The organism is Acidobacteriota bacterium (assembly GCA_009691245.1).
In the GTDB taxonomy this organism is placed as follows: Bacteria; Acidobacteriota; Terriglobia; order 2-12-FULL-54-10; family 2-12-FULL-54-10; genus SHUM01.
On the sequence record SHUM01000004.1, the window covers coordinates 57,672 to 98,515 of the forward strand.

General features: G+C 60.8%; 30 protein-coding genes and 1 tRNA gene (1 of these 31 only partly in view). 13 read left to right on the top strand and 18 right to left on the bottom strand.

The window, feature by feature from the left end:
* The 7 genes from EXQ56_02020 to EXQ56_02050 form a co-directional block, all read right to left on the bottom strand.
* A protein-coding gene (locus EXQ56_02020) for a hypothetical protein (protein ID MSO19231.1) crosses the window boundary here: on the bottom strand, positions 1 to 399 show its 5' end (the start). 2,871 nt of this gene lie to the left of the window's left edge; only the first 399 of its 3,270 coding nucleotides appear in the window; the start codon lies at positions 397 to 399; the stop codon falls past the left edge of the window.
* Between the two features lie 249 nt (positions 400 to 648).
* Positions 649 to 2,250: a hypothetical protein gene (locus EXQ56_02025; protein MSO19232.1), complete on the bottom strand. Its 1,602-nt coding sequence runs from the start codon at positions 2,248 to 2,250 to the stop codon at positions 649 to 651.
* Positions 2,251 to 2,319: 69 nt separating this feature from the next.
* Positions 2,320 to 3,690, bottom strand: a complete 1,371-nt coding sequence (locus EXQ56_02030; GenBank protein MSO19233.1) for a DUF1552 domain-containing protein — start codon at positions 3,688 to 3,690, stop codon at positions 2,320 to 2,322.
* Positions 3,687 to 6,158 (bottom strand): DUF1592 domain-containing protein, encoded by a 2,472-nt coding sequence (locus tag EXQ56_02035; GenBank protein ID MSO19234.1) that lies wholly within the window; start codon positions 6,156 to 6,158, stop codon positions 3,687 to 3,689. Before EXQ56_02035 ends, EXQ56_02030 begins: the two co-directional genes overlap by 4 nt.
* A complete protein-coding gene (locus EXQ56_02040; GenBank protein ID MSO19235.1) occupies positions 6,159 to 6,365 on the bottom strand; it encodes a hypothetical protein in 207 nt (68 codons plus the stop codon).
* Between the two features lie 36 nt (positions 6,366 to 6,401).
* Positions 6,402 to 8,732: a TonB-dependent receptor gene (locus EXQ56_02045; protein MSO19236.1), complete on the bottom strand. Its 2,331-nt coding sequence runs from the start codon at positions 8,730 to 8,732 to the stop codon at positions 6,402 to 6,404.
* Positions 8,733 to 8,790: 58 nt separating this feature from the next.
* On the bottom strand, positions 8,791 to 9,063 hold the full coding sequence (locus EXQ56_02050) for a hypothetical protein (GenBank protein ID MSO19237.1): 273 nt from the start codon (positions 9,061 to 9,063) through the stop codon (positions 8,791 to 8,793).
* Between the two features lie 541 nt (positions 9,064 to 9,604).
* Here EXQ56_02050 and EXQ56_02055 point away from each other — a divergent pair.
* From EXQ56_02055 to EXQ56_02085, 7 genes are all read left to right on the top strand, one after another.
* Positions 9,605 to 12,868: a hypothetical protein gene (locus EXQ56_02055; GenBank protein ID MSO19238.1), complete on the top strand. Its 3,264-nt coding sequence runs from the start codon at positions 9,605 to 9,607 to the stop codon at positions 12,866 to 12,868.
* 196 nt (positions 12,869 to 13,064) lie between these two features.
* The gene (locus EXQ56_02060; GenBank protein ID MSO19239.1) at positions 13,065 to 14,420 is read left to right on the top strand and encodes a short-chain fatty acid transporter; all 1,356 of its coding nucleotides are present in this window, start codon (positions 13,065 to 13,067) and stop codon (positions 14,418 to 14,420) included.
* Positions 14,421 to 14,644: 224 nt separating this feature from the next.
* Positions 14,645 to 15,628 carry a signal recognition particle-docking protein FtsY gene (ftsY, locus tag EXQ56_02065; protein MSO19240.1) on the top strand — a complete coding sequence of 328 codons (984 nt, stop codon included), beginning with the start codon at positions 14,645 to 14,647 and terminating at the stop codon, positions 15,626 to 15,628.
* Positions 15,629 to 15,801: 173 nt separating this feature from the next.
* Positions 15,802 to 16,971 carry a bifunctional diaminohydroxyphosphoribosylaminopyrimidine deaminase/5-amino-6-(5-phosphoribosylamino)uracil reductase RibD gene (ribD, locus tag EXQ56_02070; GenBank protein MSO19241.1) on the top strand — a complete coding sequence of 390 codons (1,170 nt, stop codon included), beginning with the start codon at positions 15,802 to 15,804 and terminating at the stop codon, positions 16,969 to 16,971.
* Positions 16,952 to 17,647 carry a riboflavin synthase gene (locus tag EXQ56_02075; protein MSO19242.1) on the top strand — a complete coding sequence of 232 codons (696 nt, stop codon included), beginning with the start codon at positions 16,952 to 16,954 and terminating at the stop codon, positions 17,645 to 17,647. The genes ribD and EXQ56_02075 overlap by 20 nt, the downstream gene beginning before the upstream one ends.
* Positions 17,648 to 17,865: 218 nt before the next feature.
* Positions 17,866 to 20,136, top strand: coding sequence for a hypothetical protein (locus EXQ56_02080; protein MSO19243.1), 2,271 nt, complete (start codon positions 17,866 to 17,868; stop codon positions 20,134 to 20,136).
* A 105-nt stretch (positions 20,137 to 20,241) separates the two neighbouring features.
* Positions 20,242 to 21,483, top strand: a complete 1,242-nt coding sequence (locus EXQ56_02085; GenBank protein ID MSO19244.1) for a sorbosone dehydrogenase family protein — start codon at positions 20,242 to 20,244, stop codon at positions 21,481 to 21,483.
* Positions 21,484 to 21,586: 103 nt separating this feature from the next.
* Here the strand turns inward: EXQ56_02085 and EXQ56_02090 are convergent, their stop codons facing one another.
* On the bottom strand, positions 21,587 to 21,811 hold the full coding sequence (locus tag EXQ56_02090; GenBank protein MSO19245.1) for a hypothetical protein: 225 nt from the start codon (positions 21,809 to 21,811) through the stop codon (positions 21,587 to 21,589).
* A gap of 219 nt (positions 21,812 to 22,030) precedes the next feature.
* On the opposite strand from EXQ56_02090, the gene EXQ56_02095 reads away from it, so the two are divergent.
* Positions 22,031 to 23,113: a hypothetical protein gene (locus EXQ56_02095; protein ID MSO19246.1), complete on the top strand. Its 1,083-nt coding sequence runs from the start codon at positions 22,031 to 22,033 to the stop codon at positions 23,111 to 23,113.
* A gap of 509 nt (positions 23,114 to 23,622) precedes the next feature.
* Here the strand turns inward: EXQ56_02095 and EXQ56_02100 are convergent.
* The 4 genes from EXQ56_02100 to EXQ56_02115 form a co-directional block, all read right to left on the bottom strand.
* Positions 23,623 to 24,219 carry a hypothetical protein gene (locus EXQ56_02100; protein MSO19247.1) on the bottom strand — a complete coding sequence of 199 codons (597 nt, stop codon included), beginning with the start codon at positions 24,217 to 24,219 and terminating at the stop codon, positions 23,623 to 23,625.
* 32 nt (positions 24,220 to 24,251) lie between these two features.
* Positions 24,252 to 24,941 carry a class I SAM-dependent methyltransferase gene (locus EXQ56_02105; protein ID MSO19248.1) on the bottom strand — a complete coding sequence of 230 codons (690 nt, stop codon included), beginning with the start codon at positions 24,939 to 24,941 and terminating at the stop codon, positions 24,252 to 24,254.
* 151 nt (positions 24,942 to 25,092) lie between these two features.
* Positions 25,093 to 25,662: a polymer-forming cytoskeletal protein gene (locus EXQ56_02110; GenBank protein ID MSO19249.1), complete on the bottom strand. Its 570-nt coding sequence runs from the start codon at positions 25,660 to 25,662 to the stop codon at positions 25,093 to 25,095.
* A gap of 296 nt (positions 25,663 to 25,958) precedes the next feature.
* Complete coding sequence (locus tag EXQ56_02115) at positions 25,959 to 27,035, bottom strand: galactose-1-phosphate uridylyltransferase (protein MSO19250.1); 1,077 nt, start codon at positions 27,033 to 27,035, stop codon at positions 25,959 to 25,961.
* 440 nt (positions 27,036 to 27,475) lie between these two features.
* On the opposite strand from EXQ56_02115, the gene EXQ56_02120 reads away from it, so the two are divergent.
* Complete coding sequence (locus EXQ56_02120; GenBank protein MSO19251.1) at positions 27,476 to 28,747, top strand: hypothetical protein; 1,272 nt, start codon at positions 27,476 to 27,478, stop codon at positions 28,745 to 28,747.
* 82 nt (positions 28,748 to 28,829) lie between these two features.
* Entirely contained in the window at positions 28,830 to 30,272 is a 1,443-nt protein-coding gene (gene mnmE, locus EXQ56_02125; GenBank protein MSO19252.1) for a tRNA uridine-5-carboxymethylaminomethyl(34) synthesis GTPase MnmE, read from the top strand.
* A gap of 321 nt (positions 30,273 to 30,593) precedes the next feature.
* Here mnmE and EXQ56_02130 read toward each other — a convergent pair whose 3' ends face one another.
* Positions 30,594 to 31,043, bottom strand: a complete 450-nt coding sequence (locus EXQ56_02130) for a hypothetical protein (GenBank protein ID MSO19253.1) — start codon at positions 31,041 to 31,043, stop codon at positions 30,594 to 30,596.
* Positions 31,044 to 31,058: 15 nt separating this feature from the next.
* Positions 31,059 to 31,316 carry a hypothetical protein gene (locus EXQ56_02135; GenBank protein ID MSO19254.1) on the bottom strand — a complete coding sequence of 86 codons (258 nt, stop codon included), beginning with the start codon at positions 31,314 to 31,316 and terminating at the stop codon, positions 31,059 to 31,061.
* Between the two features lie 260 nt (positions 31,317 to 31,576).
* On the opposite strand from EXQ56_02135, the gene murQ reads away from it, so the two are divergent.
* Entirely contained in the window at positions 31,577 to 32,533 is a 957-nt protein-coding gene (gene murQ / locus EXQ56_02140; protein MSO19255.1) for an N-acetylmuramic acid 6-phosphate etherase, read from the top strand.
* A 39-nt stretch (positions 32,534 to 32,572) separates the two neighbouring features.
* Positions 32,573 to 33,766: an N-acetylglucosamine-6-phosphate deacetylase gene (gene nagA, locus EXQ56_02145; protein MSO19256.1), complete on the top strand. Its 1,194-nt coding sequence runs from the start codon at positions 32,573 to 32,575 to the stop codon at positions 33,764 to 33,766.
* Between the two features lie 115 nt (positions 33,767 to 33,881).
* Here the strand turns inward: nagA and EXQ56_02150 are convergent, their stop codons facing one another.
* Together EXQ56_02150 and EXQ56_02155 are read right to left on the bottom strand one after the other, a co-directional pair.
* The gene (locus EXQ56_02150) at positions 33,882 to 37,229 is read right to left on the bottom strand and encodes a carboxypeptidase regulatory-like domain-containing protein (protein MSO19257.1); all 3,348 of its coding nucleotides are present in this window, start codon (positions 37,227 to 37,229) and stop codon (positions 33,882 to 33,884) included.
* 373 nt (positions 37,230 to 37,602) lie between these two features.
* A tRNA-Glu gene (locus EXQ56_02155) sits at positions 37,603 to 37,679 on the bottom strand.
* A 263-nt stretch (positions 37,680 to 37,942) separates the two neighbouring features.
* Between EXQ56_02155 and EXQ56_02160 the strand changes: the two genes are divergently transcribed.
* Complete coding sequence (locus EXQ56_02160) at positions 37,943 to 39,871, top strand: hypothetical protein (protein MSO19258.1); 1,929 nt, start codon at positions 37,943 to 37,945, stop codon at positions 39,869 to 39,871.
* Here EXQ56_02160 and EXQ56_02165 read toward each other — a convergent pair.
* Together EXQ56_02165 and EXQ56_02170 are read right to left on the bottom strand one after the other, a co-directional pair.
* Positions 39,847 to 40,275 carry a hypothetical protein gene (locus tag EXQ56_02165; protein MSO19259.1) on the bottom strand — a complete coding sequence of 143 codons (429 nt, stop codon included), beginning with the start codon at positions 40,273 to 40,275 and terminating at the stop codon, positions 39,847 to 39,849. The genes EXQ56_02160 and EXQ56_02165 overlap by 25 nt on opposite strands.
* A gap of 137 nt (positions 40,276 to 40,412) precedes the next feature.
* Positions 40,413 to 40,844 (bottom strand): helicase (locus EXQ56_02170; GenBank protein ID MSO19260.1); only part of this gene is annotated, 432 nt, incomplete at its 5' end.

The following is a 40,844-nucleotide window of genomic DNA, read 5'->3' on the forward strand; positions in this document are numbered from 1 at the left end:
TTCCCCCGTGATAGTAACCGCTTCGGCCACCGAGCCGACCGCCAGCGAAAAGTTGATCACCGACTCCTGGCCGATGGCGACAACGATATTCTGCCGAATCTGTCCGGCGAACGCGGGGGCTTCCGCCTTGACGTCGTACTCGCCCACCGGCAGCGCGGGCACCACATAGCGGCCTGTGCTGCCCGAGACGGTGGAGCGCACCAGGCCTGTATCCCTGTTGGTGGCGGTGATGGCTACGCCGGGAATGACGGCGCCGCTCGCATCATGCACGCCGCCGGCGATGTTGCCCACAGGCAATTGCGCGCGTAACTCGCGCGGGCTGGCCAGCAGCAAAATTCCCGCCAGCATCAGAATCGCGCCGGTAGTTCCCCACTTGGCAAATCGTTGCCCCATATTCATGATTCGTTCCCTCGTTTCTTAAAATCGTTGACGTCGGCGCGCCAATTCCGCACGCCCAATGTCGAGCGCCAGTTTTGGCGCACCGCCATTTCGTCCGGCCTATTTCCATGTCCCTATTTAACTCAATGTTAAACCCAACCAAACTGCTCACTGGACAGGATTTAATCACACCGGGGAGGGCATGTCAATAAATTTAGGTGAATTAAATTAAAGGAGAAGGGCTGACGTGATTGGAAATGGTCACGAAAATTATTCGCCGGAACGGTCGCGATACTTGCCGGTGAACGGCGTTGCGCCCAGCTTCAACAGCATCTCAATTGTCTTCTTCTGCTCGCGCCCGGCGCGAAAGCGGTCATCGTAGCGGCCACCGGCCAATTGCCGGTAGATCAGACCTTCCGGATCGCCCATGGCGATGGAAATTGGCGTCTGTCCGTACATGTCCTTGGCGTCCAAGTTCGCGCCCTTGGATGCGAGGAATTCAATCACGGAAGTCCAGCCGAGATAAGTCGCCGCGTGCAGCGCGGTGCGCCCGTCTTCCTTGGCCGCGTTCACGTCCCCGCCCAGATCAACCGCCACCTTCAGCGCTTCCAGCGCCGCAGCTTCGCTGCGCATGTTGCGATCGGTGCCAAATCCGGCGGCAATCATCACCGGAGAAACATTTTCGGGTGTGGTAGTTTTGGGATCGGCGCGACCCTCGACCAGCACACGCATTGCGGACACATCGGCAGAAGCCGCGGCCAGCATGTACGGGGTGATGCCGATCAAACTCAACTGCGGGTGATCGTTGCCGATGGAGCGGGCGATGGGCGCGTAATCGTAGGGGGGGAAATTCTTAAGTATCTTCGCGTTGGGATCGGCACCCTTCACCATCAGCGACTTTACCAACTCGGGCATGTTTTGTTTGGTCCAACCGAAGCGGTCGGTATCGGAACGCGTGGCGCCATCAATGGCCTGAATGCCGGCAACCAGCGCGTAGTGTAGCGCGGTTATTCCATAAGCGTCGGTCGCCTTGGGATCAGCGCCTTTCTCCAGCAGAAATAGCGCAACCTTCTCATGCCCACTATGCGTGGCCACCACCAGCGGCGTGCCGTCTTCGGTCGAGGCATCGTCCACTTTGGCGCCAGCCGCGATCAGCATCTGCGCGGATTCCAGATCGCCCTGCCGCGCGGCGAACAGCAGCGACGTAAATCCGCCGGTGGTCTTCGGAAAGTACACACCCGCCTCGTAACTGCCGCCGAAAATGTTGGAGCTTTCAATGACGTAAGGGTCGCGATTGGGAATGATTTTCGAGCGGGCATGGACGCTTGCGCCACCGTCTACCAATGCGCGCACCACCGCAGGATGCCTTTCCGCCACGGCCCACATCAGCGCGGTCTGGCCTCTCCTCTTCTCGGCGGCGCTGCTATCCGCGCCCTTGGCCAACAAAGCCTTCACGCCTTCAACCGTGCCGGTGCTGGAGCAGGTCATCAGCGGCGTCTCGCCCGTGATCTGCGCGAGGTTCGGATTGGCACCGGCCTTCAGCAGCGTCGCAACCATAGCCGCATTGCGGTTGGTGCAGGCCAACGTGAGTGGAGTAACGCCGTAGTCGTTCGCGGCGCTGACGTTCGCTCCAGCGCGGATCAGCAACTCCACCGACTCGGCGTCGTCGTGATGCACCGCCCATGCCAGCGGTGTCGCGCCATCGGGCCGCGCTGCGTTCACATCCGCTTTGGCATTGAGCAAAGCTTTGATCGCCACTCGGTCGCCGCGCTCGGTGGCTTCCACCAGACGGAAGTCATCCGCAGCCCCGAACAAGCGCTGTGCGGTGGCGGCCAGGCAGAACAAACTAGTCAGGAAGATTCGATTGCGCATCGTAATAAGAAGGCGGGGGTTGCCCCCCGCGCTTCGGTTTGAAAGGGTCTCACAGAGTAAACGTGTTCGCTAGACAGTCGTCAAATCCAGTTTGCCGGTGGCGTCGCTGTACTTGGCATCGAGCCATCCATCTACGGAGACGCCGGCGATATCCATCACCGACAGCAGCACGTTCGAGAACGGCTGCCCGGGGAAGCGCAGGTGGCGATCACCCTTCAGCTTGCCGTGCGCGCCGCCGACCAACATGACCGGAATGTTGTTGTGGATGTGGAAATTGCCATCGCTCAAGCCGCTGCCGAACAGCACCAGCGAGTGATCGAGCAACGTCCCATCGCCATCCGGCGTGTTGCGCAACCGCTCAATGAAGTGCGCGAACAACTGGGCCTGGAACAGGTCAACTTTCGCCACCAGTTCAATCGTCTCGGGAACTTCCTTGTGGTGCGAGAGCGGGTGATGGCCGTCGCCTACCCCAATCTCGCGGAAGGTTCGGTCGGTTTGCTCGCGGCCCATCATCATGGTGGTGACGCGCGTCAGGTCCGACTGGAACGCCAGCACTTGCAGATCAAACATCAGCTTGGCATGCTCGGAGTACTTCGCGGGAATGCCCGCGGGCCGCTCCAAGTTTGATTTGCCAGCCACGGTGGGTTGACCCTCGGCGGGCTCATCGGATTTTTCGGCCACCTGAATGCGGCGCTCAATATCGCGTATGGCATCGAGGTACTCGCTCAACTTCGCGCGGTCACCCGATCCGATGCCGCCCATCATGCGCGAGACACCGTCGCTAACGGAGTCCAGAATGCTGCGCTCTTTCTGCATACGGCGAGCGCGAGCGGCTGCGTCGGCTGAATCGGTATCACCATACATGCGCTCGAACACGGCGCGCGGATTGATCTCCATGGGCAGCGCCGTCGCAGCGCCACGCCAGGAAATGGTGTTCATGTAATAGGCGCCGTAGCTGCCGTCGCTAACAGCCGTTTCAGGCGCGTCGAGAGCCATTTCGAGCGACCCGAGCTGCGTTTCCTTGCCCGCCTCCCGGGCGATCATCTGGTCCATCGACACTCCGAGCGCCCCGCCGGGCTTCGGATGCAAACCCGTAAGGAAAGCGGCGGCCGGGCGCGCGTGTACCCCGCCAGGCTCGTTGCCCACCGCGTCGGCAGCCTTGATGTTCAGGCCCGTCAGCACCGTGAGCTGGTCCTTAAAGGGAGCCAGCGGCGCGAGGGTAGGGGAGATTTCAAAACCCACACCATCGGTGCGCGGCGTCCATCTGGACATGATGCGGCCATTGGGCACGAAGACGGTCGCCACGCGCAGGGGCTTCTTGCCCGTGTCGTTCACCGCTGCCATCGCTGGCGACATGCTATCCAGCATAGGCAACGCCAAGGCGGCACCCGCTCCACGCAGGAATGTACGACGGGGAATGGCTTTCTTGAATATCATCATAGCTCTTTCGACCTCCTCATTAAAAACGGCTGACTCTTTACGATTCCGGTAATCAGGGCCGACCAGCGGTATCCGCCGGGCGCGGCATCTCGCAGAATTTTGCGCACCGACGCCATATCATAATACTCCACTCTGCGTCCCAATGCATAGATAAGCATCTTCTCAGTCACGGTGTTCATGAACTGGTGGGGATTCTTGAGCAGCGTCTCGCGAAACTCCACAGTGCCGTTGATCGGGGTTCCGTCGGGCAGCACGCCGGTGGCGTCAATGGGCGGGTTGCCATCGCCAAATGGGCTTTCGGTGCGCCACTTGCCGATGGGATCAAAGTTCTCCATGGCGAAGCCGATGGGATCCATCAGCTTGTGGCAGCTAATACAGGCAGGATTGGCGCGGTGCTGCTCCATCTGCTGCTTCAAGGTCAGCGCCTTGCCTTCCTTGCTCTTGGGTTGCAGATCGGGAACATTTGGTGGCGGCGGCGGCGGCGGCGTGCCCAGCAAATTCTCCAGTACCCACTTGCCGCGCACCACCGGTGAAGTCCGATTGGCGCGCGAAGTCAGCGTCAAAATGCTGCCTTGGCCGAGCAAGCCGCGGCGAGTGTTGAAGGCCGCGTCCGCCAGAGAAACCTTGCGGAAGTGGCTGCCATAGACGTTGGGGATGCCGTAGTGTTTGGCCAGCCGCTCGTTCACATATGTGAAATCGGCGCGCAGCATATCCAGGACGGAGCGGTCCTCGTGCAGCATATCGGCGAAGAACAGTTCGCTCTCGCGCTCGAATCCCTCGCGCAGGTTGTCATCATAATCCGGGAACATATCCGGGTCAGGCGAAAGCAGCTTCAGGTTGCGCAGGCTCAGCCACTGGCCGGCGAAGTTGCTCACCAGCGCCTCGGCACGACGATCCGCCATCATGCGCTTCACCTGCTGGTCGAGCACACCGGGGTCCTTCAGCTTGCCCTTTTCGGCGAGTGCGATTAACTCTTCATCGGGAATGCTGGACCACAAAAAAAATGATAGCCGAGAAGCGAGTTCCAGATCGCTAACCGCGTAAGGCTTGCCCGTCGCCGCGCCCGTGGGATCCTGCTCCACGCGGAACAGAAACTCAGGGCCAGCCAGGATGCGTTGCACGGCAAGCTGAACGCCTGCTTCAAAGCCGCCGTCCTTGGTGCCTTCGACATAAAGCTTCATCAGCGGATCAATCTCGCCGGCCACCACGGGACGACGATAGGCGCGGCGCGCCAGCGTGGAGATGATCTTGCGCGCGCAAGGCTCCTGCTCAGCGGCGCTTTTCGGGGCGCAGGAGAATATCTTTTCGCGGCTGGCGGTCTCGCCCGAGCCTTTGGGCGCAAACGGTCCCGTGATGGTAACCGAGGCCACGGCCGGATTGCCGCCACGATACTGGCCCAGGTCGGCATAGAGCAGCGGCGGCGTGTACACGCCCTCGGGCTTCGAGTTTTCCATTAGGAACGCAACGCCCACCAGGCGCGCGCCTGCCTTCATGGGGAAGCGCGAAACCAGCGCATCATCGGCGGAATATTCGTAGTCCACTTGCTTGGTGTCGCCGCGATAGTCCGGATCATTGCGCGAGAAGATCGGACCGGAGCGACCGCGGTATTCGCCGCCAATCGTGAACAGCTTCACGCGCGCGCCATCCACGCGAATGTCGAGCGGATGCGGATCGCGCAGCCCGCGAATGTAGCCGTCGTTGTTGCGGACCAGCTTGATGCTGACCTCGTACTCGCCATCGAGCGCGAAGTTGTGGCGCACGGCAAGTCCGCCGCGCGAGCCGAACATCAAGTCTTCGCTGGCGCGATCCTCCTGCACCACCAACTGCGGAGTTTCGTAGGTAACGCCGCTGGGCTTCTGCGTGGGATCGCCCACGGCCATGCGACTGATCTTGCCCGCCGCAAGCATGTAGCGCTCCATCAGCACGGGAGAAACCGAGAGCACTTCCCCAATGTTATCGAATCCATGCTCGATATTATCAGGGGGCAGCAACGATGCAGAGTCAATCTCCATGGCTAGCAGATCACGGATGGCGTTGGTGTACTCGGCACGATTCAAACGATGCACGCTGGCAGTTCGCCCAGGATTCGCATTGGCTGCGGCGGCCTTGTCGAGCGAAGTCTCCAGATACGTGGTGAATGCGGTCAGCGTCGCTTTGTCAGGGCGCGGCGCGCCTCCCGGAGGCATTTGTCCGGCACGCAATTTTTTGACGGCCGTTTCCCAAATCTGCGCGTCGCGGGAAACATCATCAGCGTCAGCCTTATCGAGCGACAGGCCCGCGGTGTTGAGTTTTTCATTATGGCAGGTAACACAATAGCGGCTGACCAGCACGCGATGCGGCGAAACTGGCGCAACAGCGGCAGGCTGTTGCTGCGCTTGGCTGGATGCGCTCGTGGCCAGCGCCACCACGATCATCGCCACCTGAAAATTCCGTCTGATATTCATCAACAACCTTCGGCCTTCGGCCATTCAATCGCGGGCATAGTTCAACTCAGTGAGCGCGCCCGCAGCTCCAAGAGGAAACAAGTCCTCTTGACTGCCATTTATAGCAGGGAATCGCAACAAGTCAAGCAATGAAATTGCATGATTTAATACCATCCCAAACTCTTGCCGAAGAAAACTTAGCAACTCTATTTTTTTCAATATGTTACTGCCATCCACGCGAGCAATTTCCAAGAGTCCTTCTCCTGGGAAATTTCGCTGACATCGCGGCTAGCGGATCGTTATGTGAATCCCGCCTCGCACTTGAAAGGGCGTGCCCAGCAAATCGACTGGCGAACGATTGGTGATGATCTTCGCATCGTTGAGGTTCTCAATCGCGACAAAAAGTCTGGCGAACTCGCCCAGCCCGCGCGAAACGTGAGCGTCAAGTTGAAAGAAATTCGGGAGCACCACGCTGTTGAGATCGTCATCAAATTGCTCGCCCACGAAGCGGCCAATGAGCGAAACACCGACGCGTTGCGGAAGCCGGAAATCACCAGCCAGCGTGAAGCGATGCCTGGCCACCTGCGGCAGGTTCTTATCGATCAACGAGACGTTCAGTTGCGGGTCAGCGTTGAACTTCGTCACTACACTGCCATTCCACAGATACGTCGCGCTGGCTTTCACTGCGGAGACAGGCTGCCACGTCGCGCTCGCCTCCAAGCCCGCCACGCGCACCGCGCCGAGGTTTTGGCGCTGGCGTGTAATCAGCGCTGGTGTGTTTGACAGCGTTACGTTTGACACGGGCGCATCCAGAAAATTCCAGAAGCCAGTGAGGCCCAGCCGCGCTTCAGACGACACCGGGAAGCGCGCGCCGAGATCAAAGCCCGTGTTGCGCTCCGGCTGCAGCGCGCTGTTCGCGGTGGTCAGCACGGTGCCCACGCGGAAGTCGCGGTAGAGTTCGTTCAACGTCGGCGCGCGGAACGAGCGATACAGCGAACCGTGCAAGACCATTTGCGGCAACGCCTCGAAGCTAAATCCGCCGCGCGGACTGAACACCGTCTCCGTGTTGGCTTTGAGCGCGCGTATCGCTGGCGATCCCACTACGAAGGAACCGGTGCGGCCATTGAAGTTTCGGAAGAAGTCCACGCGCCCGCCCACCACCAGCGCGAAACGCGGCGAGACTGTGAAGTTCTCTTCCGCGAACAAGCCGAAGGTGGATTGCTTGCCACCGCCGTAGCGCACTGAGGCGAAGCGGCCCGCAGTGAAGATGTTGTCGGTGCTCTGTCCGCTGACGATCCAGAGATCTGTACCACTAACCAGACTGTGCCGTCCCCGAGTGGCGAACCACACCAGCGACGCGCCGCCCTCGGTGGACGGCACGTGCTGCTGACTGGCCAGCGTTTCCGTGTTGCGACCCGCGGCGACCGTGGCGGCGGTGCTGCCGAAGATGGTGCGGCGGAAGAAGGCGCGCGTCTCGATGCGGTCGGAGGAGGAGGGCGAGAACTGGAAGCCGGTGGAGGCGTCGAATGACACCGTGTCGTTGTTCTGGAGCGGCGTGCCGTTGGCGCGATCTTCATTGAGCAGCCCGCCTTCGAGCGTCCACAGCGTGCCGCTGGCGGCGCGCTCCAGCTGGAACCGCGCGGCCTGATGGCGCGAGTTTGAGGCGATGTCCACCGCGCCGCGCTGCGACTCGCGCACCTGTGTCCAACCATTGAAGTCGAATGCAGCGGCGCTGAACGCGAGGCCCCAGTCGCCGATGCGATGCGACGCGTAGAGGTCGCCCTTCAGCGCGCCGCGGCTGCCGCCCTGTGCTTGAAACTCAATGGTGGCAGGCGTGGGAACGCGCTTCAGCAATTGGACCACGCCGCCCAGCGCGTAGTTGCCGTAGAGCGCCGAGCCGCCGCCGTTGACCAGCTCCACCTGCTGCAGGCTCAACGAGGGGATGCGGTCCCAATAGACCCAGCCGCCGAAGGCGTCGTTGATGGGGATGCCGTCGGCCAGGACCAGCGACCGTGACACGCCGCTCGGCCCGATGCCGCGCAGCGAAACGCCCTGCGTGGTGGGATGCGCGATGAGGCTGCTCGACCGCCGGAACAGCGAGAACTCGGGCAGGGTACGCAGGCGGTCGTCGAGGGACTGGTAGGGACTCGCGCGCAGGTCTTCCTCATCGAGCACGCGGACCTCGGAGATGGAGTTTACCACTGGCAAAGGGAGCCGGCTGGCGGTTACCGATACGGCCTCGCTGAAGGCCTTCAGTGACACGGAAATTTCAGAATTATCGGAAGTATCCAAAGTGCAAACTTTCAGCTTTTGGGGTGGAAACGGAGCCGCCACCACCAGCAACTCATGGCAGCCCGCGGAAACATCGGAAAACTCCACAACGCCCAAATCATCGGTTGTTGCGGAATTGACCACCAGCCCGTCGCGCAGCAAAGTGACTTCCGCGTCTCGCAGCACCCCGCGCGGTCCGGAAATTGTGGCGCGAATCGTCCTGGCCTGAGGGGCCGCCTCGCCCGTCGCCGCCCACCCGATCAACCCCGTGGCGGCCAAAGCAAGCACCAGCGGTTTGGGAATCCGCATAATCTTGAAAATTTGAAAAGTCTGGAAAATTTGGCGCATACATTCCCGATCCGGTCTGACTAATTTCGTCCCCGATTTTCCCCTCCTTTTCCTATGATTAACGTGCCCTGGCAATGAGCGAAGCCCCTTTGGCCTCCGTCTCTTCCGGGTTGATGTTAGTTAGCCAAGCCCTGGCAATCAAAACAGCTAACGGATCACGATCATAACCGATGGCTTTGTGACCTCGCAGCTTTGCCGCTACCAACGTTGTGCCCGAACCTGCCATCGGATCAAGCACTCGAAGTTGTCGCGACGATAGGTCAGGCAACTCATCCCAGACTATTTCCGGGGCCATCCGAGCTGGGAATGGATGAATGGGTTTTATGACCATAGTCATGCTTGCGGGATGTTTCCCTTCGTACAGTAGTCGACCTGATTCTAGCATTTTAAAATTGGGGATAGTACCGGAAACCGGGGGCAGCCAAAACGTTCTCCACATTTTCAGGCGCGTGCGCCTGCCGGTTAAAAGCTGATGTTCAGGCCCGCCATCGACCGCGAATCCATCCGCAGATTACACAGATTGCGCCGATGCTTTTCGCTCTGCGGAATCTGTGTAATTTGTGGATAGTCCGTGGATAGGAACCGCCCTCTTGCAACCGGAGCGGGTTTTTCCATTGGCCCGCTTGCTCACGCGCGCGGCACCGTCACGCGATTAACCCTTGACTTAAGTGCCCCTGGCTGAGTATATTCGGCCCCAAATGGGAACAACGCTAGGAAAGCTGCGGGCGGGGTCCCTTTAGAGATTGGGTTAAGCGGCTGATCACCAATTGAATGTTTGGAGCGGAGTCCGCCGGACTCTGGCTGACCGCGTCCCGGCGTGTGCCCGGCGCGATAGAGTATGACGCGAATAACAATTTCGAAGGAGCGTTACCATGAAGACCATGCAGGCAACACCGGGATCATTGCGCTGGACAGGCGTCCGGGCGGCGATGCTATCAATACTATTGGGAGTGATGCTGGCGGCCCTCGCGCCCGCCAAGCTCTCGGCCCAGAGCGCGGGGACCATTTCGGGCACGGTGCGCGATGAATCGAGCGCGGTGCTGCCGGGCGTGGAAGTGGTGATGCGCAATGTCGAGACCGGTTTCACGCGCACCGTCGCCACCGACGCGGCGGGGCGCTACAGCGCGCCGCAATTGCCGCTCGGCCAGTATGAAGTGCGCGCCAGCTTCACCGGCTTCAAAACGGAAGTGCGCAGCGGGCTGACGCTGACCGTGGGCCGCGAAGCCGTGGTCGAACTAATCCTGAAAGTGGGCAGCGTGGCCGAGACGGTGGAAGTTACCGGCGAAGCGCCGCTGGTCGAGACCACCAACAGCGCCGTCGCCGGCTTGGTCAGCGACCAGCAGGTCCGCGACCTGCCGCTCAATGGCCGCAGCATCGAGCAGCTGGCCATCCTGCAGCTGGGCGTGACGCTCTCGCGCAACGGCAACACCGGCATGTTCTCAGGCTCCGTAACGCGCATCAATATCGGCGGCGCGCGCACCACCTCGAACAGCTTCCTGCTCGACGGCACCGACATCAATGACATCTGGAACAACACGCCGGGCAGCGTGGCCGGCGTCTCCCTGGGCGTGGACACTATCCGCGAATTCAAGGTGCTGGTGAACAACTACTCCGCCGAATACGGGCGCGCCGGCGGCGGCGTGGTCTTGTCCGTAACGCGCTCGGGTACCAATGAGCTGCACGGCTCGGCCTTCGAGTTCCTGCGCAACTCCGCGCTCGACGCCCGCAACTTCTTCGACCGCGATTCGCTCTTCCCCAGCAAAGTAACCGACCCGCCGCCGTTTCGGCGCAATCAGTTCGGCTTCACGCTGGGCGGACCCATCAAGACGGACAAAACATTTTTCTTCGGCAGCTTTGAAGGGCTGCGCCAGAACCTGACCACCACGCAGTTCTCGCGCGTGCCGTCGGCCCGGATACGCGCGTTCGCGCATCCCACCGTTGCGCCCTATCTCGCACTGCTCCCGCTGCCTGCGCCGAACGCCCCGGAGGGCGCCGACGGAACCGTGGAGTATGTCGGGCAGGTACGCGAGCCGATTGATGAAAACTACATGATGGTGCGCGCCGATCATTCATTCTCATCATCCGATTCGCTCTTCGGGCGCTACACCTTTGACAACGCCAACAAGTTCACGCCCAACATCCCCAACACCCTGGCGCTGGCCGACCGTTCGCGCAATCAATATCTGACGATTGAAGAGAATCATATTTTCTCGCCGGCGTGGCTGGCCGTATTTCGCGCGGGTTACAATCGCTCGGTCAGCGAAGAGGCTTGCCCGCGTCAGGTGGAGATCCCGTCTTCGCTGGACCTGATCCCCGGTCGCCCCTTCGCATCGAGCGGCGGCATCACCCCCGGCTCCGGCATCGTCGGCTTGTCCAACTGCGGAACTTCGCCGCAGGGCAACTGGTACAACCTGCTGGAAGGCTCCACCGACATGACCTTCATTCGGTCGGGACACTCGCTGAAGACCGGCGTGATCGGCAAGAACATCCGCGTGAACAAGCGCGGCGAGGCCAACCAGTCCGGCTCCTACACCTTCACCAGCCTGTTCAATTTTCTGGGCATCAGCAATCTGGCTGGAACGCCCCTGGCCAATGGTCCCACCTCCAGCCTGTTCACCGGGCAGCTTCCTCTGGACGCCAACACCTCGCGCTCCTGGCGCCAGGAACTGATTGGGACATATATTCAGGATGAGTGGAAGGCCACATCGAAACTCACGCTGAATCTGGGACTGCGCTACGAAGTGGTAACGGCGCCGAGCGAAGCCTTCGGGCGCGGATCGTCGCTGTTGAATCCGCAGGCGGATCGCAACGTGAAGGTGTTTGGCAAGGAACCCTTCCTGCCCAACCTCAGCAAGAAGAATTTCGCGCCGCGCATCGGCTTCGCTTACGATCCCACCGGATCGGGAAGGACCGTGATCCGCGGCGGTGGTGGAATCTTCTATGATCAGATTCTTCCAGCCACTTATCAGATCGCGGTGCTGCGCAACCCACCGTTCTATGTGCGCGCCTCCATCACCAATCCGCCGTGGCCGAATGCCTATCAGTTGCTGCTGGCCGGCGTTGATCCCGGCTCGCAGGCGCTTAACAATTTCACGCCGAGTAGTTCGCCGCGCACCATGCAGTATAACTTCGGCGTGCAGCATCAGTTCGCCGGAGGTTGGGTGGCAAACATGCTGTACCTCGGCTCACGCGGCATGCATCTCATTTCCGCGCGCGACGCCAACTCCGCGCTGCCGCAGATTCAACAGGACGGCCGCTACTTCTTCCCGTTGAACGCGGTGCGCCGCAATCCCAATTTCGGCGAAATCGTCAACTACACCACGGACGGCAACTCCAACTACAACTCGCTGGGGCTCGGCATCAACAAGCGTTTTTCGCAGGGCTTCCAGTTGCAGGGTTCCTACAATTGGTCGAAGCTGATCGACAACACTTCGGGCCAGTACGCGCCCGAGACAGCCAGCGGCAGTCGCTCGCTGATGAACCCCGATGATCCGCGCGTGGACCGGAGCCTCTCGGCGCAGAATGTGGGACAAAACCTGGTGGGCAACGTTACCTATGAACTGCCTCTCGGCGCGGGTGCCTCCGGCATCGCTGCGCAGCTGATCCACGGCTGGCAGTTGAACAGCATCGTCACTCTTTCTTCCGGCGTCCCCGTGAATCTGGAGCTGGGCTTCAACCGCGCGCGCAACGCGCAGGTTACCGGGACCGGCTTCCAGCAACGCCCCGACCTCGTCTCCGGCAGCAGCAACAATCCTACGGATGGCGCCTCCATCGGCTGCGCGGGAGGATTCGCGGCGGGCACGCCGCTGGGCACCCCGGACCTCTACGTTGATCCCTGCGCGTTCCGCCTGCCGGAGGCCGGATATTTCGGCAATCTCGGCCGCAACACCATCATCGGACCCCCGCTGACCAATGTGGACTTCAGCGTCCTGAAACGCTTTGAGCTGCCGCGCGAAGGTCTAAGCCTGCAATGGCGCACCGAGGTCTTCAACCTGTTCAATCACGCTAACTTCTTCAGCCCCAACCGGACCATCTTCTCGACCGCCGATGGCGTGGCGCGCAGCGACTTCGGGCAGATTCGCTCGACGCGCACCAGCGCGCGGCAGATTCAGTTCGGGTTGAAGCTGCTGTTCTAGGAGTTCGGTCGCGACAATCAATTTGTACGTCGTCATCCCGAGCGCAGCGAGGGACCTGCTTTTCGCACCTACTGATGAAGATGCGGATTGAAAAAGCAGGTCCCTCGCTGCGCTCGGGATGACGACTTTTTAGGGTATCGTGTACGTGTATAAATTACTCGCGTTACTTCATCCACCCTGACCGGAAGGGATCACCATGCTGCAACGCATCGCCGCACGCGCGCTCGCTTTCTCGCAACATTACATGCCGGCGCCCTACCTGCTCTCGCTGCTGCTGACGTTTGTCTCGGCGGCGCTGGCCTTCGCCATCACGCACACGGCGGTCGAGAAGATTCTCTCGTCCTGGTACGGCGGCATCTGGGAGATTCTCGCCTTCACCACGCAGATGGCGCTGATCCTGCTGTGCGGCCACGCGCTGGTCGATGCGCCGCTGGTGCGCCGCGCGCTTGACCGCATCAGCGCGATCCCGCGCACGGCGGTCCACGCCGGGATGCTGGTGTTTCTGGTGGGCTGGGCCACGGCGCTATTCAACTGGGGATTCTCGCTGGTGGTTTCCGGCGTGCTGGTGCGCGAGATTCCGCGCCGCATGACCGGCGTGTCGAAAGGCTATCTCGCCGCAGCGGGCTACACGGGATGGGCCGTGTGGGCCTCGGGAATTTCCAGTTCCATCGCGCTGGTTACGGCCACGCCCGGCTCGCCCATGAACATTATTGAGCGCATGTCGGGCGCGACCATTCCGCTGTCAGAGACGCTGCTGCCGCTCTATAACGTAGTCCCCGTGCTGGGCATGGCCATACTCATGCCGCTACTGTTCGCTAAAATTCATCCCGCATCCGAAACAGTGCCGCGCGCGTCAGCAAGCGGGCCGCTGGAACACCCTGCTCCAGACGCGCCAGTTGGCCACGATGCTTCCGGTCACCGAATCCCTAAGACCATCGCAGAGCGCATTGAGCAGAGCCGTCTGGTTACAATCATTCTCGTCGGCATGGCCGCGCTGTTCATTGTCCAGCGCATCGCGGCGGGCGCGTTCAATCTGGACCTGAACATGATGATCTTTCTGTTGCTCGCGCTGGGATGGGCGCTGCACGGCACCCCTATCAGTTACATGCAGGCGTTCCACGGCGGCGCAAAGGCAGCCGGGCCGATCCTGCTCGCCTATCCGCTGTACGGCGGCATCCTCGGGCTGATCCGCGACACCGGTCTGGCCGATTGGTTCGCGCAGCAGTTTGTCGCATTTTCCACCAGTCATACCCTGCCCTTCTGGTCCTACGTCAGTTCCAACGTCATCACGCTGTTCGTGCCGTCGGGCGGCGGACACTGGGCCGTGCAGGGTCCGGTGATGGTGAAGGCCGCGCTGGAACTCGACGCTTCCCTCGCCAAGACCGCCATGGCCGTGGCCTTCGGCGAGCAGACCGGCAACCTCTTCCAACCCTTCTGGGCGCTGCCCATCGTCAGCATCGGCGGCGTCAGCGTGCGCGAAATGATGGGCTACTGCATGGTGGCCTTCTTCATCGCCTTCCCCCTGTTCGGCATCGCCCTGCTGGTGTTCTAGCGTGGCGCGGCGCGTGACAGTGCCGCGCGCGTGCGCAAGCAGGCCTATGGAATAACCACGTCCCGGTTACGCCGTCTTTTCCCAATCCAGAGCACAACGCCATCGTGAAACCCAACCATCTCCAAACGCGGCGTTGTGTTCCATCGGCCCGCTCGCTGACGCGCGCGGCACTGTCACGCGGCTCTGTCACGCGTGCTATATTCTGAAGGAGGAGCGCTGCGACATTGTTCAAATCGTTGTTTGGATCGAAACCCGACCAGCCTGCAAACGCCACGGAAGAGACGCCTCCCGTGAAGCTGGGGCTGTTCGCACGCTTGAAGCAGGCCGTTCAGTCCACCAAGGATTCCTTCGTCGGCAAAATCGAGCAGACGCTGCGCTCGAAACCCGTCTTCGACGACTCGTTGTGGGACGAGTTGGAAACCATCCTCATCCAGAGCGACATCGGCGTTAGCACCACCACCGAAGTGCTGGATGCGGTTCGCGCCGAGGTCAAACGCGGCGAGTTGCCCGATACGGCGGCGGTGCGCGGGTCGTTGCAACGGCAGCTTGCAAAACTTCTGGAGAGTTCATCCATTGGCACGCGAGCGGTGGCCACGCAGCCGCAGGTGATCCTGGTCGTCGGCGTGAACGGCACCGGCAAGACCACCACCATCGGGCGTCTGGCGTGGCAGTTGACGCGTGCAGGCAAGAAAGTTTTGCTGGTCGCGGGCGACACATTTCGCGCCGCGGCCATCGAGCAGTTGGAAGTGTGGGGCGAGCGCGCCGGCTGTGAAGTGATCAAGCAGAAGCCCGGCGCGGACCCCAGCGCGGTGATCTTCGACGGACTGGCCGCAGCCAAGTCGCGCGGCTACGATGTGGTCATCGCTGACACCGCCGGTCGTCTGCACACCAAAGCAAACCTGATGACCGAGCTTGAGAAAGTAACGCGCACGTGCAACAAGGTCATTCCCGGCGCGCCGCATGAAGTCTATTTAGTGATGGACGCCACCACCGGGCAGAACGGATTGCAGCAGGCGCGGCTGTTCACGGAAACTTCGGGTGTCACTGGCATCGTTCTGACCAAGCTTGACGGCACGGCCAAGGGCGGCGTGGTGATTGCCATCGCGCGTGAGTTGAAGCTGCCGATCCGCTACGTCGGCATCGGCGAGCAAAAGGATGACCTGATTCCGTTCGACGCAAAACAGTTCATTGAGTCACTGTTCGCGTAGTGAATTAGTCCCGGAGTGTTCAGAACTCCCATGATAATTGCGGCCTCAACGAAAACCCCGCGCCATCCCAAATACAGGGATGACGCGGCTACCAGTGCCCGACGGCTCTTCCGTGCATTGGTAGCCGCGTCAAGCGCTTTTCTTGGCGCGGGGTTTTCTCTCAATAACTACTAATGACAGAATCAACTGACAATCCGATCGGCAACAGGGGCCACGACGCCGACCGCGCATGGATGCGGCGCGCGCTGGAGTTGGCTGCTCGGGGGACCGCACTCACTTCGCCGAATCCACTGGTGGGCGCGGTGGTGGTGAAGGATGGCAAGGCCGTCGGCGAGGGGTTTCACACTCATGCGGGCCGCAAGCACGCAGAGGTGCTGGCGCTGGAGCAAGCAGGCGAAGCCGCGCGCGGCGCGACACTCTACTTGAACTTGGAGCCGTGCTGCCACACCGGGCGCACCGGGCCCTGCACGGAGTCAGTCATCCACGCTGGAGTCACTCGTGTGGTCGCGGCAATGAGTGACCCCAATCCGCAAGTGAGTGGCCAGGGATTTGAGTTACTTAAGGATGCGGGCATCGAAGTGAGTGTTAGTGATTGCGCAGAAGAAGCGCGAAGAATGAATGAGTCATTCGCGCGATTCATCACCTCCGGCGTGCCGCTGGTTACCCTGAAGGCAGCGATGACGCTGGACGGCAAGATCGCCGCGCCGGATGACAACTCAGGATGGATCACCTCGGACGCGGCGCGCGCGCATGTACAGCAGTTGCGGCACGCGCATGACGCCATCTGGGCCGGCATCGGCACCGTGCTGGCTGATGATCCTTTGCTCACCGACCGCAGCGGCGAGCCGCGGCGCAGGCCGCTGCTGCGCGTGGTGATGGACTCGCATCTGCGCATTCCGCTCACCGCGAAGATGCTGAGCAACGTGAATGATGACTTGATGATCCTGTGCGCGGCGGCGGCTGATCCCGCGAAGCGGCGCGCGTTGGAACACCGCGGCGTGGAGGTTCACGTCGCCCCCAGCGCGGACGGCGCGAGCGGCCAGAACGCGCGGCCCGAGTTGCGCGTCGTGCTCCAAGAGCTGGCCAGGCGGCAGATGACCTCCGTGATGATCGAGGCCGGCGCGGCGCTGAACGGCGCGGCGCTGGAGGCCGGCATCGTGGACAAGATATTCTTTTACTATGCTCCGAAGCTGCTCGGCGGATACGACGCGCTGCCCGTGGCCGGCGGGCGCGGCATCCGCGCCATGCGCGATGCGCTGGACGTAAAGCACATCGTGCATCACCAATTCGGCGACAACTTTGCCATCGAGGGATACTTGAAAGATGTTTACGGGAATCATTGAAGAGCTGGGCACGGTTGTTTCGTTTTTGCCGGGTACGGGCAAGGACGGCGGCGCGCGACTGGTGTTGCGGGCCGCGAAGGCGCTCGCGCCTGATGACCGGCTGAAGCTGGGCGAGAGCATCGCGGTGAACGGCGTCTGCTTGACCGCGCTCGACATTAACACGGAGACCTTCGCGGCGGACCTGTCGCCGGAGACCATCGAGCGCACCAGTCTGCGCGCGCTCGCGCCGGGCAGCCGCGTGAATCTCGAACGGGCCATGACGCCGAGTACGCGCTTCGGCGGACATATTGTGCAGGGCCATGTGGACGGCGTCGGCAAGCTGGTGGAGTTGCAGGCGCTGCCCGACGGCAACTGGTGGCTGGCGGTGGATATCCCTGTTGAGCTGGCGCATTACGTCGTCTCGAAGGGATCGATCGCGCTGAACGGCGTCAGCCTGACCGTGGCTTCCCTCACCGGCCTTGATGGCAATCGCGTGGGCTTGGCCATCATTCCGCATACCTACGAGAACACCATGCTGCACACCATGAAGCCGGGCGACGCGGTGAACGTGGAGTGCGACGTGCTGGCCAAGCACGTCGAGCGGCTGTTGGAAGCTCAGCAATCGGCGAACCGCACGCGCAAACCGCGCAAAGCATCGTCGCTGACGGTGGACAAGTTGCGTGAGCAGGGCTTCTAATCAGCACCAATCCCTCTCCTGGTCGTCATTCCGAGCGTAGCGAGGAACCTGCTTTCCACACTCCGCAACAACGAGGACAAAAGCAGGTTCCTCGCTACGCTCGGAATGACGACCAGGAGAATGGCGGAGTATCTATCTGAAATCGCTGGAACGGGAGCGGCGCGGTTGTAGTCTAATGTAAGGCATTCGTGTGCCGGGTTGGCCAGCAATCATAAGGAATGAATCGCTGCAAGATTATCCGGGAGGAACTTGTTTTGATCATGAATGGACGATGGGCGGGACTGCTGGGTTTGGTCCTGATCAATTTATTTACAACGGCGCGCGGCATGGCGCAGATGGATTATGCGGCGGCGCGCGCCGAGCGCAAACTGCTGGCTACGCGCACCTCGGAAGCCATCACCGTTGACGGGCAACTGAACGAGGCGGCGTGGGCGAGCGCCGCGAAGGCCGAGAAATTCATCCAGAATGAGCCACGGCCCGATCAGCCCGCCTCGGAAGACACTGACGTGCGCGTGCTCTACGACAAAGATAATCTTTACATCGGCGTGTACGCGCATGACCGCGAGCCGGGAAAGCTCATCGTCTCTGATCTGAACCGCGACTTCACGCGCGACATCGGCGACACAGTCGAGATCGTCATCGACACGTTTCACGACGAGCGCAACGGGTATCAATTCGCCGCCAACCCGGAAGGCGCGATGTGGGATGCGCAGATGAACAACGAAGGCCGGGAGACGAACGAGAGTTGGGACGGCGTGTGGTACGTGAAAACCCGGCGCATGGACGATGGCTGGACGGCGGAGTTTTCCATTCCCTTCAAGTCGCTCAAGTTTCGCGAGCTCGATGCGCAAAGCTGGGGCATCAACTTTCAGCGCAATCTGCGGCGCAAAAATGAAGACAGCTACTGGGCGCCGCTGCCGCGCATCTATCAGTTGAATCGCGTATCGCTGGCCGGCACGCTCGAGAATCTGGAAGGCATCGAACCCGGGCGCAACCTCCGCTTCAAGCCTTACGTGGTGGGGAGCCTGGGACAATTCGCGGACGGCGACAAGGACTGGACGGGCGACGCAGGCCTCGACGTGAAGTATGGCCTGACTACAGGGCTTACCTGGGACTTCACGCTGAATACCGACTTCTCGCAGGTGGAGGCCGATGAGCAGCAGATCAACCTGAGCAGCTTCAGCCTCTTTTTCCCGGAGAAGCGCGAATTTTTCCTGGAGAACTCCGGCATCTTTCAGTTCGGCTCGGCGCCGGACCGCATGCCCATGGGCGGCGGCGGACGCGCCACCGGTTTGAACAACGACTTCTATCTTTTCTTCAGCCGGCGCATCGGTCTGGCCGATAGCGGCGCGGCCATTCCCATCTATGGCGGCACGCGGCTCACCGGACGCGCGGGCGGCTTCGAGCTGGGCTTCCTGAACATGCAGCAGAAAGAGGTCGGTGGCAGCCTCCTGCCCAACTACAGTCCGGGGACCAACTTCACCGTGGCGCGGCTACGCAAGAATCTGCTGGGCAACTCCGACTTCGGCGTGATGATGGTCAACAAGGAAGTGGTGAACTCGGCGCGCTATAACCGCGTGCTGGGCGCGGACGCCAATCTGCGCTTCGGGCAGTCCTTGAGTTTCAATTCCTATCTGGCCAAGTCCTTCCTGGCGAATGGCGGCGACGGCGACTTGGCGGGCCGCGTGGGGTTTGGTTACCAAGGCGAAACCTGGGACGTGCGCGGCGCATACACGGGAATCCAGGAAGATTTCGTCAACGAGATGGGATTCGTGCCGCGCCTCGGCGTGCGCAAGTTCGCCGGCCATGCCGGATGGCGTTACCGGCCCGAGAGTCTGCGCCGGGTGCTGCGCCAGACCAATCCGCACTTTCAGTTTGACTACCTGATGAACAAGGACGGCGTGCTGCTCTACCGGCACTTTGACTATCACATCCCGTTCAATTTTCAGGACGGCTCATTCATCGAGACGGGCGTGAATCCCACGCGGGAGCAGTATATGAAGCCGTTCGCCATCAACCCGCGGCGGCGCATTAGCATTCCCGTCGGGTCGTACTCGTTCAACGAATATTTTATTCTGGCGCGCAGCAACGGCAGCCGCCCGATCTCCGGCAACCTGCGCTACGCCATCGGCCCCTACTACACCGGCTACAAGCATACCTATGGACTGGGCGGCGTGTTTCGGTTTAACTATCAGCTCACCACGTCATTCACCTACACGCAACACAATATCAATCTGCCGCAGGGACATTTCAAAACTAACCTGCTGAGCATCCGCGGCAACTATGCCTTCTCGACAACGATGTTCCTGAACGCGCTGGTGCAATACAACAACGACGCGCGGCAATGGACTTCCAACGTGCGCTTCAATTTGATTCACCGTCCGCTGAGCGATCTGTTCGTGGTCTATAATGAGCGGCGCGAGTCGGAGGGCGGCGATCTGATCGACCGCGCATTGATTGCCAAGTTCACTTATATGATCGCCCTCTAGGCTGCGAGAGGAGATTTCGCGGCGGGCTGATAATGGTTCGTTCATGGGCTGGAGGAGTTAATGCCACTAGGAAATAATCCCTTTGTGTTGGCCGCGCTAGCAGCAATGCTGTTCAGCGCCGGGTGGCAACTGGCCCCCGCGCAGACGGCCGGCAAGACAGCCAAGTCCAGCAGTGTCGAGTTCGGCCCTACTTCCGATGTGAAACTGGTGGCGCCCAACGCCACCGAGTCGGTGCGCAATCGCTCGGAGGTGATCGGCTGGCCGGCAGGACGCAAGCCGGTGGCCCCGGCGGGATTTGAAGTTACACTGTTCGCCGATGACGTGGACACGCCGCGCTGGGCGACCTCGCTACCCAACGGCGACATTCTGGTGGCGCTCTCGCTGCGCGGCGGCAATCCCGGCGTCAGCTCCACCTCCAATCGCATCATTCTTTTCCGCGATAAAGACGGCGACGGCAGGCCGGAGTCCCGCAACGTTCTGCTCACCAACCTCAACCGGCCGCATGGAATTTTGCTGCTGGGCGATTTTCTCTACATCGGCAACACCGACGCCGTGGTGCGCTACAAGTATCAACTGGGGCAGACGGAGATCACCACGCCGGGCGAGAAGATTCTCGACCTGCCGCCGGGCGGACACTACACGCGCAACCTGATCGCCAACGCCGACGGCACGAAAATTTATGTGGCGGTGGGATCGAAGACCAACGTGGACGAGTCCGGCGAAGACGCCAAAGACCCGCGGCGCGCCGCGATCCTGGAGATTAATTCCGACGGCAGCGGCATGAGAGTGTATGCGTCCGGCCTGCGCAATCCGGTGGGCCTGGCCTGGGAGTCGGAGTCGAAACAGTTGTGGACGGTGGTGAACGAGCGCGACGCTCTGGGCGACCAACTGGTGCCCGACTACGCGACCTCGGTGAAGGAAGGCGCGTTCTACGGCTGGCCGTATTCCTACTACGGGCAGAATGAAGACCCGCGCAAGAAAGGCCAGCGCCCCGATCTGGTCGCCAAGGCCATTCCGCCCGATTATGCGACGGGCGCGCACACGGGCACGCTGGGCATTACGTTTTATACCGGCAAGCAATATCCGGCGAAGTATCAGGGCGGAGCGTTCATCGGGCAGCACGGTTCGTGGAATCGCTCGAAGTATGTGGGCTACCGCATCGCTTATCTGCCGTTCAAGAACGGCAAGCCCGCCGGGCCGATGGAGGACTTTCTCACCGGCTTCATCGCCAATGACAAAGAAGTCTACGGGCGTCCGGTGGTAGCCACGCTGCTGCAAAATGGGGCATTGCTGGTGATCGATGACGAGTCCAGCAAGGTTTGGCACGTGCGCTACACGGGGAAATAATTATTGCGTGACAGAGCCGCGACCGGTAGGGAGCGGGGGTTCGTCCGTCCGGTACCACGCTTAAAATCAACCCCCACTCCCTCACGGTCGTGGCACTGTCACTTCAGCGGCATTTTTGCTTCAGCTCCTCGAACCAGTTCAGCACCACGTTGATCTGCGTTGTCTCGCAGGCTTGCGACCCGGCCTGCTTTATCATCAGGAATCGCTGGCCATCGAGTGAAATGTCGAAGTTCGTGCCCAGCCCGCCAACTGTTTCATAGCGTCCTTCAAAGAGCATCTTCGGCGTGCTGGCGGCGAACGCGGGCTGTGTGGTAATCGCCACGGCCATGGTGCAGGATGAATGCCGACAGCGCGATCAGTAGGCCCGCCAGCCGCCCAGCCGCCGGTCGTCGCGATAGAAGACACTGATCTCTCATGAAGTTTTGCCCTTAACAGAACACGCGACTAAGTTATAGCGCATCCGTGCGGGCACAATCACCTACGTCGCACACGCCATCCAACATTCCGGCATATTGACAGGTATCAAGACCAATGCCACACTCAGAACATGCTTCCGCCACCGCGGGCTGTGTGCTGCCTGCCATCTATGCGCCTTGTGGAGTACTGGAATACCATGCATAACTCCTGTTGCGGGTTACACAAATATCGCACTGTTTATCCGCCGCGGAGTAGGTCCTTGCAGAGAGTTGCCGGCAGGATATTAATCGTACTCGTTGGCGCACTCTGTTTACCGGGCCAGAGTCCGAGTCAAACCGTAGGCTGGTCAACTCGTGCGCCACTTCCCGAACCTCGTTTTTCAGGTGCGGCTGGAGTTATTAACGGAATTATGTACGTCGTCGGTGGATTTAGGGGGACTCAGGGCTTTAACAATTCCGCTGTCGTAGAGGCTTATGATCCGGCAACGAATACATGGACGACCAGGACTTCCATACCAACTCCCAGGACTAATCCAGCCACAGTTACGATGGGCGGGAAACTGTATGTTTTCGGGGGAATTAAAGCCGGTGCCCTGGATGCTTCGGAAGTCGAAGTCTACGATCCAGTAACCGATACATGGAGCCGTCGGGCATCTATGCCATGGCCTTCATACCTACACTGTGCCACCACGGCTGCCGGCAAGATATACATTTCAGGTGGTTTTCAGATTTCTCTCTCATCCAAACCGCGGGGAGGTCTCCAAATATACGACCCTGCCAGCGACACGTGGTCAACGCAAACCAGCTTCCCTGACCCCCATATCAGCTCCGGTATCTGCGCAATGGGCTATCTTGCCGGCAAGATATTCTTTGTAGATATGCCATTCGGCGTGACGGTTGTTTACGACCCAGTCACCAACGTTTCCAATCGCATCGCGCCCATGCCCACCCAGCGATCAGCGACTGGCGTAAGCATTGGGGGCGAGCTCTTCCTCATTGGCGGAGCATTTAAAGATTCAGCTACGTCTATCAACCTGGTAGAAGCGCTGGATCCCATATCTTTGACTTGGCGATCGGTACCCTCCGGGCCAAGCGCTCGTGACGGTTTTATGACTGCCAGTGCCGACAATGTGCTGTACGTCGTTGGCGGCGTGCGGAGCACAGGGCCGCTCACGGTTGAGCGGCTGGCCGTCAACGACGGCCTATACGGTTAGAACTGTCAGAATTGACATAAAGCCCAGGGATGAAAGAAACTTAGTAAACACGAAAGGGAATGCCCCCGTTGACGTAGCGATATTTAGCAGTCGGGCAACCGTAACTTCCACGGCGTTTGACGCCACCACTATGAACCCCGATTCCATTCGTCTTGCAGGAGGATCGCCAATGGTAAGCGGGGGCAGACAGGCAAGCCCTGTGAAGTCCGTTGAAGACGTGAATGAAGATGGCTTACTTGATTTGATACTGCGGTTCAGATCCCTTGAACTCCGACTGACACCCATGGCCGATTCCGACCAGGCGCGAGCTATCCTAACCGGAGAAACCTGGTCTGGCGAACCTGTGCAAGGTGAAGACATGGTTCGCCTTCGATAGGTAGGGAGTGATACGCTGCGTAACCAGGTCGGCTGTTCGAGAATCGTTTCTGTGCGCGGCACGCACAGCTTCAGCCACAGAAAGTCAGTTCAAGACCAATTGGCTGTGGCTCAATTGAATGCAACGCGGAACGCTACGAATCTCCCACCAGGTGCACCCTGCCCATCAGGCCGCCTTCGGCGTGGTCCCGGATGTGGCAGTGAGTCATCCACATGCCGGGGCGGTCCTCGAATTTCACGATGAACTTGATGGACTGCTCAAGCGGGACGTTCGGTTGCGCCTCCTGCCGCAGCTTGGCCAGCCCGAAGTCCAGCAGCTTGGTCGCGTAACCGGATGCCGCGCCGGAGCCGCTGCTCTTCACCAGCATGATGTTGCCGGACTTGAGATCGCGATGAGTGATGCCTTTGCGATGCGCCTTGTCCAGCGCGTCGGCAATTTCGATGGCGTATTGCAGCATTTCGTCGAGGGGGAGCGATTTCCCTGAATTTTGCTGGCCCGAATCCCGAACCCCAAATCCCGCACCCCCGATTTTCTGCGGCAGCGTCTCGCCTTCCAGATATTCCAGCACCAGATAGTCGATACCGTTGTCGCGGCCAATGTCGAATAGCGTGCAGATGTGGGGATGGTTCAGGCTGGCGAGATGCAAGGGCAATACTTTGATGGCGACGTTGCGGTCGAGGCGGGTGTCGCGGGCCGTATAGACTTCGCCACTGCCGCCCGCGCCGAGCATGGCGAGTATCTCAAAGTGACCGAGTTGGCTGCCTAGCGGGTGATGATGACTTCGCGCAGACTGTCTTTGGTGAGAAAGAATCGCAGCGAGGCGTAGTCGCGGAACAGGCTCTCAATGGCGCGATTATTGAACGAGCGCCACAGCTTGCCGGTGCCGCGCTGCGTCACCTTCAACTGATCGGCGCCGCGGATTCGGTACTGCTCCACCGGCACGATCTGCCCCGGCTGCCCGGCGTGGAAGAAGGCCAGCAGATGGCCATCGGGCTTGAGAAATTGGTAGAGTACCGTGATCAGCGGCTCAATCACGGAGTCCGGCAGAAAGTCCAGCAGGTCCCAGCAGAGAACGCCGTCAAACTGACCCTTCTGGTAGTTCAAATTTCCCTGGAAAAATTGTACGGCTTCGGACTCGATGGCTTCCGCCGTGGGCGTGCGCGTGGATTTGAATTGCAAGGAGCCGTAGAGGTCTTCGGTGCAGAGCCGGTGGCCCAGGCCGGTGATAAAGTTGATGTTCTCCTGGGAGGCCGCGCCCAGGTCGAGAATCTGCATGCCTTCGGTCGCGCCGACCGCGTTCCAGAACTCGCGTAGCCCTTTGCTCTGGCGCAACCCCGAAGCCGCGCTGCCCGGCAGATTGGTGGCAGGGTGCTGATCCTGCTTCAATACATGCCCCAGCAGGCGCCGGACACTGCCGGAGATCTGCGCGGTAATGGCTTCGTTGGAGGACATACTGCCGGGACCTTGCTGGGGAACTTAATCCAATCGCTGAAAATACATGCTGCTAAAATTTCCGGGCGCGGTCTTTTGCCAAATTCTTAAAGACCCGAGCCCGCACCAACCCTACAACCGGGGCGCGCGTGAGTAGGCATAGCGAGGAGCGCTAGACCTTCGCTCCAGCTGAAGCGAGCTGAGGCTGGGCCGGAGCAGAGGAACTCTCCGCCTTGTGTCCGCTGCCGAACTTGCCGTCGCCGCCACCCTTCTGAATGTCGATGCTGCCTTTGAAAAAAGCTCCATCTTCGATGACAATGCGCGCGGCCACCAGGTCTCCGGTAACCGAACCGGACTTGCGAATCTCCACGCGATCGGCGGCGCGCAGGTTGCCCTTCACGGCTCCCTGCACAACGATCTCCTTGGCGTTCACATGGGCATTCACGCGGCCGTTGGGGCCCACTGTGAGATTATGCTCGCGCAATTCGATGGTGCCTTCCACCTGCCCATCAATGAATAAATCTTCGCTGCCGGAAAGATCGCCGCGAATAATAACCGACTTGCCAATGCTGGCGACTGCTACCTTCGGAGCTTCGCTCCAGGACTGCGAACCTGTATTTTGCGGGGTGCTGGACACGGGTGAGACCTCCTTAACCGAATCTGGCTTGACCGGAACGGAAGCCGGCGTATATACCGGCGTGCTAACCGGTGATTCTTTCTTTTTTTCTTTACGATTCCACATTGCAGGAAACTCCTTGCGCGGCAGCGGCGGCGAAATAAGATATTTCGCGCGGGCACCGTAGCGCGTTCAGGAAGATCAATTGATAGTATATGCGAGGATGAATTTCCTAACGAGCACACCGGCGAGCTTGCTATGGGGAGGAACTGCTTGTCGGGCCGTGCCCATTTTATCCCTGCCGGGCCAATATAGTACAGGTTCCAAGAGGGAAGCAATGCAATTCTGGCGGAACCGGCGCTTTGGCTGTCAAGGAATGGTCACTGGGAAAAAAACAGAGCCGCGACCGTGCGGGAGTGGCTCTATTTCCCCGATTGCCCTGGAAAATATAAATTCGCCTGCGCTCTGCCGGCAAATGAGGTCGGCAGATCCCGCAGGCGGGCGGCGGCCTCCTCCGGAGGCAGCGGACAATAATAAGTCTCCTTGATGCTGTAGGACCGGCTACGCTTCTCCGTGATGGGCATGATCTCGATGTGCCAGTGGTAGTCGTCCGCCAGTGTAGTCCAGAAGCCGGACGTCTCCGGCCTGGCCCGAGTGTTGGGGCTGGTGTGCAGGACAAGGTGGTAACTCGGCGCCACATGCTCCAGGCGCGCCAGCACGCGCCGCAGCAGGCTGGCCAGCTCGAAGTCGTCCGGACGCTGCAGCAAGTCTTCCTCGAAACTGGCATGATGTTGACGAGGGAGTATCCACACTTCAAAAGGCACGCGCGAGGCAAACGGACACAGCGCCAAGTAGCGCGGTGACAGGTCCACGACGCGCAGCCCCTGCCGCTCCTCCTGCCGCAGGATGTCGCAGAAGACGCAGCGCTCCTTTAGATCGTAGTAGTCCTTGCACGAGCGCAGTTCATAGAGCACACGGCGCGGGATGAACGAGGTAGCGGCCAACTCCGAGTGCGCGTGGCGCAACTGTTGCCCGGAGAGATCCCCACGATTCTTGAAGACCGTTACATAGCGCAGACGGATATCGTTCTTCAGATCGGCGATGCGCAGAGCCCAGCAACGCAGCAGCGCCGCGATCTCCGCCTCCGGCGCGAAGGAAAGTTCGTGATAATGGTCCGGGCTTTCGATGATCACCTCATGCGCGCCCAGGTTGCGCATGCGGTCATAGATGCCCTCGGCCTGGCGGTCCGCGCCGCCCTCGACGGTATAAAGCGGGGACGGGTGCGGGTAGACGCGAATCGCCCCCGGCACGCCATGAGCTGGGCTAGACGACGGGCCAGGTGACTGAATGGCGAGGATCGGCGCGAGCGGCGCGGCGATTTTAGGCGTCAGCGGACCCGCATCCAGACAATATGGACACGGGCTTTCCGGCCCGCCTGTCTCGTCGTTATTTCCAGCCAGCACCCAGCTTCTGGTGATGGGGTCTTTACGCAGTTCCATACTGACGGATCATCCCCGCGACGAACATTCCTGCCCGCGAGGAAAATTCCTGAACGGCCATTCTACATCCTCGCGCGCCTGACTGCCCGGCACAATCGCATATCGGTAGTGGGTCAGCTTGAATCTGACCAGGAAACTTTTCCCTAGCCCAGGCCTTTAGGCCTGGGTTTGCGGGGCAGAAAGAATTAGAGCCCCTTTCAGGTGGCTTCGTGCAGAGAGACTGTACGACATATGGAGAACATCGCAGCGCAAGCCCCGTAAACGGGGCTAAGGAATACCAAGGGAATCGCCGACCCAGGCCTAAAGGCCTGGTCTAGAAAAAAGGGAATTCCAAACTGACCCACTACCCGAATATTCGCCCCCTGCCAGTTAATACCACATGCGGGCGACAGGCCCCGCGCAGGATGGTTCCAGAGTAGAATGAGACGAGGAGGCACTGCTTGCGCCATATTCTCCACACCCTCCATCGCACATTTGGGCAAATGAATATTATGACTCCCTGTTCCTGCTCGATCTCTCGTTCGCGGGCATCTTTGGCCTTATGTAGTCTGGCCACGCGATTGTCCATTCTGCTGTCCCTCACGCTTGCTGCTCCGGCGACGGCGCGCGCCGCCGATATGCGCGCGGGTGAAAACATTCGCGTGGTCGATGGCGAGACGGTCGCGGGCAATCTCTACGCCGCCGGAAGCGATATCGAGATCAGAGGGACCATCCAGGGAGATCTCATCGCCGCCGGCGGGCGCATCTCCATACCGGGCACGGTTGCCCACGACATCGCCATGGTGGGCGGCGAGTTGGAGATTTCCGGCAAGGTGGATGGCGACGTTCGCATGGCGGGCGGGCAGGTTACCGTAGGTGGTGAAATTACCGGTGATCTGGTGGTGGCGGGCGGCACGGTGCGCCTGCTGGCTGGCGCGGTGATCGGAGGCGAAACGTTGCTGGCTGCCAGCGAACTGCGCATCGACGGCATCGTCAATGGCTCATTGAATGCCGCCTCGAATGTTACCCGCATCGAAGGGACCATCAAGGGACCGGCCCACGTCCGCACCACCCGACTCGAGTTCGGTGAACGCGCCACGCTGGAAAATGAGCTGGCCTACTTTGCGCCGCAGGAAGCCGACATTCCGCCCACGGCGCAAATCACCGGCCCCATCCATTACGAAATGACTTCCGGTATGGACCAGTCCTGGCTCTATGGAATCATGCGGCGGCTGGGTGCCGCGTTGTTCTATCTGTCCTTCGCCATGGGACTGGCCGGCGGCCTGCTCGGCGTATCGCTATTTCCCAAGACCTCCACTGAATTATTGCAGCACATCACCAGGAATTTTGGTGCGGAGTTCCTACGCGGCTTCGTGCTGTTTTTGGTGATGCCACCGGTATTTTTCCTGCTGATGGTAACCGTGGTGGGAGTCCCGGTGGCGGTGCTGAGCGGCATGATTCACCTGGGCTTCGGCATCGTTTCCGTCATTTATGCCGCCGTTCTCGCTGGCGCGCTGCTGCGGCGGGCCGTACTCCACAAGGATGAGACCGTCGCCAACTGGAAAGCGGTGCTGGTGGGCATTCCGTTATTGTTTCTTTTGAGCCTGATTCCGCTGCTCGGTTTCCTCGTCAACACCACCTTATTTCTCGCAGTCTTTGGCGGCATCTACGGCCGCTTCTGGTCGCTGGTGCGGCGCGAGCAACCGGCGGCTCCGGCGGCGATCTCCGAGTAGGCGCAGCTTGTATTTTGTTTGGAATTTGCTCGGCATTTGTTTGGCATTTTTCCCGAAACATTGAGTTGCACTGCTGACCGCCATGTATACGGACGACACCATTGCCGCGATTGCCACTCCCTCCGGACACGGCGGCATCGGCATTGTGCGTCTCTCGGGCGGCAAGTCCTGGAAGATCGCCGGGCTAATTCTGCGCCCCCGGCAGGAGGGTACAAACCGCGAGGGTATTCCTCTCGAACCCTGGCGCACTCATCTCGCCGTGGTGGCTAGCGAAGAAGGCGATGCCATCGATCATGCGCTGGTAACCTCGTTTCGCAAGCCGCAATCCTATACCGCCGAGGACATGGTGGAGATCGCCTGCCACGGCTCGCCCGTGGTGTTGCGGCTCGTGCTGGAGCGCTGCCTGGCAGCGGGCGCGCGGCTGGCCGAGCCGGGCGAGTTTACCATGCGCGCGTTTCTCAATGGCCGCATCGACTTGGCCCAGGCCGAGGCGGTCCGCGACCTGATCGAAGCGCGCACGTTGTTTCAAGCTAAGGTCGCCGCGCAGCAGGTGGAGGGCAGCGTCGCCCAGTGGGTGTCGCCCATCAAGCGCGAGCTGACCGACTTGATCGCTTTTCTCGAAGCGGGCATCGACTTCGCCGAGGACGACGTCAGCGTGATGAACACGCCGGAGATCATCTCGCGCATGGACCGCGTGATGATCCCGCTGGGACGGAGCCGCGAGACCTTCGCCGCCGCACGCATCGCCCATGACGGACTGAATCTCGCCATCGTAGGCCGTCCCAACGTGGGCAAGTCCAGCCTGTTCAACCGGCTCATCCAGCAGGACCGCGCCATTGTAACGGCCACGCCGGGCACCACGCGCGATCTGGTCTCTGAAACCGTGGAGATCGATGGCATCCCGCTGCGCTTCGTCGATACCGCGGGCATTCGCCAGGCCTTTGACGAAGCCGAGAGCATCGGCATCCGCAAGTCGCAGGAGGCCGCGGCGGACTCCGATCTAACGCTGCTGGTGATCGACGGAACAGCTTGTGCCGACGGCCTCGCCGGCGACGATCAAGCTCTGCTGCAACGCCTGACCGCAGCCGGCAAGCTGCTGGTGGTGATCAACAAGTGCGATCTACCATTGCCTATTTCCCGCCCCGAACTCGCCAATCAAATTGGCACAGCGGCACTGCGGCTGACATCTGAGGAATCTGCGGATAAGCTTTTGGTGCAGTTCGTCTCCGCGCTGGATGGCGCCGGCATCGCCGAGTTGCGCCGCGCCATTCTCGCGCAGGCTGACCCGGCGCTGGCAGGCCAGCGGGAAACACAGTTGCTCACCAACCTGCGCCATCAGCAAGCGGTCACCGCGGCGCACGAATGTCTGCGGGCCGCGCGGCAGGCCGCCGAGACTCACCTCCCGCACGAGATGCTGCTGCTCGATCTGTATGCTGCGTTGCGCTCTCTGGATGAGTTGACCGGCGCCACCACCAGCGAAGACATTCTCACGAAAATCTTTTCGACGTTCTGCATCGGCAAGTAGCGGTCCGCAAAAGGAACGTCCCCTTCCATTTCATCTACTCTGAGGACTTGTTCGAGGTCGGATACCTCGTTGCCTGCCTAGGCTCCATTGACACCGCGCGCAGGACGCCGTAAATTCACAGGTGTACCGTTCCCCCGTCGAATCCCCAACGCGTCCTCCGCAGCCATGACCTGTTTTCGATGGCATTCTGGCGAAGGATGCAACAGGCAGGAGAAAGAAAATGAAAACTCTCAATTCAAGATTTGCAACAATTGGTTTGATCGCTCTAACGTCGGTGTCGCTGGCCTGCAATCGCGCGCCGGAGCAATCCGCATCCAATAGTCAACCGCCAGCGGGTACGGAGACCGCCCCGCCAGTTCCTGCGGCGGTACCGGCACCGGCTCCTGTTCCAGCACCCGTCGCTGCGGCCCCGGTTGCCCCAGCCGCCGCACCCGTCGCCAAACCGAAACCTGCCGCAGTGAAGCCGTCCGCTCCGAAAACGGAGACGGCGGCGGCGCCGGCTCCCGTCCCGACTCCGGTCGCCTCAGCTCCGGCTGCGCCCGCACCGCCTCCGGCGCCGAAGCCTGTTGTTCTGGAAGCTGGCACTGCGCTGAAGGTTCGCACTACCAACACTCTTTCCACCAAGCTGCACAAGGTCGGCGATACGTTTGAGGTTTCCCTCACCGAACCGATCGTGGTCGGTGGCAAGGAAGTGGTCGCGCGCAACACCATGCTGATGGGCCGCGTAGTGAGCTCCGATCCCGGCGGGCGCGTGAAAGGTGTGGCCAGCATGGCCGTGGAATTGAATCACCTGCACACGGCTGACGGCGGGATGCTGGAAATCGCCACCAACAGCTTCACAGTGGAAGCCGCGGCCTCGATTAAGAAAGACGCTGTGAAAGTGGGCGTCGGCGCAGCCATTGGCACCGCCATCGGTGCGATTGCCGGCGGCAAGAAGGGCGCTGGCATCGGCGCAGCAGCCGGCGCGGGTGCGGGAACTGCCGCGGCCATCGGCACGCGCGGCGACGCAGCCGAAATTGCCGGGGAATCAGTGCTGGACTTCACGCTGCGCTCTCCGATCACTCTGGCAACAAAATAACGGAACTCTCGCACCATCCACGCCAAGGGATGACGCGGCTACCAACGCATGCTGGAGTCCGTATGCATTGGTAGTCGCGTCAAGTGCCTGGCCTGGTGCCTGACTTGACGCCTGGCTTGGCGCGGGCGTTTCTCCACTCCGTTTACATGGCCCCGGCACTTTGTTGGTAACCTCCTCCACCCCATTGCGTCCGGGCCGCGCCTTGCGACACAATTGACGCTTCACGATGAAATCACGAACACCGCCTGCCGATAATCGACCTGTTTCGCGCCGAGCGAACTCCGCCAGTTCAATTCGGGCGCTGGCGACTGAACAATCACTTCTGATAAACACATCCATCAAAGCCCTCGATACGCTCAATTCAATTGCCATTGTCCACAGCATCCACCGCCAGGATTCCACCGTCTCGCAGGCCGTCGCCGCCGTGCTGCCACAGATCGCCAAGGTGGTGGATGCCGCGGTCAAGTCGTTGCGCAGGGGTGGACGGCTCATCTACGTCGGCGCTGGAACCAGCGGGCGGCTGGGGGTTCTGGATGCCGCGGAATGTCCACCGACGTTCGGAGTCTCGCCGGATAAGATTCTGGCGGTCATCGCCGGCGGCGCGCGCGCGCTGCTCCATGCCGCCGAGGCCGCAGAGGATGACGCCGCGCTGGGCGCGCGCGATGTGGCCGCAAAAAAAGTTGGCTCGCGCGATGTGGTGATCGGATTGAGCGCCAGCGGTCGCACCCCGTACACCGTGGGCGCGCTGCGCTATGCGCGCTCGCGCCGGGCCGTTACCGTGGCCATCGCCTGCAATTCGGACTCTCCACTCGAAAAGATCGCCCGCATCGCCATCACCCCGCTGACTGGACCGGAAATTCTCTCCGGCTCGACGCGCCTGAAGGCGGGCTTGGCGCAGAAGATGATCCTGCAGATGATCTCGACCGCAGTGATGACACAACTCGGCAATGTTTATCAAAACTACATGGTGGGCGTGCGCCCGACGAATGAGAAACTCGTCGCGCGCGCCTGCGGCATCATCTCGAAGATCACCGGCGCTTCGGAGCGCTCCGCGCGCGCCACCTTGCAAATGGCCGGCAACGATGTGCGCACGGCCATCGTCATGCTGCGCCGGAAACTCGATCGTGAGAAAGCGGCCCACTTGCTCGCTTTCCGCGCGGGCAATCTACGCAAGATCATTTAGCGGGCTTTGATTGAAATTCAATCGCCGGAAATTTATTAAATGTCACTACAGGCTCTCTTCGCTGCTCGTCTGCTAACCCCGCTGGAAGAGATGCGCGAAGGCGTCGTGTTGATCGAAGACGGGACCATCCGCGCCGCCGGTCCGCGCGCGGACATTGCCATACCCGCATCCGCAAAGCGCATCGAGCTGGGCGACAGGACAATTGCCCCAGGCTTCATCGATATCCACATCCACGGTGGCGTCGGACATGATGTGATGGAGGCCACTCCGAGCGCGCTGACGGCTGTCGCACGGCATTTGCTGCGGCGCGGGACAACCAGCTTCGTGCCCACCACCGTTTCGGCTCCCATCGCGCAACTGGAGCGCTCGCTCGACGGATTGCATCGCACGCTCAGCGCGTGGAAGCAATCTTCAACAACACCCGCCGCTGAGCCGCTGGGGATTCATCTGGAGGGCCCGTTCATCAGCGCCACCTGCCGCGGTGCGCACGGTCGCGCCGATCTGCAATTGCCGTCACTAGAATTGTTCGAGCGTCTGCGCGGCGCGGCCGGAGCGTGGCTGAAAATTCTCACGCTCGCTCCCGAGCTGCCCGGCGCGGCGGAGTTACAAAGTCATGCGCAACGCCACCGCGTGCAAGTCGCTTTGGGTCACTCCGACGCCAGCCACCAGCAGGCGCGCGACGCGATTGACGCCGGGGCGAGCCACGGCGTGCATATCTTCAACGCCATGCGCCGGTTCGCGCATCGCGAGCCGGGCATCCTCGGCGCGCTGCTGACCGACGACCGCATAATGGCCGAGGTCATCGCCGACGGCGTGCATGTGGCCCCGGCGGCGTTGCAGTTGCTCCTGCGAGCCAAGGGTGTTGCGCGCACGGTGCTGATCACCGACGCGGTCAGCGCGACAGGCATGACGCCGGGCCCCTACAGGTTGGGGGAGATGGAGATACTTCTCAGCGACGATCCGGCGACGGGCCTTCCGGCCTGCCGCAATCTGGAAGGCGCGCTGGCAGGCAGCGTGCTCACGCAGGACGCCGCCGTGCGCAACATGATGTCGCTCGCCGGCTCGACGCTCGCCGATGCGGTGCGCATGGCCAGCAGCAATCCCGCGCAGTTGCTGGGCCTTGGCGAACGCAAAGGAATCATCCGCGCAGGAGCCGACGCCGATCTGGTGATCCTGAATCCTGACGCGACCGTAGCCGGTGCCGTGGCGCGAGGCGCCGTGGAGATGTTCTAATCAATTTGATCGATGGTGTAACAGAGCCGCGACCGGAAGGGAGCGGTCACGCTCAACGATTGCTAGTGACCGTTGAGCGTGACTGCTCCCTTCCGGTCGCGGCTCTGTTCGAAATCTAGACTGTAAATTTCAGGGCGAACTGCATCTGGCGCGAGGGGCCGGCGTTGGCCAAGCGGCCGAAGTTGGGTGTGAACGCGATGCGGCCCGGGGCACCGACGAAATTGGTGTGGTTTACCATGTTGAACATCTCGGCGCGAAACTCCATCCGGCGCGTTTCGTGGAAGCGGACCTGCTTCATCAGCGAGAAATCCAGATTGGCTTCCCCAGCCTCGACGACCAGGTTGCGGCCAGCGTTGCCGAAGGTATAGGCGGCGGGCGGGGCGAAGGCGGCGATGTCAAACCAGCGCTCGGCGGTGCCGCCGCCGGGCAGGTTCGGATTGCGCAGCAGGTCGGGGCGCTGCGCCGGACCGGGGCCGATATTGGCGTTGTCGCCCGGCGTGTTCACCGTGATGGGCGCGCCTTTCTGGAATGTTCCGATCCCGGAGATGCTCCACCCGCCCAGCAACTTACCCGCCCAGCCGCCGGGATCGACGGCCTTCCCGGCGCCCAGCGGCAGCTCGTAGGAATAAGTGAAAACAAAGCGGTGGCGATGATCGAAACTGGAGAGCGCGTGCTCGGCGCGGTTGTCCCGGACGTTTTGCGGAATATTGAATTCGTGGAAGGTGGCGCCGGGATCGGAGGCGTCGTCGGTGGCCTTGGACCAGGTGTAGTTCGTGTCAAAAGTCAGTCCGCGTGAAAGTCTCTTCTCGAGTTTCAAAGTGAGTGAGTGATACTTCGACCAGCCGCCCCAGTGGATTTCACGGAAGCCGTTCAGCCGGGGATTAGGGCGGCGGGAAACGATGTCACCCGGCCCGGGCTCCGGGACGTTGGCCCAGGTGCTGTTGTCGGCCCCGACGATGTGCGAGCCGAAATAAGTGACCAGCACGGCCCAGTTAGTCGCCACTTCGCGCTGAATGCCTGCGGTCCAGGATTCGGCGTATTCGGAGCGGTAATCATAGCGCAGGCCGGAACCGCCGACCGGCGCGGGCGCCAGCAGCATGGTCGCGGTGCGCAGCGTGGGAACGCCCGTGTCGCGGGAAGTATCGACGGTTTTGTTGAAGTAAAAGGGAAGATTCTGCGCCAGAGCTTCATTAATGCTGTAGCCCGCCTGATTGTAAAACAATCCGAACCCGGCGCGCAGCACGGTGGCCTGTGAGCCGCGCGGCGACCAAGCCAGCCCGATGCGCGGAGCGAGACGATTGTAGTTGGGGCGCTGCAACGCGCGTTCGTAGCCCGCGTCCACTGAGGACACAGCGGGAACCGGGATCAGCGGCAGCAGGGTTGCCGCATCGGGGTGCAAGGTTCCATTCTCGTCGCTGGCGATCACGAAACGATCCACTTCAATATTCGAGAAGCGGTTTTGCGCCTCATAGAGCTGCGTGTTGATCTCCCAGCGCACTCCGGCATTCACGGTCAGCCCGGAGCGGAACTGCCAGTCGTCCTGCGCGTAGAAATGCGCCCAGGTGGTGCGCCCATCCGTTTCGCCGCGACCGATGCCGGACTGGCCCGTGCTGGGAAAGCCCAGCAGGAAATCGGCGAAGGCGTTGCCGTCCGCCGCGCCCGCCGCCGAGGAGCTAAAGCGCGGGCTGAAGGTGAACAGGCCGCGGGTGTTGGGAGAGTTGCTCGGATTGAAGCGCAGCCGGAATAGGTAGGCGCCGAACTTCATATTGTGTCCGGGCCGCACCCAGGAGAGCGTGCTGAACAAATCAAAACTGTTGTTGCGCCGCGTAATCAGCGTGGCCGGGTCGCCCATGGTGCTGTAAAAATCGGAGAAATTAAGCGCGGGAAAACCCACCTTGGCCGCGTCGCGGGTGACGCCTTGGAGGCCCGACTGGCCGGCGAAATCGACGCCTTGATTCTCGCTTTCCTGGCCGCCCACCACGCGCAGGTAGCCGAAGCGGAACTCATGAATCAAACTCGGACTGAATATGTGGCTGTGATTCAGCGTGGCGTTGTGCGTCCGCGTGGTGATGTCATAGCCGAAACCGGGAACCAGGATTTCGCTCAGGTTCGAGTTTCCGTAGGGCTGGGATGTCCGCAGATTGGCGTAGGTCAGGCGGCCGAACAGGTTGTCGTTAGGCCCCAGCCCCTGGTCGGCGCGCAGCGTGATTTGGTCGTTGTCGTTGCGGAAGGGCGCCGAGACCAGATAATTTTGCGTCTCGCCACGCTCCGGCTGATTGGGCAGCGGGATCTTTTTCAGGAACTCCACGGCGACCGGGTCCATCTGTCCGGCGGGAATGCGATTTTGCGCGAAGGCCAGTCGCCGGCCCGTTGCAGGATCGGTGGAGAGGGGATTGTAAATGGCCGGCAGACCAGAAAAGTCGCCTTGACGCACGCGCTCCGAGGGCACCGAAAAAGTTCTGGTCAGAGCGCGGCGCTCGCGGAAGCCTTCATAGTTGGCGAAGAAAAACCGGGAGTCGCGCCGCAGCGGTCCGCCCACGGTGCCGCCAAACTGGTTCTGGCGCAGCGGCGGAGGGCTGCTGCGCACGGTGGGATTGCGAGTATCCCGGTCAAAAAAATTGCGCACATCAAAAATATTATTCCGCAAAAATTCGTATGCCGAGCCATGCAGCGCATTCGAGCCGGACTTGGTGGCCGCGTTGATGTTCGCCGACGCCTTGCCGCCAAACTCAGCCGAGTAAATCGACTTCTGAATCTTGAACTCCTGAATTCCTTCTACCGATGGGGAGATCACCAGATTGTTGAAGTACTGGTCGGTGATGGAAACGCCATCCAGCCAGTACATGTTGTGACCCGCGCGCTGGCCTCCGACCACCACCTGGCGGCCGGTTTGCGCCAGCGCCGCGCCGCGCGTGCCCACTGGAGTGAGGAACACATTGTCGCTGAGCAGCGCCAGTTGCACCATCTGCCGGCCGTTCAGCGGCAGATCCACCAGACGCTGATTGGTAATGACTTCGCTGACCTCTGCGTTGGCGGCGCGCAACAGAGGCACCGATTCCGTTACAGTGATCTGCTCGGTGATCTCGCCCAGATCCATGAGCACATCCAGACGCAGCCGATCGCCTACGCGCAGGGCGATGCCTTCGCGAATCTGAGTCTTGAAGCTGGGCAACTCAGCGCGGATGGCGTAGTCGCCGACGGGAAGCTGTGGCGCGGAGTAGTTTCCCGCATTGTCAGTGGAAAGCTTCCGCTCCTGCCCGTTTCCGCGATTGACAATGGTGAGCGCCACGCCGGGCAGAACCGCGCCAGAGGCGTCGCGCACGGTGCCCGCAATCTCGCCAGAGGTGTTCTGCGCTGCTGCGCTCGATACCACCAGAAACGTAAATAGAAAAATCATCATGGACTTCATAACATGCTCCGCGAACAGATTTGGACAACCGCCTCCACTGCCAATGATCCCCATGACTTTACGAAGACTTCAGGTGAATTTGCATGGCGAGACTTCCATGACCGACCACATGGAATTATAGCAGGACTAGGTACGGGAATCGGGACAAGTGAATGATTTCGTGTGGATCGAAGAGCGTGCCGGATGCCGGTATGACGGCAGCTTCCCGTGGACCGATTCGCTATGGGCCGGGGCGCTGGCAGCGGGATTTGTGCGTGTACCATCCACGAATTGGCCATCGAACAGACGCACGGTTTGGCCCGCGCGGTGGGCAAGGCGCTTCATCGCAGGCTTCCATACTCTTGAAAAACCGGCGCGACTCGTCCCCGCAGCCTGCTCGGAGAATGCAGACAGGAAAAGGAAACTGGGCTGACCTATTGCGCATGAATGGCGTCCCCAGAGGGATTCGAACCCTCGTTACCGCCGTGAAAGGGCGATGTCCTGGGCCGGCTAGACGATGGGGACCCTTGGCAGGCTTGCGCTACCAGCGAACCTTAGAATGGTAGCTGTCTATTAGCTCGGCTGTCAAATTGCTACCCGCGGCTAGCATAACGCCGCTCAAGCAATGAGAATCGACTAACCGTAGTGTCTTTTAGTCCCTTTGCGAAGAATTGTCTGCTATCCTGTGGCGCATAGTGCCAGGAGTTTGAGAACCGTTCGTTGGTTGCATGGAGACTAATTGGTGGATCTAGTTCGCGGCTGGATGCTCTGAAGCGCCCAGCCAGATCATGCAACTTGGTAACTCCTCAACCGTTGGATTGCCGAAAAATGAATCGGAAAAATCCGGGAGATATAACATGCGAAAGAAACTGTTTTCTAGCCGTCTGATCTGGTCCTCGATATTTCTCGCCACTCTACTGGCGTGGGGTGTTCCCTCTCTGCGCGCGCAGAATTCCGTGCCTGCGGCGGTTTATCACTTCGCCGATACAGTTCTTTACAACGGCCAAATATTGACGGCGGATCGTGATGATCCGAACTTCGCCGTCAAGCAGGCGCTGGCCATTCGCGACGGGCGAATACTCGCGGTCGGCGATTCGCAAGAGATGCTGGCGTACGCCGGGCCACAAACCAAAAAAGTGGACTTGCAGGGCAAGACCGTGATGCCCGGATCGGTTTCGTCGGATTCAGATAATGTGTTTGCCGGCGGCGACTGGACCAAGGCCACGCAGGTGGGCGACCGCATCATCACCCGCGGCAACATGCTCGAATGGGGCGCCGGGACCGATCAGGAAGCAGTGAAGGGGAACAGCATTGCCGGCCTCTCAGGCAACGATGTGGCGAAGAGCATCCAAGCCATTGCGGCTTTGGCCAAGCCCGGTGAGGCGATCTACATTCGCGCGCCGAAGACCTATCCCATCGCCATCAAGTCGTGGACGCGCGAGGACCTCGATAAGATTGTCCCGGCGAATCCGTTGGCCGTTTCCCTGGAAGCCGCGCAGATTATCACCAACTCGGCCATGACCAATCTGGCGTTCCAGAAGGGCCTGTCGAAAGACATGTATTGCGTCATCAAGGACGCGCGCGGCGAGCCGAACGGCCAGTTCTGCGGCAAGGCCTCGGGCTTCATCATGACCGACATTCGCCCCTGGCCGCGCCCCGACGATCTCGAAGACATGACCAACCAGTTGCGCCGCTTCATGACGGAGCTGAACAAAGTGGGCGTAACAGCGCTGGTCGGCCATGCCTCGGCAATTGACTTCATCATTCTCAACCGTCTGTATCATCGCAACGATCTGCCCATGCGCTTTTACCTGAGCATGGACCTGCGGCTAAACCCTTCCATTGACACATGGTTGAAGCGCGTCGGCAATCTGGTCGACTTTTCTCTCGGCGACATGGTGCGCATCGTGGGCGGCCACGTCGGCCCGCTCGATACCGGACCGAATGTTCCCGACAACATTCTCACACATGTGCCGCGCAACATCATCCCCGAGATTCCCAATGTTGGCGGCGACCCCAATGGCACGGGCGAGAATCAGTGGGCGGCTTCCACCTGGACGAAGAATCGCTGGGAAAACATGACGCTCGAGCAGAAACAGCAGACCGAGTGGGGCACCATCATCGCTTCGCGCAAGCTTGGCTGGAATCTGGTCGGCATGCACAACATGGGCAGCAAGGCCGGCGAAATCTTCATGCAGTCATTTGAGGAGGGCGAGGCCCAGCCGAACATTCTCTCGCCGCGCTATCGACCGCTGGCGCTTGATCACAACATCAGTTGGGCTCCGCAGAGCATCGATCTGGCCGCGAAGCACAAGAGCGATGTGCGCTTCGGCCTGCAGAACGCCATCTTCGATCAGCGCGAGGCCAAGGGCCTGCGCTCGGAAATTATGTCGGCGCAGTGGGGCGATCTGATGAACACCATGCAACCGGTGAAAGAACTTCTGGATCGCGGCGTGCAGGTTCACCTCGAAGGCGGCGATCCGTTTTCGCGCCAGCCGCTGCGGGTAATTCAGCAGTACGTAACGCGCAAGGACAGCCAGGGCCGCGTCTGGGGCGCCAAGCAAGCCGTTGATCGCAAGACCGCGCTGCTGATGTCCACGCGCTGGGCCGCCCACTTTATTGATGAGACCGACGTAGGCTCCATCGAGCCGGGCAAGCTCGCCGACCTGGTGGTGCTGGGCGGCAAGATTGTTTACGAACGCCAGCCGGCGAAATAGATGATGCAACTTCCAACCGGCGTGGCAGCGCGGCGCAGAACGAATCGGGACATGGCTGCGGGCAAGGCTGCGGCGCTGGCGGCGTTGTTCTTGTTGTCGGTGCCAACTGACGTGGTGCATCTGCGCGCCGAAGACGCGCCCCTGCTGGTCTCCATTGGCAGCGATACGGGTATGGCGGGCGGCACGCTGGTTTTGCCGCTGACGCTGGAAGGCGCAAGCGCCGCAGCCATTCGCGGCCTCCTCTCCAGGTCGCTCAGGTTTTTGTATTCTCGGTAAACGCGGGGCGAGAGTACAGGAATTTCAATGTCGAGGGCTTCCATGTCTTTCTTGCTGTTGTCCTGTTCAACCTCCACTACCAGCGGAGTCTTCGCTGCCGACTTCGCCTTCCGTTCCCCTACGGCCATATTATCAAAGTGAGTGGAGCTCTTCTGTAATTCGGCCGCGGCGATCCCTAAGTGGCAAAGCGCAGGTGGCAGGAGGCCAGGCCCTCTACGCCGCGGCAGCAGCATAGGGTAGGTCATCACCCGTTGAGCTTCGAGAGCTATCTGGTTTTCGGCTTGATGTCCCGCATATCCCAAACAAATCCCAGCTGGTCCAAGCGCTGGCGACGTTCTGCCGAAATGCTGTCAGACGTTGCTCTCTGAGTGCTAACCCACGAGCCCAGCCGGTAGCCATCGTTGGTCTTGAAGTTTCTGAGCACGCGGCAATGGCCCTCCCGCTGCTGGAACACTTGCAGATGCGCGAATCCTTCTTCCCACTGCTGCGCAAAGGGATCCCAAACAAATCCCAGCTGGGCCAAGCGCTGGCGACGTTCTGCCGACATGCTGTCAGACAGTGCTCTCTGATGGCTAACCCACGTGCCAAGCTTGTAGCCATCGTTGGTCTTGAAGCTCTGGGGTACGAAGCAATGGCCCTCCCGCTGCTGGAACACTTGCAGATGCGCGAATCCTTCTTCCCACTGCTGCGCAAGGGG

Coding starts and splice junctions, on each gene's coding strand:
- EXQ56_02110 (MSO19249.1), bottom strand. CDS start 25,662: ATGTGGAATCGTAAAGAAAAAAAGAAAGAATCACCGGTTAGCACGCCG.
- EXQ56_02060 (MSO19239.1), top strand. CDS start 13,065: ATGCTGCAACGCATCGCCGCACGCGCGCTCGCTTTCTCGCAACATTAC.
- EXQ56_02025 (MSO19232.1), bottom strand. CDS start 2,250: ATGCGCAATCGAATCTTCCTGACTAGTTTGTTCTGCCTGGCCGCCACC.
- EXQ56_02085 (MSO19244.1), top strand. CDS start 20,242: ATGCTGTTCAGCGCCGGGTGGCAACTGGCCCCCGCGCAGACGGCCGGC.
- EXQ56_02150 (MSO19257.1), bottom strand. CDS start 37,229: ATGGGGATCATTGGCAGTGGAGGCGGTTGTCCAAATCTGTTCGCGGAG.
- EXQ56_02055 (MSO19238.1), top strand. CDS start 9,605: ATGAAGACCATGCAGGCAACACCGGGATCATTGCGCTGGACAGGCGTC.
- murQ (MSO19255.1), top strand. CDS start 31,577: ATGAAATCACGAACACCGCCTGCCGATAATCGACCTGTTTCGCGCCGA.
- EXQ56_02080 (MSO19243.1), top strand. CDS start 17,866: ATGAATCGCTGCAAGATTATCCGGGAGGAACTTGTTTTGATCATGAAT.
- EXQ56_02050 (MSO19237.1), bottom strand. CDS start 9,063: ATGGTCATAAAACCCATTCATCCATTCCCAGCTCGGATGGCCCCGGAA.
- mnmE (MSO19252.1), top strand. CDS start 28,830: ATGTATACGGACGACACCATTGCCGCGATTGCCACTCCCTCCGGACAC.
- EXQ56_02130 (MSO19253.1), bottom strand. CDS start 31,043: ATGCTGGCCACACCTTTCACGCGCCCGCCGGGATCGGAGCTCACTACG.
- EXQ56_02095 (MSO19246.1), top strand. CDS start 22,031: ATGCTTCCGCCACCGCGGGCTGTGTGCTGCCTGCCATCTATGCGCCTT.
- EXQ56_02165 (MSO19259.1), bottom strand. CDS start 40,275: ATGGCCGTAGGGGAACGGAAGGCGAAGTCGGCAGCGAAGACTCCGCTG.
- EXQ56_02100 (MSO19247.1), bottom strand. CDS start 24,219: ATGCTCGGCGCGGGCGGCAGTGGCGAAGTCTATACGGCCCGCGACACC.
- EXQ56_02090 (MSO19245.1), bottom strand. CDS start 21,811: ATGGCCGTGGCGATTACCACACAGCCCGCGTTCGCCGCCAGCACGCCG.
- EXQ56_02160 (MSO19258.1), top strand. CDS start 37,943: ATGCAACTTGGTAACTCCTCAACCGTTGGATTGCCGAAAAATGAATCG.
- EXQ56_02115 (MSO19250.1), bottom strand. CDS start 27,035: ATGGAACTGCGTAAAGACCCCATCACCAGAAGCTGGGTGCTGGCTGGA.
- EXQ56_02075 (MSO19242.1), top strand. CDS start 16,952: ATGTTTACGGGAATCATTGAAGAGCTGGGCACGGTTGTTTCGTTTTTG.
- EXQ56_02035 (MSO19234.1), bottom strand. CDS start 6,158: ATGGCCGAAGGCCGAAGGTTGTTGATGAATATCAGACGGAATTTTCAG.
- EXQ56_02045 (MSO19236.1), bottom strand. CDS start 8,732: ATGCGCCAAATTTTCCAGACTTTTCAAATTTTCAAGATTATGCGGATT.
- EXQ56_02105 (MSO19248.1), bottom strand. CDS start 24,941: ATGTCCTCCAACGAAGCCATTACCGCGCAGATCTCCGGCAGTGTCCGG.
- EXQ56_02030 (MSO19233.1), bottom strand. CDS start 3,690: ATGATGATATTCAAGAAAGCCATTCCCCGTCGTACATTCCTGCGTGGA.
- ribD (MSO19241.1), top strand. CDS start 15,802: ATGACAGAATCAACTGACAATCCGATCGGCAACAGGGGCCACGACGCC.
- nagA (MSO19256.1), top strand. CDS start 32,573: ATGTCACTACAGGCTCTCTTCGCTGCTCGTCTGCTAACCCCGCTGGAA.